We start from the raw sequence: 55,737 nt of genomic DNA, 5'->3' as shown, positions 1-55,737 counted from the left end.
CCGCCCCGATGATGTGTGCAGACACATCCAGGAACCACGCCATGTCCCCGGCCACCCCTTTCGATTCCACCCGCATCGTCCGCAAGGTGCGCGGTCGCGCGGCGTCCGACGGCGCCGGCGTGAAGCTCACGCGCGTGATCGGCAGCCCCGAACTTGCCGATCTCGATCCGTTCCTGCTGCTCGACGAGTTCGGCACCGACCGGCCCGAGGACTACCTCGCCGGCTTCCCGGACCATCCGCATCGCGGCTTCGAGACCGTCACCTACATGCTCGACGGGCGCATGCGCCATCGCGACAACCACGGCAACGAAGGCTTGCTGGTGCCCGGCAGCGTGCAGTGGATGACCGCCGGCCGCGGCCTTGTGCACTCGGAGATGCCCGAGCAGCAGGAAGGCCGCATGCGCGGCTTCCAGTTGTGGGTGAACCTGCCGGCGAAGGACAAGATGACCGCGCCGCGCTACCAGGAGTTCGCACCCGAGCGGATCCCGCTGGTGGCGGTGGCCGAGGGCGTGGAGGTGCGTGTGGTGGCCGGTGAAGTCGCGGGTGCCGATGGCGTGCGCGTCCGTGGCCCGATCGAGCAGCCGGCGACCGATCCGATGTACCTCGATGCGTCGCTCGCGCCGGGCGCGCCCTGGGAACACCGCCTGCCGGAAGGCCACAATGCCTTCGCCTACGTGTTCGAGGGTGATGCGATGTTCGGCAATGGCGACGAGGCGCGCCAGCTCGTCGCGCACGAGCTCGGCATCCTCGGCGGCGGCGACCTGCTGCGCGTGCAGGCCGGCACGGCGGGTGCGCGCCTGCTGCTGGTGTCCGGCCGCCCACTGCGCGAGCCGGTCGCCCGCCACGGGCCGTTCGTGATGAACACCCGAGCGGAGCTGATGCAGGCCTTCGTGGACCTGCAGGAAGGCCGCTTCTGACAATGCGCCGGGCGGCGGATGGTCGCCGCCCGGCGCAGATGCTCAGGGCGTGCCGGTGCTCGGCATGTCGTCGCGGCCGAGCCAACCGTACAGGCCGCCGCCGATGATCGCGCCGACGATCGGCGCCACGGCGGACCACGCGCGGTCCGCCACGTGTTTGCGCCTTGTCAACGCGCGCGGACGGGGATCAGTTGCTGGAGACGAGCACGTCGCCGAAGTGCAGCGACTCGGCCACCGACATCGCCTGCGACATCTCCTGGTCGCTGCCGGCGCGCAGCGAGATGTGCGCGACCTGGTCGCGACCCAGTTCGACGATCGTCTCCCTGACCTTGACGCCGGTCGTGTCGGCCAGTTCGCCGCGATACCACCATGTCGGCTGACCGTCGATCATGGTCTCGTTCACGCGATCGCCGCGCCGCGGCTTGAAAGGCGCTTCGGCGCTGAGCATCACCGCCAGCACCTGGCCGCCGTCGCTGGCGCGGATCGCCTTGCAGAAGGTGTAGCCCCTGCCGTCGAGTTTTTCCCAGGCCAGGCCGCTGTCGGCGGGCAGGGCCGGACAGCCGCCGCCGGACTGCGATTGCGCGTGCACGGCGCCGGATATCATCAGGCAGGCCGAAGCCAGCAGGATCGTTTTCATTGTGTGGTCCCCCCCGGGCAGCGCAGGACAAGGCGCTGGCGTCTTGATACTCCCTTGTGGGGACCTGTCATTTTGTGACCTGCGTCACTGTTCGGGCAGGGGAATGAACTCGTTGTCACCCTCGATCTCACCGAAACGCCCCGCCAGCCAGTCGGCCTTGGCCTGTTCGATGCGTTCCCTGGACGACGACACGAAGTTCCACCAGACGTGCCGACGGCCGTCGAGCGGGGTGCCACCGAGGAGCATCGCCTTCAACGGCGTCCTGGCGCGCAGCACCGCGGCGCTGCCGGCCTCCGGCAGTACCAGGTGGCGCGCGGGGATGTCGACGCCGTCGAGCTGCGCCTCGCCTTCCAGGATGTAGAGCGCGCGCTCCGGCTGGTCGGCGGCGATGCGCAGCTCCGCGTCCGGCGCGAGATCGATCGCGACGTTGAGGATCTCGCTGAACACGCGTACCGGCGATACCTCGCCCCAGGCCCGGCCGGCGATCACCCGCAGCCGTGCGCCGGGCAGCGTGATCGTGGGCAGGGTGGCCGCGGCGTGGTGGTGGAATTCCGGAGCGGTCTCTTCGTCCGGCTTCGGCAGCGCCACCCAGGTCTGCATGCCGTGGATCGGGTGGGAGGACTGGCGCACCGCGCGTGGCGTGCGCTCGGAATGGGCGATGCCGCGACCGGCGGTCATCCAGTTGACGTCACCGGGGAGGATGTCCTGGTTGCAGCCGAGCGTGTCGCGATGGTTGATGGTGCCCGACCACAGGTAGGTCACCGTGGCCAGCCCGATGTGCGGGTGCGGGCGCACGTCGAGCCCGGCGCCGCGTTCGAAGACGGCGGGCCCCATGTGGTCTGCGAACACGAACGGCCCGACGCTGCGCGCTTCGATCGTCGGAATCGCGCGCCGTACGGCGAACCCGCCACCGAGATCGTGTTCACGCGGACGGATGACGAGGGTCATGCTGTGCCTCCATGGCGGTCGACGGGTGCCAGCATCGCAGGTTGCCGGGGCGCCGGCGGCACCTTGCGGTGCAACGCAGCGTACGCGCGTCAGCTGCGCGCGTGCCGCGCCACCAGCTGGGCGGCAAGCCGGTCGGGTTCGGGCTGCCGGTGCGTGGTGGTGAAACGCACCACGAGGTCGGCGGCCGAGGCCATGGCCACGCGGTGCCCGGGCGAGACGACCAGTGGCGCGCTGCCCGGCTTGCTGCGCAACAGCCAGCCGATCTGCGGGCCGCGGGCCTGGCTGCGCAGGGCGGTGTAGGCGCCACGCGTCTGGTGCGGATCCGGGCCGCCGCCGGCGACGATGGTGTCGGCCACGCCGATGCAGGGCAGGTCGGCGCCCACGCCGAAACGCGTGGCGATGCCCGCGTGGCCTGGACGGGCACCGCCATGGCCATGGACGAATGCGAGATCCGGTGCGCGCGGCAGCGCCTTGAGCGCGGCAAGCAGGGCGGGCAGCGTGTCGAAGGACGCGGGGTCCGCGCCGTCCGGCAGCGCGAGGCTGACAACTTCGCACGCCAGCAGCGCCAGCGTGTCGGCGTCCAGCAGTACCGCGGCCGCGTGCACGGTGGCGCCATCGGGGTCGACGCTGGCATGGAATCCGGCCACGGTGCGCAGCGGCTTGTGGAAGCGGTCACGCAGTTCCAGCTCCGCGCCCATCAGAACGACCCGGTGCGCAGGCGCGGACGGCCATCGGCATCGTGGTCGATGTCGTAGCGGCCGCCGTAGGTGGCGTCGTCGATGGGATCCACCTGGCAGTCGCAGAGCGCGGCGACGATCGCCGGCACGGTGTTGCTGTGGCCGACCACCAGCACCGTGCCGTGGCGGTGCGCGTCGCGCAGCATCGCCGCCAGTTGCGGGGCGGGCAGCGCGGCATCGTATTCGCGGGGTTGCAGCCCGTGCGCCTGCGCCGTGGCCAGCGCGGTCTGGCGCGTGCGTGCGAACGGGCTGGTCCAGGCCGCGACCAGGGGTGTGTCTCGCAACTGCACCGCCAGGGCGCGCGCACGGACCTCGCCGGTGGCGGAGAGGGCAGGGTCGCGCGAGTCATCCACCTTTTCCGCATGGCGCACCACGATGAAGGCGAGCGGTGCGCTCGCGCCGGAAGCCGCGCGCGCATCGACGACGTCGGCCCCCGCGCAGGCGACCAGCAGGCACGCCGCGGCGACAAGGACCAGGGCGACGGCAAGGCCGCGGCCACGGCCAGGCAACAGGGAAAACACGGAGGGCAACGGCATGGCGGGACAGCGACCTGCGGACGGGCCAGGCCGGCAGCATACGCGCCGTGGGCGTCAGGCGATGCCGCAGGCGTTCCGCGGCCCCTGCCGCGCGGGTTCCAGCCGTCAGGCGCCTTCGATGCCGCGTGCCACGCCGTCCAGGGCGTCGGACAGCGTCGCCAGTCGCGCTGGCGTGCCGACGTCGGTCCAGCGCCCGTGGTGGTGTTCGCCGGTGATCGCGCCGCGCGCCATCGCCGCGCGCAGCAGGGGGGCGAGCTTGAAGCGCGGTGGCGCATCGCCCGCTCCCGGCGCGTCGCCGATGACGGCCCGCCAGGCGGCCAGCAACGAGGGCCGGTACACGCCGATGCCGGCGAAGGTCAGCGCCCCGCTGCCGCCGGGCGTGAGCAGCCCGCCAGCGGCCAGCGCGAAGTCGCCGCCGGGGTGGTGGGCCGGGTTGTCGACCAGCACCAAGTGGGCCTCGCCCGCGGGTGATTCGGGCAGGCGCGCAAAGTCGTGGTCGCACCAGATGTCGCCGTTGACGGCGATGAACGGCGCGTCGCCCAGCAGCGGCAGCGCGTGCAGCATGCCGCCGCCGGTTTCCAGCGGCACCGCGCCCTCGTAGGCGTACGCGATGCGCAGGCCCCACCGCGCGCCATCGCCGAGCACTTCCGCGAAACGCGGCGCCAGCCACGAGGTGTTGATGACGACCTCGCGCACGCCGGCGGCGGCCAGTTTTTCCAGGTGCCAGGCGACCAGCGGCTTGCCGCCGGCGGCGAGCAGCGGCTTGGGCATGGTGTCGGTCAGCGGCCGCATGCGCTCGCCGAGGCCAGCGCACAGCAGCAGGGCCTTCATCGCGTGCCGCTCATGGCTGCGTGGCAGCCGCCAGCGCCGGACGCACGTGGCGATCGAGCACGCCTGACAGCGGCGCGAGTTCCGGATACCGAGGTACCACGTCGTCAAGGTAGGCGAGAAAGCGCGGCGCGTCGGCGATGTACTTCGGCTTGCCGTCGCGATGCTTCAGCCGCGCGAAGATGCCGAGCACCTTCAGGTGCCGCTGCACGCCGATCAGGTCGGCATCGCGGCGGAACTGCGCCAGCGCGGCTGGCACCGGCACGCCGGCGGCGCGCGCGCGGGCGTGGTAGCCGGCCAGCCAGGCGTCCACGCGCGCGGCCGGCCAGCTCAGGAACGCATCCTTGAACAGGCTGATCGCGTCGTACGCCACCGGGCCCGCCACCGCGTCCTGGAAATCCAGCACCGCCGGGCCACCCGCGACCGGCATCAGGTTGCGCGGCATGAAATCGCGGTGCACCAGCACCTGCGGCTGTCCCAGCGCGCTGGCGATGAGCGTGCGGTAGACGCTGTCGAGTGCCTGGTGGTCGTCGTCGCCCAGTGCCGCGCCGAGGTGGCGGGCCAGGAACCATGCGTCGAACAGGCGCAGCTCGCGCTGCAGCAGCGCCTCGTCGTAGCGCGGCAGGTCGGCCGGCGCCGGGATCGCCTGCAGCCTGAGCAGTTGCCCGATGGCGGCGTCGAAATGCGCATCGGCATTGCCGGCGTCGACCACCTGCAGCAGGGTGTCCATGCCGAGGTCCTCGAGGAGCAGGAAGCCTTGTCCGGTATCGCGCGCGAGTACCGCCGGAACGCGCACGCCGCCTCCGGCCAGCAGCGCCAGCACGCGCAGCCACGGCCGCACGTCTTCCTTGTCGGGCGGCGAGTCCATGACGATGGTGGTCGCGCCGTCGGTGCCGGTCGCGCGCCAGTAGCTGCGGAAGCCGGCATCGGTGGACGCGCGCGCAAGCCGCAGGGCGTGATCGCCGCTTGCCGTGCGCGCCCAGTCCAGGCGCGCCTGCGCGCGAAGGTCGTCGGGATCAGGGGTCATGCGGGCTCGTCGGCGTCCAGGCGGCGGGGGCCCACAGGGTAAACTCCGCGCTTCCAGTCCGACAGCATGTGAATCGAGGCGAGATGACCCAGCTGCAACCCGTGCTCCTGTCCGGTGGTTCCGGGACGCGACTCTGGCCGCTGTCGCGCGAGGCCTATCCCAAGCAGTTCCTGGCGCTGGCCGGCGAGCACACCATGCTGCAGGACACCTGGCTGCGGGTCGCGCCGCTCGCCAGCCGCGCGCCGATCGTGGTCGCCAACGAGGAGCACCGCTTCCTCGCCGCCGAGCAGCTGCGCCTGGTGGGCATGGCCGATGCCGCGATCATGCTCGAGCCGGTCGGGCGCAACACCGCGCCGGCAATCGCCGCCGCCGCGCTGCAGGCCGGCGAAGCCGGCGACGACCCGCTGCTGCTGGTGCTGCCCTCAGACCATGTGGTGCGCGATGCGGACGCGTTCCGCGCCGCGGTACAGGCCGCCATGCCGGCCGCCGAAGCCGGTGCGCTGGTCACGTTCGGCATCGTGCCCGACGCGCCGGAAACCGGCTTCGGCTACATCCACGCCGAAGCCGGCGACGGCGTGCGCCAGGTGCGGCGCTTCGTCGAGAAGCCCGATGCCGCCACCGCGCAGCAGTACCTGGACGCGGGCGGCTACTACTGGAACAGCGGCATGTTCCTGTTCCGCGCCTCGCGCTATCTCGAAGAGCTGGGCCGGTTCCGCCCCGACATCCTCGCGGCCGTGCGCAAGGCGTTCGCCGGTGCTGCCCGTGATGGTGACTTCGTGCGCCTCGACAAGGACGCGTTCGCCGCCAGCCCGTCGGACTCGATCGACTACGCGGTGTTCGAGAACACCGACCGCGCGATGGTGCTGCCGGTCGACATCGGCTGGAACGACGTCGGCTCGTGGTCGGCGCTGTGGCAGGTGAGCGAGCAGGATGCCGACGGCAATGCCGGCCATGGCGATGTCATCGCCGTCGACAGCCGCAACAGCTACGCCTATGCGCGGCGGCTGGTGGCGCTGGTCGGCGTGGACGACCTGGTGGTGGTGGAGACCGATGACGCGGTGCTGGTGGCGCACAAGGACCGCGTGCAGCAGGTCAAGGACGTGGTGGCGTTGCTCAAGGCGGAGCAGCGCAGCCACGCCGTGCTGCACCGCGAGGTGCACCGGCCCTGGGGCAGCTACGACTCGATCGACCAGGACGCGGGGTTCCAGGTCAAGCGCATCAAGGTCAAGCCCGGCGGCCGGCTGTCGCTGCAGTCGCACACGCGCCGCGCCGAACACTGGATCGTGGTCCGCGGCACCGCGCGCGTGACCCGCGACAACGACGTGTTCGAGCTGCACGCCAACCAGTCGACCTATATCCCGCTGGGCGCCAAGCACCGGCTCGAAAACCCGGGCACGGAGATGCTCGAACTGATCGAGGTGCAGTCCGGCGACTACCTGGGCGAGGACGACATCGTCCGCTACGAGGACGTGTACGGGCGCTCATGAGCACGGCAAGCCACGACCGCGACCTCGACCGCCTCGAGGCCGAAAGCCTGCATATCCTGCGCGAGGTCGCGGCCCAGTGCCGCAACCCGGTGATGCTGTACTCGATAGGAAAGGACAGCTCGGTGCTGCTGCACCTGCTGCTGAAGGCGTTCGCGCCGGCGCGGCCATCGATCCCGCTGCTGCACGTGGACACCACCTGGAAGTTCCGCGAGATGATCGCGTTCCGCGACCGGCGCGTCGCCGACACCGGCGTGGAGTTGCGCGTGCACGTGAACCCCGACGGCCTGCGCGACGGCATCGGCCCGCAGAGCCATGGGGCCAGCCGCCACACCGAGGTGATGAAGACCCTGGCACTGAAGCAGGCGCTGGCCGCCGGCGGCTATGACGCCGCGATCGGCGGCGCACGCCGCGACGAGGAGAAATCGCGCGCCAAGGAGCGCGTGTTCTCGTTCCGCGACGCCAACCAGCGCTGGGATCCGCGCCGCCAGCGCCCGGAGGTGTGGGACCTGTACAACGCACGCGTCGGGCCGGGCGAGAGCATGCGCGTGTTCCCGCTGTCCAACTGGACCGAGATCGATGTCTGGCGCTACATCCGCCGCGAGGCAATCCCGGTGGTGTCGCTGTACTTCGCCGCCGATCGCCCGATGGTGGAACGCGACGGCGCGCTGCTGATGGTCGACGACGAGCGCTTCGTGCTCGCGCCCGGCGAGCAGCCGGTGATGCGCCGCGTGCGCTTCCGCACGCTCGGCTGCTATCCGTTGACCGGCGCCGTGGAGTCCAACGCCGGCGACCTCGACGCGATCATCGCCGAGATGGAGGCGGGCACCCAGTCCGAGCGCGCCGGGCGGCTGATCGACCACGCCGACGGGGATTCGATGGAAAAGAAGAAGCGCGAGGGCTATTTCTGATGGCGCGCGACATCCTGTGCATCGTCGCCTGCGGCAGCGTCGACGACGGCAAGAGCACGCTGATCGGACGCCTGCTGGCCGAAGCCGGGCGCGTGCCCGATGACGAACGCGCCGCACTGGCGCGGGCCAGCGCGACGCACGGCACCCGCGGCGACGACATCGACTACGCGCTGCTGCTCGATGGCCTGGACGCCGAGCGCGAGCAGGGCATCACCATCGACGTCGCCTGGCGGCACCTGGAAACCCCGCGCCGCCGCTTCCTGATCGCCGACTGCCCCGGGCACGTGCAGTACACGCGCAACATGGCCACCGGCGCCTCGCGCGCGGACCTCGCCATCGTGCTGGTCGACGCCACCCGTGGCCTGCTGCCGCAGACCATGCGCCACACCGCGATCGCGGCGCTGTTCGGCATCCGCCGCGTGCTGCTCGCGGTCAACAAGATGGACCGCGTCGGCCACGACCGCGCGGTGTTCGACGCGATCGAGGCCGCGTACCGCGCGCACGCGGCGAAGCTCGGCATCACCGGCGTCACCGCGATCCCGCTGGCCGCCGCGAGCGGCGAGAACGTCGCGACGCACGCGGCCACCATGCCCTGGTACGACGGCCCCACGGTGCTCGAGCACCTGCACGCTGTCGACGTGCCGGAACGCGGCGCGCAGCTGCCGGCGCGGCTCCCGCTGCAACTGGTCGTGCGCGGTGACGCCGGTGAGCGCTGGGTCGCCGGCACGCTGGCGTCCGGCACATTGCGCGTCGGCGATGCGCTGCAGGTCCAGCCCGCGGGTGTCGCGGCGACGGTCGCCGCCCTGCATCGCGCCGGCGTCGAGGCGGACACCGCGCACGCCGGCGACGCCATCTCCGTTCGCCTGACCGAGGATGTGGATGCCGCGCGCGGCGACGTGCTCGCCGCGGCCGCCGCGCCGCTCGCGGTCAGCGACCAGTTCGGCGCCGACCTGCTGTGGTTCGACGCGTCCCCGCTGCTGCCGGGCCGCCGCTACCTGGTCAAGCTCGGCACCCGCGTGCTGGGCGCGCGAATCGGCGAGATCAGGCACCTGCTCGATCCCGAGTCGCTGCAGCCGCTGGCCGCCAAACGCCTGCAGGCCAACGACATCGGTGAGGTGACGCTGTCGTTGGACGCGATGGCCGCGTTCGCGCCTTACGCAAACGAACCCGTGCTGGGCGCCTTTGTCGTGGCCGACCCGCTCACCAACGCCACGGTCGGTGCGGGCATGATCCGCCACGGCCTGCGCCGCGCCGACAACATCCACTGGCAGTGGCTGGACGTGGATCGCGACGCGCGCGCCGCGATCAAGGGCCAGCGGCCACGCTGCGTGTGGTTCACGGGCCTGTCGGGCGCCGGCAAGTCGACCATCGCCAACCTGGTGGAACGCGGCCTGCTGGCACGCGGCCTGCACACCTACCTGCTCGACGGCGACAACGTGCGCCATGGCCTCAACCGCAACCTCGGCTTCACCGACGAGGATCGCGTGGAAAACCTGCGCCGCGTGGCGCACGTGGCCAAGCTCATGACCGATGCCGGCCTGATCGTGCTGGTCAGCTTCATTTCGCCGTTCCGCTCCGAGCGCCGGTCGGCGCGCGAGCTGTTCGACGCCGGCGAGTTCATCGAGGTGTTCGTCGACACCCCGCTGGCCGAGGCCGAGCGCCGAGACGTGAAGGGCCTGTATGCCAAGGCGCGCCGCGGCGAACTGCCGCATTTCACCGGCATCGACTCGGCGTACGAGCCGCCGGACCATGCCGAGCTGGTGCTCGACACGACGGCCGAGCCGCCGGAACGCCTGGCCGAGCGGGTGATCGCGATGCTGCTGGACTGACATGAAAAAAGCCGGGCCCATGCCCGGCTTTCTTCGTCATGCCTGTTCCCGTGCGTCAGCGCCTGCGGCGCTTTCCGTTGATCATTTCCGCGATGAACAGCAGGATCACCGCGCCGATCAGCGAGGCGATGAAACCGACTTTCTCGCTTTCCCCATACCAGCCCAGCATGCGGCCAACCCAGCCGGCGAGCAGCGCGCCGACGATGCCCAGCACGATGGTCAGGATGATGCCGATGTTCTGCTTGCCGGGCTTGATCAGGCGCGCGAGCACGCCAACGACCAGGCCGACGAGGATGATCCACAGCCAGCTGTCGCCGCCGAATACACCGTCCATGAGCTCCCCTTACTTGATGGATGAATGGCGAGCTTGGCAGGGCCGGCGCCAGTGCGCCAGCCCTGCCACGCGGCTCAGCAGCAGCCGTGGTCGCCGTGGCGCGTGCCGCTGTCGGCGACCGCCGCACCGCCGCTGGTCTCGCCACGCGCGCTGGCGGCCTGGTGTTCGGCGATCACCCGCGCAACGCAGGCGGTGACGCGCTTGCCCATCTCGATATGCAGGAACTCGTTGGGGCCGTGGGCATTGGAGTGCGGGCCGAGCACGCCGGTGATCATGAACTGCGCTCCAGGGAACTTCTCCCCGAGCATGCCCATGAACGGGATCGAGCCGCCTTCGCCCATGTACATCGCCGGACGCTTGAAGAACGCCTGGCTGGCGGCATCGATCGCGCGCTCGAGCCACGGCGCCATCGCCGGCGCGTTCCAGCCCGTCGACGCCTTCTCGAGGTCAAGCGTCACCTCGGCGCCGTTCGGCGGGTCGCGCAGCAGCGCTTCCTGCAGAAGTTCGCCGGCGCGCTTGCCGTCGAGTGTCGGCGGCAGGCGCAACGACAGCTTCACCGCGGTGTGCGGGCGCAGCACGTTGCCGGCCGAGGCCAGCGGCGGCATGCCGTCGACGCCGGTCACCGACAGTGCCGGCCGCCAGGTGCGGTTGAGCACCAGTTCGGTGAGGTCGTCGTTCATCGGCGTCATGCCGGGCAGGAACGGGAACTTGTCGAACACCGCGGTATCCAGCACCTCGGCGCACATCTTCGCCTGCGCCAGCCGGTCGGCGGGGATCTCCGCGTGCAGGCCGTCGAGCAGGATGCGGCCGGTGTCTTCGTCCTCGATGCGCGACAACAGCTGGCGCAGCAGGCGGAAGCTGGATGGCACCACGCCGGAGGCGTCGCCGGAATGCACGCCTTCGTCGAGCACCTTGACCGAGAAGTTGCCGCCGGCCAGGCCGCGCAGCGAAGTGGTGCACCACAGCTGGTCGTAGTTGCCGCAGCCGGAATCCAGGCAGACCACCAGCGACGGCTGGCCGATGCGCTCGGCGAGATGATCGACGTAGGCGGGCAGGTCGTAGCTGCCGGACTCCTCGCAGGCCTCGATCAGGATCACGCAGCGCGCGTGCGGGATCTTCTGCTCGTGCAGGGCGAGGATCGCGGTCAGCGAACCATAGATCGCGTAGCCGTCGTCGGCGCCGCCGCGGCCATAGAGCTTGCCGTCGCGCAGCACCGGCTTCCAGGGGCCGAGGTCGTCGTCCCAGCCGGTCATTTCGGGCTGCTTGTCCAGGTGGCCGTAGAGCAGCACGCAGTCGTCGTCGCGGCCGCCGTGGGCGGCCGGGATCTCGATGAAGATCAGCGGCGTGCGGCCTTCCAGGCGCACCACCTCGAGCTGCATGCCGGGGATGTCCTGGCGGCGTGCCCAGCCTTCCATCAGCTTGACCGCGTCGTCCATGAAACCGTTCTTCACCCAGTCGGTGTCGAACATCGGCGACTTGTTGGGGATGCGGATGTACTCGACGAGCTGGGGGACGATCTCGTCATCCCACTTGGCGGAGACATGGCGCTCGACGAGCGTGGGGTCGAACCTGCTGGCGTCCATTTCGGGCCTTGCGGTGGAAAACCACGATTCTACTCCCGCGCGCCGGGTGGGACTTTCCGCACGCCACGGCGGGCTGCCGCCCGGCAGCCGCGCGTGCCCGCGGGCGATGGGAATGGACGTCCGCCGCCCCCGACACTGGCGCTGCCGGTGCCAGGAAGGCCCGGCGGAACGGATTCCAACACCCAAGGAGAACGCCATGATCCTGCTGAAAAACGTGCTTGCACCGGTGCTGCTGTCGCTGCTGCTGGCCGGCGGTGCCCTCGCGAGCGACAAGGTGAACATCAACACCGCCGACGCCGCCACCATCGAACGCGTGCTGGTCAACATCGGCATGGCCAAGGCCGAGGCCATCGTCGCCCACCGCAAGGCGCACGGCGCGTTCAAGAGCGCGGACGAACTCGCCAACGTCAAGGGCGTGGGCCTGAAGACCATCGAGAAGAACCGCGACCGCATCGTGGTGGCGGGTGGCGCGGCGGCCAAGCCGGCGGCCGCGGCCGCCAAGCCCGCGGCCTCTGCCAGGCCGGCCGCGGCGAAGCCGGCTGCCGCGCAGCGCTGAGCCGCGGGGCAGCACCGGCCGCATCGCAGGGAGGCGATGTGGCGGCGGCGGGGACTCCCACGCCCCGCCGGCAGGCGCCTGCCTGCATGCGTTCCGCCACCCGGCCGCAGGGACGCGCGCCGGGCGGCGGCCAGTACCGGCGCTGCGCTCTACACTGCGCGGATGCAGCCTCCAGCAGCACACGCGCGGCATCTTCCCGCCAACGAATACCGCCGCGTGCGCTGGCACAACGGCGGCGGCTGGACGCGGGAGATCCATGCCGAGGGGCGTGGAGGCGGCGCGCCCGGCGAGGACTGGGACTGGCGCTTGTCGATCGCCGAGATCACCGCAGACGGCGACTTCTCGCGCCTGGCGGGGGTCGAGCGCGAACAGGTGCTGCTGTCCGGCGACGGGCTGCAGCTGCGGTTCGACGGCAACGAGTCCGGCGCGCACGCGCTGCTGCCGCCACATGGCCGCTTGCGCTTCTCCGGCGGGCGCGCGGCGCACTGCAAGCTGGTTGGCATGCGCGCGGAGGTCTTCAACCTGATGTGGCGCCCGCAGGCGGTGGCCGCGCAGTTGTGGCATCGGCCGCTGGTGGGCGCCATGGTGGTGTTCGTCGATCCGGGCACGTGCTGGGCGGCGTACCTGGTGGCCGGCCAGGCGACGGTCTCCGGCAGCGTGGCGTCGCCGCTGCGGCTGGCCATGGGCGACACCGTCCTGCTCGGCGCAGGCGCGCAGCGCTGCCGGCATGTGCTGGACGGTGGCGGCGAGGTGTTGCTGGTGCGGTTGGAGCCGGCCGCCGACGCTCAGTAGACGTCGCGGCGATAGCGTCCGTCGGCAAGCATGGCGTCCACGCCGGCGCGGCCGATGACGTCGCGCAACACGCCATCCACCCCGGGTGCCATGCCGCGCAGGCTGCCGCAGACGTACACCGCGGCACCTTCGTCGACCCACGCGCGCAGCCGCGCGGCCTGGGCCCGCAGCGCATCCTGCACATGGCCGTCATGCACACCGGCGCGCCCATCCGCCGGCGCGCCTGCCGGCAGCGTGGCCGTGGCGCCGGTGCTGTCGCGCGAGAACGCCAGGTCGAGGCGCGCCAGCTCGCCTGCGGCGAGCCACGCGGCGATCCGGTCGCCGAAGTGGAAATCGCGATCGGCGTGGCGTTCGCCGAACAGCAGCCAGTTGCGCCGTGCGCCGGCGGCGATGCGCTCGGCAAGATGCGCACGCAGTCCGGCGATGCCGGTGCCGTTGCCGATCAACAGCATCGGGCGCTGCGTGTCGGGGCCGTGGAAGTTGCGGTTGGCGCGGATCCGCAGCGCGACCGGGCCACCGACCGCGACGTGGTCGCAGAGCCAGCCGCTGCCGATGCCGGGCGTGCCGTCGGGGCGCAGCATCCGCCGCAGCAGCAGGCGCATGTCGCCTTCGGAGGGGATCGAGGCGATCGAGTATTCGCGAGGCGGGAGTGGCTGCAGCACGGCCGCCAGCGCGGCGGCGGCGAGGCCGGACGCGGCGGCTGGATCGGGCAGGTGCGAGCGGCCCAGCACGTCGGCAAGCGACGCCGTGCCGGCCGCATCCGCCATCCCGGCGCTGTCCGCCACGCCCGGGGTCTCCGGCACGCGCACCTGCGTCGCGGGGTCGAGTCGCAGCTGCGCCAGCAGGGCGGTGACCGCCGCGGGCGACTGGCGCGGCCCGATTTCGGCGATGTCGCCGGCGCGCCACGACGCCGCCGCGCCGGCGGGCGGCGCGAGCCGGAGTTCGTACACGCCCGCGCCCCCGCTCCCGGAATTGAGTTCGACGCGCCCGGCCAGGGTCCAGGCCGGGTATTCGGCCGGCGCCCAGTCCGGGAGCCCGGTGGCCTCGGTGGCGACACCCAGGTGGTGCTGCCAGTGGCGCAGCGCGGCGGGATCGCCGTTGTCGACTTCGACCAGGTCGAACAGGGCCTCGCCACCGGCATCGCGCAGCCAGCGCTCCAGCTGGTGCCCGAACCCGCAGTAGTGGTGATAGCTGCGATCGCCCAGTGCGAGCACGGCGTACTGCAGGCCTGGCAAGAGCGTCCCCGGGCGCATGACGTCGCGGACGAAGGCCAGCGCGGGATCCGGCGGGTCGCCTTCGCCGGTGGTGCTGGCGATGAACAGTACGCGCCGCGCCGCCGCCAGCATCGCCAGGTCGACCTGCGCCAGTCCGCGCAGCCGCGCGCGCTGGCCGGCGCTGCGCAGGGCGGCCGTCGTGCGAGCCGCGACGTCCTCCGCATATCCCGTCTGGCTGGCGTGCAGCACCAGCCAGTCGCTGTCGCCCGCGTTTTCCCCGGACGCGGCATCGGCGGCCTCGCGCGGGCGCGCCGCGCGGCGCGCGCGCCACAGGATTCCCGCGCTGCCGGTAACCCAGGCCACGGCCACGAGTGCGGCCAACCAGCTGCGTGCCGGGGGCGGCGCCGCGATCCACCAGCGGTCGCCGTGCAGCGGCAGCAGCGCCGCCGCGATGCCGGCCAATGCGAACAGCGCAAGCCAGTTGCCGACGCGGGCACGGTCGCGCGGCGCGGCCCGTGCAGCCCGCGATTCGCCTGGCGCACTCACCCTGCGAGCGCTGCGTGGAAGCTGTCGGTCGCGTGGACGCGCACCGCGGTGCCGCCGACGGCACCGGCGTGGCAGGCGACATCGGCGGCGGACCGATCGCCAGCGCGGACGACGAAGCGCGCGGCGATGCCGCGCGCCTGTGCGAACTCGAAGCCGGCCTCGGCACCCATCACCGTCAGCGCGGTCGCCCAGGCGTCGGCATGCAGGGCGTCATCGGCCAGTACGGTGACCGCGGCCGGTGCATGCGCCACCGGCGCACCGCTGCGCGGATCGATGCTGTGGGCGAACACGCGACCGTCGTGCGCGAAGCGATGCCAGTGGTCGCCCGACGTGGCGACGGCGCGGCCGTCGAGCGCGAGCACGCAGGGCGATACGGCGGCGCGGTCGTCGCCACCGTCGCCTTCGTCAGGCCAGGCTTCGACCAGTACGCGCCAGGGACTGCCATCGGGCTTGCGGCCATACCCGTACAGCTCGCCGCCGACCTCGACCAACGCGGCGCGGACACCCTGCGCGCGCAGCCACGCGGCGACCGCGTCCACGCCATGCCCCTTCGCAATGCCCGACAGGTCGAGCGCCACGCCGCCGGGTTGCAGCGCGCGCTGGCCGGCGCCGTCCAGCGTGACGCGCTGCCAGCCGACGCGTGCACGCGCGGCAGCGACCGCGGCAGCCTCCGGGATGCGACCGGCGCCGCCCGCCGGGCCGAAGCCCCACAGGTCGACCAGCGGTGCGACGGTTGGATCACAGGCGCCGTCGCTGGCTTCGGCGACGCGCAGCGATGCGCGCAGCACGTCGAAAAACGGCTGCGGCAGCGTCTGCCAGCTGCCGGCCGGCGCACGGTTGTAGCGGCACAGGTCCGAGCCGGATTCCCAGCTGCTCATCTGCGCCACCACCCGGTCGAGCGTTGCCTGGATGCCCGCGTGCAGGGGATGGAGGTCGGCAGCGCCCGCCGCCGCCAGGCTGACCTGCCAGCGCGTGCCCATGCTCTCGCCGCCCAGCGCGTGGACCACCAGGCCCGACGCGGGTGCGGCCACGGTGCCCGCGACCGTCATTACTGCGGCAGCACTTCCAGCGTGGCCACATAGCCGAGGCGGCGCGCGCCGGCCTGCGGGAGGCTCGGCTTGTCGTCCTGCAGCGAGGTTTCCAGCCAGTACATGCCGGCCTGCGGCCAGGTGACCGCGAACTCGCCGTTGGCGTCGGTGGTCACCAGGATCTCTTCCTGCGCGTTGCGGTAGCGCGTGCCGCCGCGGGTGATCTCGAACTCGATGCCGGCGGCCGGCTCGCCGTCGGCCAGCATGCGGAAGCGCGCCTCTTCACCGGCGAACAGGTCGTTGGGGTGGGTGATGGCGACGAGCTCGAGGCCTTCGTTCGACGGCTGCAGCGCGGTGTCGTTGGGCGAGCCGTTGGTAACGAAGGTTTCCACGCGGTTCACGGTCTGCGTGACCTTCAACTCCGCAGCGTCCTTCGGTACTTCGGCGGCGAAGCTCGCGGCGTTGCCGCGCCAGCGCCTGGGCTTGCCGGCTTCCTGCCAGCTCGCGGTGAGGCCCGCGTTGACCACGGCGATGCGGTACGTGCCCTGCTGCGTGAGTTCCAGGTCGAACACGCTGCGGTACTTGCCGGTGGCCGGGTTCTGCGCCTCCGCGCGGCTGCCGTCAGGCGCGGTGATCGCGAGGTTCTCGGTGCGCAACGGCACGTGGTTGAAATAAAACAGGTCGTTGGAGACCGCGGCGTCGACGGTGATCCACGGGTTGGTGCCGGCGATCACCGTCTGCGACGGCTGCAGCCACGCCTTGTGGGCGTGGGCGGTGAGCGGCAGGGCGGCGGCGAGCGCGAGGGCAAGCGCGAGGGTGTTCTTCATCGGGACGGTCTCCGGGATGTCGGCAATGGGGTCGGGTGGCTCAGGGCTTGACGGTCAGCGCGACGGCGCCGAGTTCGCTCGTGCCCTGCGCCTTCCCCGACTGCACCGACGTCGCCGGCCACTGGAAGGGGATCTTCAGCAGTTCGCGCCCGCCCACTTCGCGCGCGGCCTCGACCACCAGCGTGTAGCGGCCGGGCTTGAGCGCGGCGAGGCGCGGATCGCGGGAATCGACCTTGACCGCGTGGCGGCCTGCAGGACGCGTCGGCCCGGTCACGCCATCCACCGGCACATCAAGCGTGCGGCCGGCCTTGCGCCACCACTGGCGCAGGTCGGGCAGCCACTTGGTGCCGTGGCCTTCGTCGGTGTCCTTCGTCATGTACCAGGCCGCGAGCGTGGCCGCGGCCTTGCCATCGGCGCCTTCCACGAACACCGCCACGTAGGGCCGGTGGTATTCGGCCACCCTGATCTGCGGGATCTCGATGTGGACGGTCATCTCCGCCGCGTGCAGCGGCATGGCGAGCAGGCCGCCGAGGGCGATGGTGAGGGTCATGCGCATGGGAAGGCCTCGTGCAATCGGGATCAGTGGATGAAGAGCAGCGCGAGCAGCACCGGGACCACGAGCCCCAGGCCGACCCATGGCCAGGTTCCGGGCCGCTGGCGCGCGTGCATCTGCAGCAGGAACAGGCCGGTGACGGTGAACACGATGCAGGCGATCGCGAACACGTCGATGAACCAGCCCCATGCGGGGCCCGCGTTGCGGCCCTTGTGCAGGTCGTTGAGGTAGGAGATCCAGCCGCGGTCGGTGCGCTCGTACTCGACCTCGCCGCTGGCCTTGTCGATTGCAAGCCAGGCATCGCGGCCGGGGCCCGGCAGCGACAGGTAGACCTCGTCCGCGGACCACTCCGCCTCGCGGCCGGCGACCGGCGCGTCGAGTTCATCGCCCAGCCATGCGGCGAGTTCGGCCGGCAACGCCGCCTGGCCGTCGTCGCGCGTGGCGAGCAGCGGCATGAGTGCCGACGGCAGCGCCACCTGGCGGTTGTCGACCGACGGGCTGCCTTCGATCCTGCTGGCGTGGTTGAGCGTGATGCCGGTGACCGAGAACAGCAGCATGCCGACCAGGCAGGCCGCCGAACTGATCCAGTGCCACTGGTGCAGCGTGCGCAGCCAGAAACCGCGGCGCTGGGCGTGGGCGATGGAGCGTTCGGCGGGTGCGGTCATCGGCGGTCGCATCAGAAGCGGTAGTTCACCGACAGCCACAGGCTGCGGCGCTTTTCCTTGACCGCATAGTCGTCGACGCAGGTGTATTCGGCCTGGCTGGTGGCCAGCAGGCAGCTCTGCGAGACGAAGTCCTTGTCGGCCAGGTTGTTGATGCGGGCGTTGACCGTCCACGCATCGCTCGCTTTCCAGTTCGCGCCAAGGTGGAACACCGTGTAGTCGTCGTAATGGCGCACGGTGCGCTCGGACACGTTGGCGACGCCGGGCAGCAGGGTGTCGCGATAGCGGTCGTAGCGGCCTTCGCCGATCAACGACAGCGTCAGCGCATCGGTGGCGCGCCAGGCAAGGTTGGCGTTGAGCATGTGCTCCGCCGGGTTGCCGGCGATCGGATTGCCGCGCTCGTCGCCGCTGGTCTGCTCGCTCCTGGTCCAGGTGTAGTTGCCGCGCAGCAGCCAGCGTTCGGTCATGTCCACGCGGCCCGCCAGCTCGACGCCGCGAGTCTCGGCGGACGCGATGTTGATCGACTGGCTGAAGGTGTTGTAGCCGAGCGCCGCCCAGCCGGGGCCGATGTCCACGCAGTAGCCGCCGCCGGCAGGCGCCACTTCGCAGTTCGGGATGTTGTCGCCGCTGGCGATCTTGTCTTCGAACTTGTTGAAGAACAGCGTGGCGTCGAAGCCGTAGCGGCCGGCGTCGTGGTACACGGCCAGCTCGTAGTTGCGGCTGGTCTCGGGCTGCAGGTCCGGGCTGCCCACGAACGGGCTCACGCCCTGGCCGCCGAATCCGGTGATGCCCGGGAACAGCTGGTCCGGGCGCGGGGTCTTGTAGCCGGTGCTCACGCCGCCCTTGACGGTCCAGCGCTCGTCGGCCTTCCACACCAGGTAGGCGCGCGGGCTGACCTGGCTACCGAACATGTTGTGGCGGTCGTAGCGCACGCCGAGGGTGGCGGTGAGCCGGTCGGACAGCGCCCAGTTGTCCTCGGCGAACAGCGCCCACTGGCGATGGGTCTGGATGGTGCCGTCGCGGAAGCCGGCACCGTCCATGCCGAACACGCCGTCCTCCATGTCGGTGTCGTTGTACTGGCCGCCGACCGTGACCTGGTGGTCGCCGAAGCCCATGTCCAGACGGGTGTCGAGCACCTGGCCGTCGAGCTCCATCACGCGCAGCGGCCGCGGCAGGAAGGCCTCGAGCCGCGCGCGTTCGTCGCTTGTCAGAGCGCTCGAGGCGATGCCGGCGGCGCCGGTGCCGTTGTTGCAGTACGCGGCCTGGGCGCGGCGCGCGCAGACCTCGTTCCACAGGTCCTGCAGTTCGCCGCGCTCGGCGATGGTCAGCGGCAGCGAGCGCCCGAGGTTGCTGGTGGTGTGCCGCGTAAGGCTGGTCTGGCTGGTGCCGAAGTCCCAGCGGCCGACGTGGGTGAGCGCCAGCTGCTCGCGTTCATAGCGCTGGTATGGCGTGTAGCCGACGCGCGGCTGCACGACGCGGCGGGTGCCGCCGCCGGCGAGCGTCGCGTTGCCGCTGCGCCACAGGCTGTCGATGCCGTCGAGCGTTCCGGTCTGGCCGCGGGTGTTGTCGTGCTTCTGGCGCGCGATGTCGTAGTCGAGCCACAGGTCGTGGTGGTCGTGGGCGGTCAGCGCCAGGCGCATGCCGGCGTTCCAGCTGGTGTTGGCGACCTGCTTGCCGCCGCCGCCGAAGCCCATGGTGCGCTCCCACAGGCTGCCGTCGGGCAGCGGCAGCGGATCCCATTCCGGCATCGACTCGTCGATGTCGTACCAGCTGCCGCGCACGGTCAGCCCCAGCACGTCCCTGGCCAGCGGGCCGCTCAGGTAGACATCGGTGGTGCGCGCGTCGCCGAACTCGTCCTCCTGCTGCACGGTGAAGCCCTGGGTGACCGAGCCGGTCCATGCAGGGCCGACGCGGCGGGTGATGATGTTGATCACGCCACCCATGGCGTCGGAACCGTACAGCGTGGACATCGGCCCGCGCACCACCTCGATGCGTTCGATGGCGTCCAGCGGCGGGATGAAGCTGAACTGCCCGCCGCCGAAGTTGTTGGGATACAGCTGGCCGACGTTGCTCTGCCGGCGGCCGTCGATCAGCACCAGCGTGTACTCCGACGGCAGGCCACGCATGCTGATGCTGCCCTGGCCGTTCTTGTCGGTGGTTTCCATGCCCACGTCGATGCCTTCGACGTCGCGCAGCGCGTCGACCAGGGTGGTGTAGGGGCGCGCGGCAAGTTCCTCGCGGGTGATGACGCTGATGCTGGCCGGCGCTTCGGTGAGCTTCTGCTCGAAGCCGGTCGCGGTCACCACGACGCGGTCGAGGTCCACCGGGTCACCGACGGCGTCCGTTGCGGCGTACAGGGCAGGGGAGGAGAGGATTGCCGAGAGGGCGAGGACAAGCGGGACGAGGCGCGGACGGGCGCGCGTGAAGGGCTGCGGTTGCATGGAGTCTCTGGATTGAGGATGCCGGAGTGCCTTGACTGGCTCTCATGTGCCTGGGTGCAGGCGTCTGCCGCGCGGTCAGAACGTCAGGCGCAGGCCGACGTACCAGGCGCGCGGCGTACCCGGGCTGATGTTGTTGTTGCTGTGGGCCGAAGCGAAGTGCTCGCGGTCGGTCAGGTTCTCGACGTTGAGCTGGAGCCGCAGGCGCGCGCTGACGCGATAGAACGCCGCGGCATCGACACGGGTGTAGCCGGGCACGACCACCGCGTTGTCGGCGGCCGCATACATGTCGTCGCGGTGCACGACGCCCAGGCCGATGCCGAAATCGGGCGTCACGTCATACCGGTTCCACAGCGACACCGTATGCCGGGGCAGGTTGGCCAGGTTTCGGCGATCCACGCGGTTTTCGCCGTCCTGCCAGGCGTAGCCACCCATCACCTGCCAGCGCTCGGTGACGTTGCCGGCGATGCCCAGCTCGAGCCCCTCGCTGCGCTGGCCGTCGACGAGGATCGAGGTGGGGGCATCGGGGTTGGTGACGGGGTCGTAGGCCGGGTTGGCGACCGCCACGTTGGTGCGGTCGAGGCGATAGGCGGCGGCGGTCAGCGCCAGCCCGGGGCGGATATCCCACTTCACGCCCACCTCCCTGTTGCGGAACTGTTCCGGATCCAGGGCGCGGTTGTCGGCATTGAGCGAGGACAGCTGGTCGCCGGAGCGCGGCACGTGGGTGACCGAATAGCTCGCGTACAGCGATACCGTTTCGGCTGGCTTGTAGACCAGGCCGGCGCGCGGCGACAGCAGGTTGTCCTCGGCGCTGAGCCGCTCGCCGTTGCGGTGGTTGCGCAGCTCCATCTCGAAGCGGTCCAGGCGCAGCCCGAGCACCGCCTGCCAATGCGGCGAGAACTCGATCTGGTCCTGCAGGTAGAGCGCGGAGGCCTTGGCCACGCTGTGGTTGTCGGCATCGCTCGCGCTCTGCGCGAACCCGATGGGCCCGCGGTAGCGCGGGTCGTCCAGCGGCACGCAGAACGAGCTGGTCACCGTCGGCGTCCCGGGCTGGCAGCTGCTGTTGGCCGGGAAGATCCCGGTCTGGCGGAAGGTGTCGGTGTCCTGTCGACCCAGCTCGATACCGGCGAGCAGGGCGTGGGTGGTGCCACCGGCCTGGACGGTAAAGCCGAGGTCGGTGCGGTTGAACAGGTTTTCGCGGTCGGTGCGGTGGTTGTAGGCACCCAGCGAAACCAGGTCGCCGCGCAGGCTGCCGGGAAACACGTTCTGGTAGAACTTGTCGTAGACCGCGTAGCGGGTGGCGTTGCGCAGCCAGGCGCCGCCGGCGAAGTCGTGCTGCAGGACCGCATCGAACGCGTTGACCCGCGCCCACACCGGGCTCAGCTCGGGGCTGCCAAAGAAGGTCTCCGGATCGGTCGCCAGCGGCCGGCCGTCGCGCGAGGGCACGCCGCGATCGGCGACACGGTCGTCGCGGAAGTGCTCGTAGCCGAAGGTGGCGGTGGTGGCTTCGCCCAGGCGCAGCGCCAGGGTGGGGTTGATGCCATAGCGCGCGACGGTCATGCCGTCGCGGTAGCTGTCGGAGTCCTCCGCCAAGGCGGTGACCCGGTAGGCCGCGGCGTCGCCGAGCGCCTGGCCCTGGTCGATGGTGAAGCGGCTGCGGTTCCAGGAGCCTGTCTGGGCGGTGAGTTCGTGGTGCTCGCCCCAGTCCGCCTTGCGGGTGACGCGGTTCAGGACACCGCCGGAACCGCCACGGCCGAACATCATCGCGTTCGGCCCCTTGAGCGCTTCGACGCGCTCGATGTTGTAGACGTCGCGGATGTACTGCACGTCGTCGCGCAGGCCGTCGACGAAGAAGTCACCGGTCGAGCTGTTGCCGCGCATCACCGTGGTGTCGCGGTTGCCCTCGCCCTGGGCCATGGTCACGCCGGGCAGGTAGCGGACGGTGTCGGCCAGCGAGTTCATCCCCTGGTCGAGCATCAGCTCGCGAGTGACGATGCTGATCGCCTGCGGCGTATCGAGCAGTGGGGTGCTGGTGCGGGTGGCGCTGGTGGTCGCGTCGACGGCGTAGGGCGCAGGGCGCTGGCCGTGAACCTCGATGCGGTCGAGGTCGGTGGGGGTGGACTGCGCCGCAGCCCCACCGGAGGCGATCGCTGGCGGGGCAATAGCGGCAAGGAGAGCGACGGACAGTGGGAGCAGCGGATAGCGCATCAGGAGGCTCTTCAGGACTTGGGCCGGGACCGGATGCGAATGGTAATGAGAATGATTGGCATTTGTAAACACTGGCCAGGCGTTCGCGATCGGCGAAGCAGGAGCGTCGTGATGTCACTCGCGGTCGTCGCGGCTCCAGATCCCGGCGTCGTCGCGCTTCACCGGGAACTTGGCCACCGGCTCATAGGCCGGCGCACACAACGCGCGGCCGTCACGCACGTCGAACTTCGCGCCGTGCAGGACGCATTCGATGGTGGCGTCGGCGGCATCCAGCGCGCCCGCGGAGAGCTCGAACTCCTCGTGGCTGCACTGGTCTTCCAGCGCGTACAGGTCGCCATCCAGGTTCACGACCAGGATCGGCGTACCGGTCACCTCGTCGAATACGGTGCGCATTTCGCCCGGCAGCAGCTCGCCGGTGGCGCACACGAAGGTCCAGGTCTCGCTCACAGCGCCTTCTCCAGGTATTCGAAGCGCAGGTCGTCGCGCCGGGGGATGCCGAAGCGGCTATCGCCATACGGGAACGCGCTGTGCTCGCCGGTGCGCCGGTAGCCGCGGCGCTCGTACCACGCGATCAGCTCCTCGCGGACATCGATCACCGTCATCCGCATTGTCGCCAGGCCCCAGTGCTCGCGTGCGATGCGCTCGCACTCCGCCAGCAGCGCGCGGCCGATGCCGCTGCCCTGGTGCCCCGGCGCGACGGCGAACATGCCGAAATAGCCGCGCCCGTGGTCGTCGGCGACGTGGGCGCAGGCCAGCAAGCGGCCCGCCTGTTCGGCGAGCACCACCAGGCTGCGCGGCCGGGCGATGTCGCCGCGCAGCACGTCGGCGTCGATGCGGTCACCGTCGAGCAGGTCGGCTTCGGTGGTCCAGCCGGCGCGGCTGGCGTCGCCACGATAGGCGGAAGTCACAAGCGCAACGAGCGCGTCGATGTCGTCGTTGCTGGCGGGTCGGTAATTCGGCGCGGGCGCGGTGGTGTCCATGCCGCCATTTTGGCAGGCCGGCCGGGCCATGGGCGCGCCGGCGCGCTCAGGCCAGCAGGCGGCGGACCTTGCCGAGCGCCGCCACGAAGCCCTCGATTTCGGCGTGCGTGTTGTAGAACGCCAGCGATGCGCGGCAGGTGGCGGTGACGCCCAGCCATTCCAGCAGCGGGTGCGCGCAGTGCTGGCCGGAGCGGATGGCCACGCCTTCGAGATCGAGCAGGGTGGCCAGGTCGTGCGCATGCACGCCGTCGACCACGAACGACACCACCGCGGCCTTGCCGGGCGCGGTGCCAAGGATGCGCAGGCCGTCGATCTTGCCCAGCGCCTCGTTGAAGTGCGCCAGCAGGTCCTGCTCGCGCGCCTCCACGTTGGCCATGCCGAGCGCGTCCAGGTAGTCGACCGCCGCGCCTAGGCCGATGAAGCCGGCGATGTTGGGCGTACCGGCCTCGAACCTGCGCGGCGGATCGGCGAACAGCGTGCCGTCCAGGCGCACCTCGGTGATCATTTCGCCGCCGCCGAGGAAGGGCGGCATGGCGGCCAGGTGCTCGCGTCGTGCCCACAGCGCGCCCGTGCCGGTCGGCCCGCACATCTTGTGTCCGGTGAAGGCGTAGAAATCGCAGCCGATGGCGGCGATGTCGACCGCACGGTGCGGCAAGGCCTGCGAACCGTCGACCACGGTGGTGATGCCGCGGCGCCGCGCTTCGCGGCAGATGTCGGCCACCGGATTGACCGTGCCGAGCACGTTGCTGACGTGGGTGACGGCCAGCAGCTTGACGGCGCCGGTCATCTTGGCGCGCAGCATGTCGAGGTCGAGGCTGCCGTCGGGCAGCAGCTCCACGACCTCGATGCGCGCGCCGGTGCGCTGCGCCACCAGCTGCCAGGGCACGATGTTGGCGTGGTGCTCCATGCGCGTGAGCAGGATCGCGTCACCCGGGCCCAACCGCGGCAGCGCCCACGAGTACGCCACCAGGTTGATCGCGAACGTGGTGCCGCTGCACAGCACCAGGTCGTCCGCCCGCACGTTGGTGAAGCGCGCGATCCTGCGCCGCGCGCCTTCATACGCCTCGGTCGCCTCGCTACCCAGCTGGTGCACGGCGCGGCTGACGTTGGCGTTGTGGTGGCGATAGAACGCGTCGACCGCGTCGATCACCGCGGCCGGCTTCTGACCGGTGTTTGCAGAGTCGAAGTACACCAGCGGCTTGCCGTGCACTTCGCGCGCGAGCAGCGGGAAATCGGCACGTACCGCCGCCCAGTCAACCGCGTCCGCCGCAAGCGCCTGCGCGGCGGGGTCAGGATGGGGATGCAGCTGGCCCGGACCGTTCATGCCAGCGCCTGGGACTGCACCGCGCGGTCCAGCACCGCCTCCAGCAGCGTGCGCAGCGCGGGCGTGGTCACCACGGCCAGCAACGGCTCGCGCACGAACGCGGCCGTCAGCAGCGCGCGCGCTTCGGGCTCGGCCAGGCCGCGCGAGCGCAGGTAGAACATCGCGTCGGGATCGAGCTGGCCGACGGTGGCGCCGTGCGCGGCCTGGACTTCGTCGGCATGGATCACCAGCACCGGCTGGGTGTCGATCTCGGCGGTGTCGGACAGCAGCAGGTTCTTGTTGGACAGGCGCGCGTCGCTGCCGTCGGCGCCTTCGCGGATCTCGATGCCGCCATGGAACACGCAGCGTCCGCGGCCCGCCGCCATGCCGCGCCAGCCGAGCTGGCTGCGCGTATCGCGGGCGATGTGCCGGATGCCGAGGCGGGTGTCGAGGTGGCGGCGTCCGGAGGCCAGCATCACGCCGTTGGCGACGAGCTCGGCGTTCTCGCCTTCCAGGCGCACGTTGAGCTCATGGCGCGACAGGCCGGCGCCGAGTTCGAGGTCGAGGCGGCGATAGGTGGCATCGCGGGCCAGCACCGCGTCGGTGCGCGTGAACAGCGTGGCTTTCGCCGCCTCGTCCTGGATACGCGCGTGGCGCAGCACGGCACCGCTGGCGATGTGGACATGGCTCAGCGCATTGCCGAGATGGGCGTGCTCGCCGCCGGCGATGTGGTGCTCGATCACCGTGGCGCTGGCGCCGCGGCGCAGCTCGATGAAGTGGCGCGAATGCCAGGCCAGGTCGCCCTCGGCCGGCGCGCCCACGAACACCAGGTGGACCGGCGCGGGGATCGCGACGCCCTCGGCCACGCGCAGCACCGCGCCGTCATCGGCGAGCGCGGCGTTGAGGCGCGCGAATACCTCGTCGGCGCGGGCGTAGGCCTTGTCGAGGAAGTTGCTCTCGCGCGGGTCGGGATCGGCCAGCGCGGCGGACAGCGGCAGCAGCCGCGCGCCTTCCGGCAACCCGTCGAGGTCCGAGGCGGTGGCCAGGTAGCGGCCATTGGCGAACACCAGGCGTGGCGCCGGGATGCCGGCGAGCAGTGCAGGATCGATCGCGTCGTGCGGCAGCGGCGCAGGCGAGAAGCCGCGGCGCTCGAGCGCGCGCAGCGAGGTGTACTTCCAGGCTTCGCTGCGCGCGCCCGGCAGGCCGTCGCGCAGCGCGGCATCGAGCGACGCGCGACGCGTGGCCGCGCCGCCGAAGCCGGCGGCAAGCGAGTCGAGCAGCGTGGCCATCAGGCGACGGCCTCCGGCGCCACGCGGTCCTTGATCCACTCGTAGCCCTGGGCCTCGAGCTGCAGCGCAAGTTCCGGGCCGCCGCTCTGCACGATGCGGCCGTCGGCGAGCACGTGCACCACGTCCGGCTTGATGTAGTCGAGCAGGCGCTGGTAGTGGGTGATCACCAGGAAGGCGCGGTCCGGCGAGCGCAGCGCGTTGACGCCGTCGGCCACCTGGCGCAGCGCATCGATGTCGAGGCCGGAGTCGGTCTCGTCGAGGATCGCCAGCTTCGGCTGCAGCACCGCCATCTGGAAGATCTCGTTGCGCTTCTTTTCGCCGCCGCTGAAGCCTTCATTGACGCCGCGGTGCAGCAGCTGGTCGTCGAGGTGCAGCACGCCGAGCTTCTCGCGCACGATCTTCAGGAACTGCATCGAATCGAGCTCGGCTTCGCCGCGTGCGCGGCGCTGGGCGTTGAGCGCGCTGCGCAGGAAGTAGGTGTTGTTCACGCCCGGGATTTCCACCGGGTACTGGAACGCGAGGAACACGCCGGCGGCGGCGCGCGCCTCCGGGTCCAGAGCGAGCAGGTCGGCGCCTTCGAACGCGACCGTGCCGGCGGTGACGTCATAGCCAGCGCGTCCGGCGACGATATTGCCGAGCGTCGACTTGCCGGCGCCGTTGGGACCCATCAGCGCGTGCACTTCGCCGGGCTTCACTTCGAGCGAAAGGCCCTTGAGGATTTCACGGCCGCCGGGGATGGAGGCGTGGAGGTTGTCGATCTTGAGCATGTGTGGGGTCCGGTGTGGGATGTTCGCGGGGGCCGGCGGTCAGCCGACGGAGCCTTCAAGGCTGACTTCCAGGAGCTTCTTGGCTTCCACCGCGAACTCCATCGGCAGTTCCTTGAACACCTGCTTGCAGAAGCCGTCGACGATCAGGCTCACCGCGTCCTCCTCGCTGATTCCGCGGCTGCGGCAATAGAACATCTGGTCGTCGCTGATCTTGGAGGTGGTGGCTTCGTGCTCGACGGTCGCGCCCGGGTTCTTCACCTCGATGTAGGGGAAGGTGTGCGCGCCGCAGGTCTTGCCGATCAGCAGGCTGTCGCACTGGGTGTGGTTGCGTGCGCCGTCGGCGCCGGCGGCGATCTTCACCAGGCCGCGGTAGGTGTTCTGGCCGTGGCCGGCGCTGATGCCCTTGCTGACGATGGTGCTCTTGGTGCGCTTGCCGATGTGGATCATCTTGGTGCCGGTGTCGGCCTGCTGGCGGTGGTGGGTGAGCGCCACGGAGTGGAACTCGCCGACCGAGTCGTCGCCCAGCAGCACGCAGCTCGGGTACTTCCAGGTGATCGCCGAGCCGGTCTCGACCTGGGTCCAGGTGACCTTGCTGCGCGCACCGCGGCACTCGGCGCGCTTGGTCACGAAGTTGTAGATGCCGCCCACGCCGTTCTCGTCACCGGGGTACCAGTTCTGCACCGTGGAGTACTTGATGTCGGCATCGTCCAGCGCCACCAGCTCGACCACCGCGGCGTGCAGCTGGTTCTCGTCGCGCATGGGCGCGGTGCAGCCTTCCAGGTACGACACCTGGCCGCGTTCCTCGCAGATGATGAGCGTCCGCTCGAACTGGCCGGTGTGCCCCGCGTTGATGCGGAAATAGGTGCTGAGCTCCATCGGGCAGCGCACGCCCCTGGGGATGAAGACGAACGAGCCGTCGGAGAACACCGCGGAGTTCAGCGCCGCGAAATAGTTGTCGCCGGTCGGCACCACGGTGCCGAGGTACTGCTTCACCAGGTCCGGATGGTCCTTGATGGCTTCCGACATCGAGCAGAAGATCACCCCCTTCTCGGCCAGCTCCTTGCGGAACGTGGTGCCCACCGAGACCGAGTCGAAGACCGCATCCACCGCGACCCCGGCAAGGCGTGCGCGCTCGTGCAAGGGCACGCCGAGCTTGTCGTAGGTGTCGAGCAGTTCCTTGGGCACGTCGTCGAGCGAGGCGTACTTCGGTCCCTTGGGGGCCGAGTAGTAGCTGATCGCCTGGAAGTCGATCGGCGCGATGGACAGCTTGGCCCAGTGCGGGACCGGCATGGTCAGCCAGTGGCGATAGGCCGCCAGGCGCCATTCCATCATCCACTCCGGCTCTTCCTTCTTCGCCGAAAGCGCGCGCACGGTGTTTTCGTCCAGCCCGATGGCGAACGAGTCGGACTCGATGTCGGTGATGAAGCCGGCGTCGTAACGACGGCCGAGCTGTTCGTGGATCTCGCGGTTGGCGAGAACCTCTTCCTGTGGTGCGATCTGGGTGGCCATCGGACTGCCTGTGGACTCAGGTCACGGCGAGGCGTGCGGGGATGCGCCTCGATGTGCCGGGTGGGGTGTCGGGGAGGGGCGGGGTGTCGAGCATCTGTGCGAGGCTCACCCCGCGCAGCGCGTCGGCGACCACGTCGTTGATGCGCCGCCAGTTGGCGCGCGCGCCGCACTGGCTGGCAATGCCGCAGCTGGTGTCGTCGAGACTGCATTCGGTCATCGCCAGCGGCCCTTCCATGGCTTCGACGATCGCGATCAGGCTGATGTCCGAGGCATCACGCGACAGGCGATAGCCGCCATGCGCGCCGCGGAAGGCATCCACCAGGCCGGCCTGTGCGAGCGGCTTCAGCACCTTGCTGACCGTGGGCGGTTCCAGGCCGGCGTGTTCGGCCAGTTCGACCGCGCTCAGCACGCGGCCGGGCCGCGCGGCGAGCACGGTCAGCACCACGGTGGCGTAATCGGTCAGGCGGGTGACGCGGAGCATGGGGGGGTCCTCAATCAGGACCGAAATTGTACTCTTTGCTCGCGCGCGGTCCAAGCCGTCACGTTCAGCTGCCATGGCAGAACCGCGGAACTTGCACCACAATGGATTTTTTGCCGGCGAAGAACAGATGTCGAAGAAGGAAAAAGCCAGCGCCAGGATCCGCAAGATCGAGGCCCGCGACTCCGAAATCCATGGCAAGGGCGTATTCGCCATCGCCCCAATCGCCAAGGGCGAGCGCGTGGTGCGCTACAAGGGCGCGCTGCGCACCCACGACGAGGTTGACACCGAGTACGGCGAGCTTGACGAGGACGGCCACACCTTCCTGTTCACCCTCAACGACGAGTACGTGATCGATGGCAACGTCGACGGCAACGTGGCGCGCTGGATCAACCACAGCTGCGCGCCCAACTGCGAAGCGGTGATCGAAGAGGACGACAGGGACCGCCGCCACAAGGACAAGGTGCTGATCCAGGCGCTGCGCGACATCAAGCCCGGCGAAGAGCTGACCTACAACTACGGCATCGTCCTGGACGAGCGCCACACGCCGAAGCTGAAGAAGCTCTGGGGCTGCCGCTGCGGCGCGGCGAAGTGCACCGGGACCATGCTGCAGCCCAAGCGCTGAGAGGCGGTCGCCGGCTCAGGGGTGGTATTCGCGCAGCTGCGCGGAGGTGATGCGCCATGCGCCGCTGCCGTCGGCCGTGGCGCGCCTGAGGACGTAGGCACCAACGTAGCGCAGCTCGCTGCCGTCGGGCCGAATGGTGGTGACCGATACCGGCACCTCGACCAGGCGCGCGCCCGCGCCGACCACGCCGGGTTCGCCCGGCTGCACCACCGCCCGCGTCCCGGCGAATCCGGCCGCAAACTGTTCCGGCGTCTGGCCGCTGCTGCGCCCGCCATCCGACCACATCGCGTATGCACGCGCGTGATCGCCGCGCGTGATCGCGGCGTAGTAGTCGCGGACCACGGCGACCGCATCCGCGCTCGCCGGTGCCGCGGCCGTCGCCGCGACCTGCAGGGGGCGCACGGGCTGCACGGGCTGGACGGCCCACGCCATGGATGCGTCCGGTGCCGGCGGTGCAGACAGGTCAACAACGCCAATCAGCCCGGTCTCCGGGTTGTCCTCGAGGGGCGGCAGTCCGCCATCACCGGGCATGGCACCCGTGATGGGCACGACCATCGCGACGCCGTCCGCCGTCATGGCCCCGGCGCGCATCCCGCCCAGCGGCACGTTGCCGGGGCCGGGCGCGTCGGGCATGCCGGTCACCGAGCCGCCGGACTGCGCGGGCGCCGGCAGCGCCGCGACGTCGTCCCCATCCACGTTTACGCGCGCCTGCGCGCGCTCGCTGTCGTCGCCGCAGGCGGCCAGTGCCAGCACGAGAAGGCAGGGGAGCAATCGGAAACGGGTCATGGCGGAGGCGTATGGGCGGACGACCGACGACGATACGCAGCGCAGATGAACGCGCCGTCAGTGCCCGTCAGGGCGGGTCGGTGAGCACCCGGCGGTGCGGCTGCAGCCACGCCAGCAGCATGCCCAGCAGCAGCATGGCGACGAGGTCCAGCGCGACCTGGCGCAGCATCAGCGACATCGGCAGCGGCTGCGCGACGAAGGCGAAGATATGCCAGGGGACGTACGACACCAGCGCGATCGCGAGACCGAAGCGCGCGCCGCGGCCGAGGTCGACGCCGTCGCTGGCTGGCATGCGCCGGTACAGCCAGGTCATCGACAGCCCGAGCAGGAGGTACGCGGGCAGGATCCAGGCGGCGTGCGCGTCGGCCTGCGCCGGGGTGCGGTAAAGCGGGGCCAGGGCCTGGTAGTCGGGGCGCAGCAGCAGCCCGTGCACGGCAACACCGAGGATGAGTGCGGCCGCGGCGACCACGATCCCGCAGATCAAGAAGCGCTTGTCCATGCCGTACGCAGCTCCTGCGCGCGGTGCCTCCGCGCGACATGCGAAGCCTAGCGCCGCGCCGCCCTGTCGTCGATCATCGCGCCCGCGGCGCCTGTTGCTTGCCGTCTCCGGCCTGCAGCAGCGGCAGCGGGTCGATGGCGCCGCCGCTGCCATACACGCCGTAATGGAGGTGCGGCGGCGTGCCGCGCGCATTGCCGGTGTCGCCCACGTGGCCGATCACGCTGCCCGCGGCGAGCACGTCGCCTTCCGCCAGGCCGGATGCCCAGTCGTCGAGATGCGCGTAGTAGTGGCGCTGCCGCGCGGGGCCGAGCACCCAGACCTGGCGGCCGCCCAGCCCGCCTTCGCGCACCGAGGACACGATGCCGCGTGTGGCACTGGCCACGGGCGTGCCGCGTGGCGCGAAGATGTCCACGCCGGCATGCGTGCGGTCGCTGCCCCGCGCCGCGCCGAAGGTGTCGGCGACCTGCGCGGCGCGCACGCCCGCGACCGGCATCGCCAGTGCCTCGGGTGCCGGCATCCGCGACAGCTCCCACAACGTGCGCGGCTTGGCCATGAACGGCTGTCGCCAGCACCAGTGCGCCACGGCCAGCAAGGCCGCAAGGACGACGAGCCAGGCGGCCAGGTTGCCGAGCGCGCGCACGCTCAGGCGAGGTCGAGTTCGCGCGCGAGGCGCTGGCGCAGTTCGTCGTCGAGCTTCAGCTGCCGCGCCAGTTCGTCGAGGTAGGCGCGTTCCATGAAGTTCTGCTCGTCGACCGCCATCAGGCTGGCGAGGTACATCTCCGAGGCGATCTCGGGCGTGGTTGCCGAGCGCGCGACCTCCGCCGGATCGAGCGGCTTGGCGAGTTCGGCGTGCAGCCACTGCTGCACCTCGGTGCCGGGGTTGAGGCGCGCGAACTCGCCCTCGATCACCCCGCGCTCGCGTTCGTCGATGTGGCCGTCGGCCTTGGCCGCGCCGACCAGCGCGCGCAGGATCGCCTCGCTGTGCAGCGCGGCCTGCGCCGGCGGCAGGCGGTCGACGGTCTGCGGCGAGGCGTGGCCGTCGCCGTGCTGCGCCTTGTAGTCGCCGTAGGCCTTGTAGGCCATCACCCCGACCGCGGCGAGTCCGCCGTAGGTGGCGAGCTTGCGCGTGGCCTTGTTCTTGCCAAGCAGCAGGCCCAGGGCGCCGCCGGTGATCGCGCCCTTGCCGAAATCCGCGTTGAGCAGGCCGCCTGGCGACGGCTGGCCATCCGCGCCGGGCGCTCCGCCGGCCTGCGACTTGAGGAGGTGGTCGAGAAAGCCTTGCAGGTTCATTCACGGGTTCCTTGGTTCGTGCATGTCGACGGATTCCGGCACCGCGCCGGACGGGTGCCGAGGATGCGCGACCGGGTGTTGCGGGAATGTCGCGGGCCCGGAAACGACTCGGGACGGCGAATGCCGTCCCGAGCAGGTACCACCATGGCGCGTGCCGTCAGGCAGCGGCGTCCTTCAGCTTCTTCAGCGGGCGCACCTTGACCTTGATCGAGGCGGGCTTCGCGGCGAACCACTGCTCTTCCTTGGTGAAGGGATTGATGCCCTTGCGCTTCGGCTTGGCCGCGACCTTGACGGAGGTGATCTTCAACAGGCCGGGCAGGGTGAACGCACCCGCGCCCTTCTTGCTGACCGATGCGTGTACCGCGCCTTCGAGGGCGCCCATGACTGCGCGCACGTCCTTCGCCGCAACACCGGTCGCCTCGGCGATGTGTGCGACGAGGCCCGACTTGGTCAGGGCTTCCTTGATCGGCTTCGGAGCGGCGGCCGGCTTCGCAGCGGCCTTCTTCGGGGCGGCCTTCGTCACCGCCTTGGTAGCTTTCTTCGCCATGTGTGTGTGATTCCGTTGTTCGTAGATGGGTTGTCGGGCCGACCCCGTCGGCAAACGCAATGTAGGGCATGCCCGGGGCCGCGCCAAGTGGAACGCACGGGGAATCCGGCTTTTTTTCGCGACCGGCATGCGCCGCGAAGCTCAGTCCTCCTCCTGGCGGGGCTTCCATGCCGTCGCCAGGGTGTGCTGCAGCTGTGCGGGAACCGGCTCGTAATGGCTGAAATCAAGCGAATACCGGCCGCGCCCGGCGGTCGCCGACTTGAGCTCCGGTGCATAGCCCTCGAGCTCGGACTGCGGCAGTTGCGCCTTGACCACGATGTCGCCGCCGCGTGCGCTGTCGGTGCCCAGGATGCGCGCACGCCGGCTTGCGAGGCCTCCGCTCACGTCACCCATGCAGTCCTCCGGCGCCACCACCACCAGGTCGACGATGGGCTCGAGGACCTGCGGCGCGGCCTTCGACACGGCATCGAGGAAGGCCTTCCTGCCGGCGGTGACGAAGGCGACCTCCTTGCTGTCCACCGGATGATGCTTGCCGTCATGCACGATCACGCGCACGTCCTGGATCGGGTAGCCCGCGATGGCGCCGGTACCCAGTGCCTGGCGCACTCCCTTCTCGACCGCGGGCAGGAACTGGCCGGGGATGGTGCCGCCCTTCACCGCGTCCACGAACTCGAAGCCGGTGCCGCGCGGGAGCGGCTCGACGCGCAGGAACACCTCGCCGAACTGGCCCGCGCCACCGGTCTGCTTCTTGTGGCGGTGGTGGCCTTCAGCCACCGCGGCGATCGTCTCGCGATAGGCGATGCGCGGCGGCCGGCTCGTGACCTCCACGCCGTGGCGCTCGCGCAGGCGCTCGAGGTGGACGCGCAGGTGCAGTTCCGACAGGCCGCGCACCACGGTCTCGCCGGTCTCGGCATCGTGCTCGACCTGGAAGCACGGATCCTCCTCCGACAGCTTGTGCAGGGCGGTGGCGAGCTTCTGCTCCTGGCCCTTGCTCGCCGCCTCGACCGCAAGCCCGAACATCGGCTTCGGATACGCCATCGGCGCCAGGTGCAGCGTGTCCTCGTCGTGGCTGTCATGCAGCACGGCATCGAAATGCAGCGCATCGATCTTGGCCACCGCGGCGATGTCGCCCGGCACCGCCTGCTCGATCTCCAGGTGGTCCTTGCCGAAGATGCGGAACAGGTGCGCGACCTTGAACGGCTTGCGGCCGTCGTCGACGAACAACTGCGCATCGCGGCGCACCGTGCCCTGGTGGACGCGGAAAATGCCGAGCTTGCCGACGAAGGGGTCGTTGATGATCTTGAAGACATCGGCGATCACGTGCGCGTCGGGATCCGGCGACGAGGTGACCGGCGTCGACGTCTCGCCGACGCCACGCTGGAACGGCGGCGGATTGGCTTCGCCGGGGTGGGGCAACAACGTGGCGATGACATCGAGCAATTCGGGGATGCCCACGCCGGTGCGCGCGGACACGAAGCACACCGGCACCAGGTGGCCCTCGCGCAGGCTCTGCTCGAATGCGGCGTGCAGTTCGGCGCCGGTCAGCCCGGTTTCGCCGCGATCCAGGTAATGGTCCATCACCGACTCGTCGACCTCGACCACCTGGTCGAGGATGCGACGGTGCCAGTCGGCCACGGGGCCGATGTCGCTGGCGCCGCCGTCGCCGCCGAAGCAGTCGACCACGCGGCGGCCACCTTCGGCGGGCAGGTTCACCGGAAGCACTTCCGGACCGAACGCGTCGCGCAGCTCGTCCAGCAGCCGCGCGCAATCCGCACCTTCATGATCGATGCGGTTGACCACGATGGCCCGGCACAGGCCGCGTTCGCCGGCGTGCGCCATGATCCGGTGCGTGCCGTGGCCGATGCCGGCATCGGCATCCACCACCACTGCCACCGTCTCCACGGCCGACAGCGCCGACAGCGTCGCGCCGCGGAAATCGGGATAGCCGGGGGTGTCGAGCAGGTTGACGTGCACGGGCGCCGCGCCTTGTACGGCGTGCTCGAGGCCGGCGATCGCGGCGTCGATCGAGTGCGCGCGCTGGCGCTCGAGCGGATCGGTGTCGGACACGGTGTTGCCGCGTTCGATCGTGCCTGCCGCCTGGATCGCGCCGCCGGCATGCAGCAGGGCTTCGAAGAGCGTGGTCTTGCCGGCGCCAGGGTGGCCCGCCAGGGCCACGTTGCGGATCTGCGGGGTGCTCCAGGACATGAGTCCGTTCTCCCATGGTCGGGTTGAAGGACGTCATGGCTGTCCGTCGCGTATCGCGACCGGGCCTGCATGCGGCGGGCGGTCATGGCGGACGTGAACAGTAGCGCGGCCCGCGCCGGGGCGTCGCGTTGCGACGCAGCATCTGTGCCCGGGCACGCAGGCATAACAGCTGCGCCGCTAGCCTGCCCGATCACGTGCACCCTCCACGCACACACAGGAGTCAGGCGACATGGGCATTTCACGCAAGGCGACCGCACGCTGGTCGGGCGACCTCAAGACCGGCCGCGGCAGCATCAGCACGCCGGCAAGCGGCCTGCTCGACGACACCCGATATGGCTTCAACAGCCGTTTCGGCGACGAGAAGGGCACCAACCCGGAGGAGTTGATCGCCGCCGCGCATGCCGGCTGCTTCACCATGGCGCTGGCCAACGCGCTGGCCGAGGCCGGCCACGTCGCCGAGTCCGTGGACAGCCGCGCCGAGGTCGACCTGTCGATGGAAGGCGGGCCCACCCTGAGCGCGATCCGCCTCTTCACCAAGGCCAAGGTGCCAGGCATCGAGGCGGCCAAGTTCCGTGCGATCGCCGATGACGCCAAGCAGAACTGCCCGGTGTCGAAGGCGTTGAGCGCGGTGCCGATCACGCTGGACGCCGAACTTCTGTCCTGACGGGCGCGCGCATGCTCGCCGGCAGGCTGTCGGCAGGCTGAATCCCGCGCGCGTGGTGGCCCGCGGCGGTGCCGGGTTCAGCAAGCCGTCAACGGCCACGCACTAGCGTGGCACCCATGCGCCAATCCTGGCGTGGGAGCCTGCCATGCGTCGTTCCGCCGCCACCGTCCTCGCCGTCGCCCTGGCCCTTGCCTCGGGTGCCGCCGCTTCGCAGTCGCTGGGCTACGATGCCGGCTACCCGCAGGCCGATCGCTACGGCCAGGCGCAGGATGCGTATTACGACCACGCGCGCGTCGTGCGCGTCGACCCCGTGCTCGATGGTGGCCGCGGTTACCAGACGTCGCAGCAGGACCAGCAGCGTTGCTACAGCCGCGACGACTATTACGCCGGCGGCTACGGCGACGATTACCGCGCCGGCGACCGCTACGGCAATGATCCCTACGGGCGCGACGGGTACGACGACCGCAACAACGGCGGCTACCAGGGCGGAAGCGAGAACGGGCGCATGGTCGCGACCGTCGTCGGCGGCCTGGTCGGTGCCGTGCTGGGCAGCAAGGTCGGCGGCGGCACCGGCCGCTACGCCACGTCGGCGCTGGGCACGATGGTCGGCGGCATGGCCGGGCGCGAGATCTACGAGGCCACCCAGCGCGACCGCGGTGCGCGCCACGGACGGGTGACCGTGTGCGACCCGGTGCCGGACCGGTACTACCAGGCCTCCGACAACGGATATGGCGGCGTGAGCGCCTATGACGTCACCTACGAATACGGCGGGCGCCAGCACACCACGCGCACCGCCTACCATCCTGGCGACACCATCCGCGTGCGCGTGGACGTCCGCCCCGAATAGCGCGTGATCCGGCGGTCGGCGGCATGCCGACCGCCCCGGGCGTTGCCCGCAGGCGCGATCGCCGACATAGTCGGCACGGTCCGTCACGGGGAACCACCACATGCGCCGAATTCGTTTCAATCCTGTCGCCGCGCTTTCCGCGGGCGTGTTGCTGGCGTTCGCCGGTGCCGGCCATGCCGCCGACGGCGAGCGCCTGCTGACCGCGGCGCGCATCCACACCTCCGACCCCGGCACGCCGTCGGCGACCGCGATGGTGTGGGGTGCCGACGGCCGGATCATTGCCGTGGGTGGCGCCGCCGAGCTTGCAGCACGCCATCCCGATGCCCAACGCATCGACGTGGGGCATGCCACGGTGATCCCGGGCTTGATCGATGCGCACGTGCACCTCGTGGGCCTCGGCCATGCGCTGATGCAGGCCGACCTGGTCGGCGCGCGCAGCACCGGCGAGATCGTCGAGCGGCTGCAGGCGTTCGCGCAGTCGCTGCCCGGGGACGCCTGGCTGATCGGTCGCGGCTGGGACCAGAACCTCTGGCCCGACAAGGCGTTTCCCACCGCAGCCGTGCTCGATGCCGCCTTTCCCGACCGCCCGGTCGTGCTCGAGCGCATCGATGGCCACGCCGCATGGGCCAACAGCGCCGCCATGCGCGCGGTCGGCCGCGACCTCGCCGGTGACTGGCAACCCGAGGGCGGGCTGGTGCTGCGCGCGGATGCGCGCGCCACCGGCGTCTTCATCGATACTGCCGCCTCGCTGGTCTACGACGTCGTACCCGAGCCCGATGCCGCGTGGCAGGACCGCGCCATGGAGCGCGCGCTGCGCCACGTCGCCAGCCTCGGCCTGACCGGCGTGCACGACATGGGGACCTCGCGCAGCGAATTCGACGTGATGCGGCGCTTCGCCGACCGTGGCGCCCTCACCCTGCGCGTGCGCGCCTATGCGCTGGGCGACAGCGACCTGGTCGCCGACCGTTGCCGCGATGGTGCCTACCGCCACGCCTCCGGACGCCTCGACATGCGCGGCGTGAAGCTGATGGTCGACGGCGCGCTCGGCAGCCGCGGCGCGGCGCTGATCGACGACTACAGCGACGACCCGGGCAACCGCGGCCTTGTGCTGCTTACCGAAGAGGCGCTCGAGGCCGCGGTGCGCCGCGCCCGGGACTGCGGGCTGCAGGTCGCCACGCACGCGATCGGCGACCGCGGCAACCGCATCGTGCTCGATGCCTACCGGCGGGTGCTGGGCGAGGCGGCGGCTGGCGACCACCGCTGGCGCGTGGAGCATGCGCAGGTGCTGGCGCCGGGCGATCTGGAACGGTTCGCCGCGCTGCGCCTGGTGGCATCCGTGCAGCCCACGCACGCCACGTCCGACATGCCCTGGGCCGGCGAGCGCCTGGGCGAGGAACGCCTGGCCGGTGCCTACGCCTGGCGCAGCTTCGTCCAGGCCGGCGTGCCACTGGCACTGGGCTCGGATTTTCCGGTCGAGTTGCCCGATCCGCGCCTGGGCCTGCATGCGGCGGTGACCCGCCAGGACGTCCATGGCCATCCCCCCGGCGGTTGGCGGGTGGACCAGGCGTTGACGGCGGCCGAGGCACTGCATGGCTTCACCGCCGGCGCGGCGTGGGCGGCATTCGACGAAGGCGAGACGGGGCGCCTGGTTCCGGGCCTGCGCGCGGACTTCGTGGTCGTGGCCGAGGATCCGCTGCAGATCGCGGGCAGCGGCCTGGACACGCTCGGCGTGCTGTCGACCTGGGTCGATGGCCGGCCCGTCCACGAAGCCGCTTCGCCCGCAGGCGTGGCCGCTTCGCGGTAGGCCGCGCTACCAGTCGATCGTGCCGCTGACGATGGCGCGTGCGCGGCCGCCTGACCAGACTTCGCCGTCGGCGTCCACGTGCAGTTCGATGATGGCGTCGTGGCCGACCTCGCGGCCCTGGCTGATGCGGTAGAAGCCGTCCTGGCCGGGCAGTGCGTCGCGTTCCGCGAGCCACGCCGCGAGCGTGGCGTTGGCCGCGCCGGATGCCGCGTCCTCGAACGGCGCGGGTGCGCCGACCCAGGCGCGCACCGCCAGGTGATAGACCGGATCGGCGCTGCGCGCGAACACGCACAGGCCCATGCTGCCGGTGGCCTCGGCCAGCGTCGCGATCGCCGCCCAGTCGGGCTGCGCGCCGCGCAGGGCGGCCTCGTCGCGCAGTTCGGCCAGCCACCAGCGCCGGCCACCATCCATCTGCACCGGCGGCAGGTCTCCGAGCGGGAGATCCTGCAGCGCGCCCTGCAGGCGCGCCTCGCCGGCATCGGCCACCTCGACCACGCGCGCGCGCGGCGTGCGCACGGCGACCGTGCGGCGGGGGCCCTCGCCATCGACGCGCAGCGGCAGTTCGCCGGCGGCACCGGACTGCACCAGCAGCCCGTCGCGCGTGGCGACCATCCCGGCGTCGAGCAGCACGTGTGCGGTGCCGACGCTCGGATGGCCGGCAAACGGCACTTCGCGGCGTGGGCTGAAGATGCGCAGGCCGTAGTCCGCGGTCGGCGACGGCGACGGGAACACGAACGTGGTTTCCGGCAGCCGCGTCCAGCGCGCGATGGCCTGCATGTCCGCGTCGTCCAGGCCGTCCGCGTCGAGCACGACGGCAAGCGGATTGCCGGCACCGGGGCGGTCGGCAAAGACGTCCAGCTGGACGTAACGGCGTACGGACATGGGTGGATCCTGCGCGGGGCGCGACAGTGTAGCCGCGGCCCCGCGCGGCGACCTGTCGGCGGCGGCGTGGCCGCACCCGTCGCCAGCGCCTAGAATCGCGGGTCGCGCCCGCCGTCCCGGGCAAGCCTGCCGCCATGCTCCCCATTCCCGAACCCGCCCGCTGGATCGTGCTCAAGTTTGGCGGCACCTCGGTGTCGCGCCGCGAGCGCTGGGACACCATCGGCCGCCTGGCCAGCAAGCACGCCGCCAGGGACAGCCGCGTGCTGGTGGTGGTGTCGGCGCTGTCCGGCGTGACCAATGCGCTCGCCGCGATCGCGGACGGTACGGCCGACGCCGCTGCGCAACTGGAAGCGCTTGAAGCCCGCCACCGCGATTTCGCCGTGGCGCTCGGCCTCGATCCCGACGCCGTGCTCGCCGACCGCCTTGGCGCACTGCGCACGCTGGTTGCCGAGCAGCGTGCCAGCACCCGTCCGCTGGACTGGCAGGCCGAGCTGTTGGCCCAGGGCGAACTGCTGTCGTCGACGCTGGGCGCGGCCTACCTGCGCGCGCAGGGCCTGGATTTCGGCTGGTGCGACGCACGCGACTGGCTGCAGGCGGTCGCGCTGCCCAACCAGAACGATTGGGCGCGCCGGCTGTCGGTGACCTGCCGGCGCGAGGTCGGCGGCGATTGGCGCGCGCGCTTTGCCGCGCAGCCGGGCGCGATGCTGCTCACCCAGGGATTCATCGCCCGCCACGAGGATGGGGGTACCGCGGTGCTTGGCCGCGGTGGCTCGGACACCTCCGCCGCGCACTTCGGCGCGCTGCTGGGGGCCAGTTGCGTGGAGATCTGGACCGACGTGCCCGGCATGTTCAGCGCGAATCCGCGCGAGGTGCCCGATGCGCGCCTGCTCACGCGCCTGGACTACGCCGAGGCGCAGGAAATCTGCACCACCGGCGCCAAGGTGCTGCACCCGCGCGCGATCAAGCCCTGCCGCGATGCCGGCGTGCCGATGGCGATCCTGGACACCTCGCGCCCCGAACTCCCGGGGACGCGCATCGACGGCAGTGCCGCCACCGTGCCGGGCGTCAAGGCGATCAGCCGCCGCGACGGCGTGGTGCTGGTGTCGATGGAAACCATGGGCATGTGGCAGCAGGTCGGCTTCCTCGCCGACATCTTCGAGTGCTTCCGCCGCCATGGCCTCTCGGTCGACCTGATCGGCTCGTCGGAGACCAACGTCACCGTGTCGCTGGACCCGAGCGAGAACCTGGTCAGCACCGACGTGATCGCTCGGCTCTCCGAAGACCTGGCGCGCAGCTGCCGGCTGAAGGTGATCGCGCCCTGCACCGCGATCACCCTGGTCGGGCGCGGCATGCGCTCGCTGCTGCACAAGCTGTCGGACGTCTGGGCCACCTTCGGCCGCGAGCGGGTGCACCTGGTGTCGCAGTCGTCCAATGACCTCAACCTGACCTTCGTCATCGACGAGGCCGACGCCGAGGGCCTGCTGCAGGAACTGCATGACGCCCTGATCGCCAGCGGTGCGATGCCGGTGCGCGAGCCCGGTGTGTTCGGGCCGCGCTGGCGCGAACTCGACGGCACGCTGCGCCGGCGCCCGCTGCCGTGGTGGGCATCGCGGCGCGACGAGCTGCTCGCGCAGGCCGCGCAGGGCACGCCGCGCTATGTCTACGACGCGGGCACGGTGCGCGCCCGCGCCCGCGCGCTCGCCGCGGTGGCGCCGGTCGACCTGCGCTACTTCGCCATCAAGGCCAATCCGCACCCGCCGCTGTTGCGCCTGCTGGTCGAGGAGGGCTTCGGGCTGGAATGCGTGTCGGCTGGCGAGCTGCAGCATGTCTTTTCCGCGGTGCCGAAGCTCGATCCGGCGCGCGTGCTGTTCACGCCCAGCTTCGCGCCGATCGCGGAGTACACCGCGGCCTTCGCGCTCGGTGCGACCGTCACGCTCGACAACGTCGAGGCACTGGAGCGGTGGCCGGACGTGTTCCGCGGGCGCGCGCTGTGGCTGCGCGTCGACCTCGGGCGCGGCGAAGGCCACCACGCCAAGGTGCGCACCGGCGGCATCGCCTCCAAGTTCGGCCTGCAGGTGGAGCGCATCGAGGCGTTCCTCGCCGCGGCGCGCGCGCTGGACGTGCGCGTCACCGGCCTGCACGCGCACCTCGGCAGCGGCGTGGATACCGCCGGCCACTGGCGGGCGGTCTGCGACGAGCTCGGAGGCATCGCCGGGCGCATCGGCAGCATCGCCACCATCGACATCGGCGGCGGACTGCCGGTGCCATACCGCGACGACGAGGAGCCGTTCGACCTCGAGGCCTGGAGCGCGGGCCTCGCCGAGGTGAAGGCCGCGTACCCCGGCTACCGGCTGGCGATCGAGCCCGGCCGGTTCCTGGTCGCCGAAGCCGGCGTGCTGCTGCTCACCGCCACCCAGGTGGTGGAGAAGGGCGGCATCCGCCGGGTCGGCGCCGACGCGGGCATGAACGCGCTGATGCGTCCCACCCTGTATGACGCCTGGCACGACATCCACAACCTGTCGCGCGACGGCGATGCCGGCATGGTCGAGTTCGACGTGGTCGGCCCGATCTGCGAATCCGGCGACGTGCTCGGCGAACAGCGCCCGCTGCCGCGCGACACCGCGCCCGGCGACATCCTGCTGGTGGCCGATGCCGGCGCCTACGGCATGACCATGGCCAATACCTACAACCTGCGCGCCCTGCCCACCGAGGCGGTGCTCACGGAGAGCAAGCAATGAGTGTCGTGTTCGATCGCGCAGCGGTGCGCTGCTTCCGCTTCGTCGGCTGTGCCTTCGATCCGGCCACCGGCATCGCAAGCCTGCGCTACGCCTTCGACGACGGCCCCGAATTGCTGGAGACCGTGACCCTGCCGGGTGCGCCGTTCGCCTTCGATGCGGCGCGCGCGCAGGCGGTGGAGCATGCATTGCGCCTGCTGCACCTGGTTGCCGGCGTGAGCTACTACAAGGCCGCGGTGCCGGACGACATCCGCATCGACGCCTATGGCATCGACGGCGCCACCGCGACCCTGCTCGAAGAGGTGTACCTGCAGGGGCTCGGCGAGTTCGCGTACCGCAATGGCCTGGACCTGCACGGCAGGATCCGCTTCCCGCGGACGGCCGACGCACGCGGCGCGGCGGCACCGGTCGGCCTGCGCCGCCACGCGCTGGTCGCGATCGGCGGCGGCAAGGATTCGCTGGTGTCCATCGAAGCGCTGCGCGCGGCGGGCGTCGAGCAGACCGTGTCCTGGGTGGGCGGGTCGCAGCTGATCCGCGCCTGTGCCGAACGCACCGGGCTTGCGACGCTCAACATCCAGCGCCAGCTGGCGCCGGAGCTGTTCGAGTACAACCGCCAGGGCGCATACAACGGCCACATCCCGGTGACCGCCATCAACTCGGCGATCCTGGCGCTGGCCGCGCTGGTGCTCGACGCCGACCAGGTGGTGTTCTCCAACGAACGCTCGGCGAGCTACGGCAGCCTGATCGAAGGCACCGGCGAGGTGAACCACCAGTGGTCGAAGGGCTGGGCGTTCGAGCAGGCCTTCGCCGCGTACCTTACCCGGCATGTCGCCGCCGACCTGCGCTACTACTCGCTGCTGCGCCCGCTGTCGGAGCTGGCGGTGGCGCGGCAGTTCGCGCGCATCGACCGCTACGACGCCTGGTTCTCCAGCTGCAACCGCAACTTCCACCTGCTCGGCGAGCGCCCTATCAGCCGCTGGTGCGGCGTGTGCCCGAAGTGCCACTTCGTGTTCCTTGCGCTGGCGCCGTTCATGCCCAAGCCGCGGCTGGTCGGCATCCTCGGGCGCAACCTGCTGGATGATCCGGTGCAGATCCCCGGCTACGACGCGCTGATGGAATACCACGACCACAAACCGTTCGAGTGCGTGGGCGAGGCGCGTGAGTCGCGCGCGGCGATGGCGGCGCTGGCGGCGCGGCCCGAGTGGCGAGAGGACGCGGTGGTGGCACGCTTCCGCAGCAAGATCCTGCCTCGGCTGGATGCGCGCGACCTGGCGATCGAGCCGCAGCTGGTGCCTGACAGCGAACACGGTATTCCCGACGCGGTCTGGAGCCGCCTGCATGCGCATTTCGCAGCTTGACGGGCGCCGCGTCGCGCTCTGGGGCTGGGGCCGCGAAGGCCGCGCCGCGTACCACGCGCTGCGCGGCCGCCTGCCCGGACTCGCGCTGACGCTGTTCTGCGAGACGCCCGAAGTCGCTGCGGCCACCGCGTTGGGCGACCCGCTGCTTGCGGTCGAGACCGACGCCAGTGCGGGCCGACTCGCGTCCTTTGATGTGGTGGTGAAGTCGCCCGGCATCAGCCCCTACCGTCCGGAGGCGCTGGTCGCCGCGCACGCCGGCACCGCCTTCATCGGCGGCACCACGCTGTGGTTCGGCGAACAGGCCGGCGATGACGGCATCGCCCGCGGCGTGGCCTGCGTCACCGGCACCAAGGGCAAGAGCACCACCACCGCGTTGCTCGCGCACCTGCTGCGCGCCGGCGGCACGCGCACCGCGCTGGCCGGCAACATCGGCGTGCCGCTGCTTGAGCTGCTGGACGCGCGTGCCGATGCCTGGGCGGTGGAGCTGTCGAGCTATCAGACCCGCGACGTCGCGGCCGGCGGCGTGCGCCCGGACGTCGCGGTGGTGACCAACCTGTTTCCCGAGCACCTCGACTGGCACGGCAGCGAGGACCGCTACATCGAGGACAAGCTGACGCTCATCACCCAGGCGCGGCCGCGCGTCGCGGTGCTGAACGCCGCCGACCCGCGGCTCGTGGCGGTCGGCGCACGGCTCGATCCGGCGGTGGACGTGCGCTGGTACGGGCGGGCGGACGGATGGCACCTGCGCGGCGATGTCGTGCATCGCGGTGATACCGCAGTGCTGGATGGGCGCGATGTGCCGCTGCCGGGCCGCCACAACCTCGGCAACCTGTGCGCGGCGCTTGCGGCGGTCGAGGCCCTGGGCTTCGACGCGGTGGCGCTGGCCGGTGCCGCACGCGGCTTCCGCCCGTTGCCACACCGGCTGCAGCTGCTCGGCAAGCACGACGGCGTCAGCTGGGTCAACGATTCGATCAGCACCACGCCACACGCCAGCCTGGCCGCGCTCGACGTCTATCGCGATCGCCGCGTGGCGCTGCTGGTCGGCGGCCACGACCGCGGCCTCGACTGGACCGATTTCGCCACGGCGATGCGCACGCGCGCACCGGCGGTGATCGTGGCGATGGCGGCGAACGGGCCGCGGATCCACGCGCTGCTGGCGAAGGTGGCGGCGGAAGGCGGCTTCGACCTGCGCCAGGCACCCGACCTTGCCACCGCGATCGACCAGGCACGCGCGGCCCTCGCGGTCAGCCCGCGGCGCGCGGCCGGTGACGTGGTGCTGCTTTCGCCCGGCGCGCCGAGCTTCGGCGCCTACCGTGACTACACCGAACGCGGCCGCGACTTCGCGCGGCGGGCCGGCTTCGACCCGGACGCGATCACCGCGATCGCGGGACTCGGCATCGCCGCGGGGAACACCGGCTAGGTACTGCGGTCCACCGCGTAGCGGGCCAGGCCGCGCAGGGCAGCGACGGCTTCGTTGTCGTCGAGGCCGGCAAGCGCGGCCTCGGCGCGCGCGGCGTATTCGCGGGCGCGGTCGATGCTGTACGCGAGGCCGCCGCTGGCATGGATCGCGGCGACCACGTCATCGAGTGCCGCCACGTCGCCATGCTCGACGATCGTGCGCAGCCGCGCACGCAGCGCGTCATCGGCGTGCGCCATTGCGTGGATCAGCGGCAGGGTCATCTTGCCCTCGGCGAGGTCGTCGCCCAGGTGCTTGCCGAGCGTGGCCTCGTCGGCGCTGTAGTCGAGCACGTCGTCGGCGATCTGGAACGCGAGGCCGAGGTTCAGGCCGTAGTCGTGCAGGCGCTGCTGCACGCCGTCGCCGCTGCCGGCGAGCAGCGCACCCAGGCGCGTGGCCGCGGCGAACAGGATCGCGGTCTTGCGCTCGATCACGTGCAGGTAGGCGGCTTCGTCGACATCGGGATTGCGCACGTGCAGCAGCTGCAGCACTTCGCCCTCGGCGATGCGGTTGGTGGTGTCGGCGAGGATCTCCTGGACCGGCATCGAGCCGAGCTCGACCATCAGCTGGAAGCTGCGCGAGTACAGGAAGTCGCCGACCAGGACGCTGGCGGCGTTGCCCCAGACCGCGTTGGCGGTGCTGCGGCCGCGGCGCAGGTCGGATTCGTCGACCACGTCGTCGTGCAGCAGGGTGGAGGTATGGATGAACTCCACCACCGCGGCCAACTGGTGGGCGTCCGCTCCCGCGTGGCCGAGGGCGCGCGCGGCGAGCAGCAGCAGCATCGGGCGCAGCCGCTTGCCGCCGGCGGCGACGATGTGCTCGGCCACCTGGTTGACCAGGACCACGTCCGACGCCAGCCGGCGGCGGATGAGGGCGTCCACGTCGGCCATGTCGGCGGCCACGGAGGCCTGGATGGCCGGCAGCGACAGGGCGGGGCGGGCGTTGGCGGCTGGGGCCTGGCTTGTCGAGGAGTCCATGTCTTGGGCACTGCGGGGGTCGCGCATTATAGGCGGCGCGCGTCCCTGCCACGGCCACGCGGAGTTTCCCCACCCGGGCGCGGCCACCCGGCGGATGGCCCCGGGGCCACGGGTATACTCACCCTTTCCGTCCGCCAATCCCGGCGGAGAGCGCAAGGAACCAGACCCATGGCCCGCGGCATCAACAAGGTCATCATCGTCGGCAACCTCGGCAACGACCCCGACGTGAAGTACACACAGAGCGGCTCCACCATCACCACCATCAGCGTGGCGACCACCGAGGCGTGGAAGGACAAGCAGACCGGCCAGCAGCAGGAACGCACCGAGTGGCACCGGGTGAAGTTCTTCGGCCGCCTGGCGGAGATCGCCGGCGAATACCTCAAGAAGGGCCGCCAGGTCTACATCGAGGGTTCGCTGCGCACCGACAAGTACACCGGCAAGGACGGCGTCGAGCGCTACACGACCGACATCATCGCCAGCGAGATGCAGATGATGGGTGGTGTTGGCGAGGGCGGTGGCGGCGAGCGTGGCGCGCGCGCGCCGCGCCCGGATCAGGGTGACGCGCCGCGCCGCCAGGCGTCGGGGGCAGGAGCGGGTGGTGGTGCCGGCGCCGCCGCGCCGCCGCCGTTCAACGACGATTTCTCGGACGACGACATCCCGTTCTGAACCCGCCCGGCGTCCGCGCCCGTTTTCCAGGAGAACCCCCAGCGTGACCACTTGGCTAGTCACCGGCGGCGCCGGTTTCATTGGCGGCAATTTCGTGCTCGAGGCCGTGGCGGCCGGCGTGCGCGTCGTCAATCTCGACGTCCTCACCTATGCCGGCAACCTCGACACGCTGGCGTCGCTGGCGGACAACCCCGCGCACACCTTCATCCAGGGTGACATCGGCGACGGCGCGCTGGTCGCGCGCCTGCTCGCCGAGCATCGCCCGGATGCGGTGGTCAATTTCGCCGCGGAAAGCCACGTCGACCGTTCGATCGACGGCCCGGCGGCGTTCGTGCAGACGAACGTCGTCGGCACGCTGGCGCTGCTGGAAGCGGTGCGCGACTACTGGAAGGCGCTGGAAGGCGGGGCGAAGGACGCCTTCCGCTTCCTGCACGTCTCCACCGACGAGGTCTACGGCACGCTGGGCGAGACGGGGCTCTTTACCGAGACCACGCCGTATGCGCCCAACTCGCCGTACTCGGCGACCAAGGCCGCCTCCGACCATCTGGTGCGCGCGTTCCACCACACCTACGGGCTGCCGGTGCTGACCACCAACTGCAGCAACAACTACGGCCCCTACCACTTCCCCGAGAAGCTGATCCCGCTGGTGATCGCCAAGGCGCTGGCCGGCGAGCCGTTGCCGGTGTACGGCGATGGCAAGCAGGTGCGCGACTGGCTGTTTGTCACCGACCACTGCGAGGCGATCCGCACCGTGCTGGCCAAGGGCCGCGTGGGCGAGACCTACAACGTCGGCGGCAACGCCGAAAAGCAGAACATCGAGGTGGTGAAGACCATCTGCGCGCTGCTCGACGCGCGCCGCCCGCGCGCGGACGGCCAGCCGCGCGCCTCGCAGATCGCCTATGTCGCCGACCGTCCGGGGCACGACCGCCGCTACGCGATCGATGCCTCCAAGCTGCGCGACGAACTGGGCTGGGAGCCGAAATACAGTTTCGAGCGCGGCATCGCCGAAACAGTCGACTGGTATCTCGGCAACCAGCCCTGGGTGCAGCGCGTGCTGGACGGCAGCTACCGCCTCGAGCGCATCGGAGCCGCGGCATGACGTCGCGCCGCGGCATCATCCTCGCCGGCGGATCCGGCACCCGGCTGTATCCGATCACCCAGGCGATCAGCAAGCAGCTGCTGCCGGTGTACGACAAGCCGATGATCTACTACCCGCTGAGCGCGCTGATGCTCGCCGGGATCCGCGAGGTGCTCATCATCAACACCCCGCACGAGCAGGCGCTGTTCCAGCAGTTGCTCGGCGACGGTTCGCAGTGGGGCATGGACATCCGCTACGCGGTGCAGCCCAGCCCGGACGGACTGGCGCAGGCCTACCTGATCGGCCGCGATTTCGTCGACGGCAAGCCGAGCTGCCTGGTGCTGGGCGACAACATCTTCCACGGCCATGGCTTCACCGAGATCCTCAAGCGCGCCGATGCGCGCCAGGACGGCGCGACCGTGTTCGGCTACTGGGTGAGCGATCCGGAGCGCTACGGCGTGGCCGAGTTCGACGCGGATGGCAAGGTGGTGGGCCTGGAGGAAAAACCGCTGCAGCCGCGCTCCAACTACGCGGTCACCGGCCTGTATTTCTACGACGGGCGCGCGAGCGATTTCGCGGCGTCGCTCACGCCATCGGCGCGCGGCGAGCTGGAGATCACCGACCTCAACCGTTGCTACCTCGACGAGGGCGCCCTGCACATGGAGCAGCTCGGTCGCGGCTATGCCTGGCTCGACACCGGCACCCACCAGTCGCTGATCGAGGCCTCGAACTTCATCGAGACCGTCGAGGCGCGCCAGGGCCTGCGCGTGTGCTGTCCGGAGGAGATCTCCTGGCAGAACGGCTGGATCGACGATGCCGACCTCGAGCGCCTCGCTGCGCCGCTGTCCAAGAACGGCTACGGCCAGTACCTGCTGTCGCTGGCCAAGCGCGGAGTGGTGCGGTGAAGGTCATCGAAACGCCGCTGCCGGGCTGCGTGGTCTTCGAGCCGCAGGTGTTCGGTGACGAGCGTGGCTACTTCTTCGAGTCCTTCAACAGCGACAAGCTCGCCGCGCACGGGCTCGAGCCCGCGTTCGTGCAGGGCAACGTGTCGTCGTCGACGCGCGGCGTGCTGCGCGGCCTGCATTACCAGTGGCCCAAGCCGCAGGGCAAGTATGTCTCGGTGATCGAAGGCGAGGTCTGGGACGTCGCGGTGGACATCCGCCGCGGCTCGCCGACGTTCGGCCAGTCGACCGCCGTGCTGCTGAGCGCGGAGAACCGGCGCCACTTCTGGATCCCGGAAGGATTCGCGCACGGATTCGTGACCTTGAGCGAACGCGCCGTGTTCACCTACCTGTGCACCGCCACCTACGATCGCGAGGCCGATGCCGGCATCCGCTGGAACGATGCCGCGCTGGCGATCGACTGGCCGGTGTCCGCGCCGCTGCTGTCGGACAAGGACGCGCGCGCGCCGTTCCTGGCGGACGTGGTCGTGGAACGGCTCCCGGTCTACGCACCGTGAGGCTGCTGCTGCTCGGTGCCAACGGGCAGGTCGGCCATGAGCTGCGGCGCAGCCTGGCACCGCTCGGCGAGGTGGTGTGCTGCACGCGCAGCGGTGCGCTGGTAGACGGCACGCCGTGCGAGGTCGCGGATTTCGACCAGCCGGCATCGCTGCCGGCGCTGATCGAGCGCCTCGCGCCCGACGTGGTCGTGAACGCGGCGGCCTACACCGCCGTGGACCGTGCCGAGGACGACGCTGACGCGGCGTACCGCGCCAACGCCGAAGCGCCTGGCGCGATTGCGGGAGCCTGCGCGCGCCTCGGCATCCGCATCGTGCATTACTCGACCGACTACGTGTTCGACGGCAGCGGTTCGCGGCCCTATCGCGAAGACGACCCCACCGCGCCGCTGGGGGTCTATGGGGCCAGCAAGCTCGCCGGCGAACAGGCGGTCCGTGCGCATGGCGGCCAGCACATGGTGTTCCGCACGGCGTGGGTGTATGCCGGGCATGGCAACAACTTCCTGCGCACCATGCTGCGATTGGCCGCCGAGCGCGACGAGCTGCGGGTCGTCGGAGACCAGGTTGGCACGCCGACTTCGGCGCGCCTGATCGCCCAGGTCACCGCAACGGCGCTGCAGGCGCCGGCTGCGTCGGGTCTGTGGCATCTGACCGCGACCGGGCAGACCAGTTGGCATGGGTTCGCCTCGGCCATCGTCGAGGGCGCGTACACACGCGGCGTGCTGGCGGCCAAGCCGCGCGTCACGGCCATCGCGACGTCCGACTACCCGACCAGGGCCGTGCGCCCGGCATGGTCGTGCCTGGACACGGCCGCCCTGGTGTCCGTCTTCGGCATCGAACTGCCGCGGTGGGAGGACGAGCTCGGCCGGGTCCTGGACGGATTGGTGGAAGCCGCGGCCTGAGTCGGGGAGAATGCGTGGGGCGCAGCCGGGACGCGCCGACCACCACACTCAGGGGAAGAACATGCTCATCCGCACCACGCGTGCCGCATGCATTGCGGGGCTGTTGGCGATCTCGCTGCTGGCCGCGACCGCGACGACACCTGCGCAGGCAACGGAGGTCGACGTCGCGGCCTATGTCAAGCGCGACCTCTTCACGACAATCAAGATCTCGCCCAATGGCGATTACTTCGCCGCAACCCTGCCATTCGAGGACCGGGTGGCGCTGGTCATCATGGACCGCGTCACCAGGCAGGTCATGGGCACGTTCCAGATGGGCCGTGATACCGCCGTCGCCGACTTCGACTGGGTCAGTCCGGACCGGGTGCTGATCAGCGCGGCGCAGAAGATCGGCTTCCTCGCCGAACCGCAGCCTACCGGCGACTTGTACGGGATGGACGCCAGTGGAGGGCGCGTCGAACTGCTGGTCGGCCAGAGTGTCGGCGGCAACCTCGGCTCGCGCATGCAGGGCAAGCGGGCAGAGCGGGTGGCGGCGTTCCTTGTCGACGATCTGCCGAATGATGACAAGCACGTGCTGATCAGCGTCATGCCGTTCACCGCTGACCCGTACACCCGCGTGGAGCGGATGAACGTCTATACGGGCGTGCGCCACATCGTCACGCGCGTGCCGGTGCGCAATGCCCGGTTCGCAAGCGACAACCAGGGCGTGGTGCGCTTTGCCCTTGGTGGCAACACCGACAACATCAGCCAGCTGTTCTATCGCGATGGTGACGCGTCCGAATGGAAACAGGTCAACCATGAGGCCGCCAGCGGGCGAGTCGAGGTGCCGATCGGCTTCTCCGCAGACGACAAGACCGCGTATCTCCTGGTCGAACAGTCGAGCGGCCCTGACGTGGTAGTCGCCTACGACCCGGCCACCGGCAAGCACACGGAGCTGCTGCGCGACGAAACAATGGACCCGACCATCATCTACAAGCCCGGAACCTCGATCCCGGTCGGCGCAATGTATGGCGGCGACAAGCCGCGCTTCCGCTTCTTCGACGAAACGTCCGCGGATGCGCGGCTGTACCGTAGCCTGCAGGGTGCGTTCGGCGGTGATGCGGCAGTTATCACGTCGAGCACGCGCGATGGACGGGTCAACCTGGTGCATGCGTGGAGCGACCGCAACCCGGGCGACTTCTTCCTGTTCGATGCGGAGGCCAAGAAGGCCGACTACGTGATCAGCGCTGCCGAATGGTTCAATCCGGCCGGGATGGCCGCGGTTCGTCCCATCGAGCTGGCCGCCCGCGACGGCCTGAAGCTGAAGGGTTTCCTGACCGTGCCCAAGGGTGCCTCCGGCAAACAGATGCCCATGGTGGTTCTCCCGCACGGCGGTCCGTTCAACGTGAGCGACGAATGGGGTTTCAACAGGGAAGCGCAGATGTTGGCCGCCGCGGGCTACGCCGTACTGCAGGTCAACTTCCGTGGCTCCGGTGGCCGGGGCCGCCGGTTCCACCAGGCCGGCGCGCAGCAATGGGGACTGGCCATGCAGGACGACGTGTCCGACGCCACGCGTTGGGCGATCCGCGAGGGGTTCGCCGACCCGGCGCGCATCTGCATCTATGGCGCCAGCTATGGCGCGTTCGCGGCGATGTCGGGCGCGGCGCGGGAGCCCGATCTGTACAAGTGCGCGGCGGGTTTCATTGGTGTCTACGACCTGCCGCAGCTGCACCAGGAGGAGGTCCTGAAGCATGGCTCGATGAGAACCTGGGCGAACGAATGGATCGGCAGCGACAAGGCCACGCTCCAGGCCAATTCGCCGACCAGGCGCGCGGGCAGCATCAAGGTGCCGGTCCTGTTGGCGGCCGGCCGCGAGGACAAGACCGCCCCGGTCGAGCACACCCAGAACATGGAACGCGCCCTGAAGACCGCGGGTGTCCCGGTGGAGGCGCACTATTACGCGTCCGAAGGCCACGGCTTCTACAAGCCGGAGAACAACAGGGACTATTACACCAAGCTGCTCGACTTCCTGTCCCGTCACCTGGGTGGCAGCAAGGCCACCGTCGCTGCCGGCGAACGCTAGGCCACGCGGCGCCGTTCGCGACGGAAGGCGGGCGCGGCTGGACGCGCCCGCCCGCGCCTTGTAGCTTGTCCGGCTTCCGGGCAGCAGGGCAGTGGCGATGGACAAGACTACGGGCGAGGCGGTTCCCCAGCTCACCTTCCGCGCGGTGCTGCTGGCGATCATCCTCGCCGTGGTGCTGTCGGCGGCCAATGCCTATCTCGGCCTGTTCGCCGGCCTGACCATCGCCACGGCGATCCCGGCGGCGGTGGTGTCGATGGGCGTGCTGCGCCTGCTCGGCGGCGGCACCATCCTCGAGAACAACATCGTGCAGACCGGCGCCTCCGCCGGCTCGTCGATCGCCGCGGGCGTGATCTTCACCATCCCGGCGCTGATCATCCTCGGCTACTGGGACAGGTTCGAGTACTGGTGGGTGCTGGCGATCGCCGGGCTCGGCGGCCTGCTCGGCGTGCTGTTCTCGGTGCCGCTGCGGCGCACGATGATCGTCGAGGATCCGCTGCCGTTCCCCGAGGGCAAGGCCGCGGCGGAAGTGCTCAAGGCCGGCGAGAACCCGGGACCCGGCCTGAGGATCCTGGCGCTGGCCGCCGGCATCGGCGCGCTGGTCAAGGTTGCGGCGGAAAGCGGCATGCGCATGATCCCCGACAACGCGGTCGGCTCGGGCTTCCTCGGCAAGTACCTCGGCTACATGGGCACCAACCTGTCGCCGGCCCTGCTCGGCGTAGGCTACATCGTCGGCCTCAACATCGGCATCGTGGTGCTGTCGGGCGCCATCCTGTCCTGGAACATCGCCATCCCGCTGTACCACGCGTTCCTGCTGTCCAGCGACCCGGTGCTGGCCACGCAACTGGCCGGTGCCTCCGCCGCCGACGCGGCCGGGGCGATCTGGTCGGCCAAGATCCGCTACCTCGGTGTCGGCGCCATGCTGATTGGCGGCATCTGGACGCTGTTCTCGCTGCGCAGGTCGCTGCTGTCGGGCGTCAGGAGCGGCATCGCCGCCGCGCGCAAGGGCAGTGGCGAGACGGTCGCCGAAACCGACCGCGACCTGCCCATGAAGTGGATGCTGGTGGCGCTGGTGCTGTTCGTGCTGCCGCTGCTGGTGCTGTACCAGGCGATCGTGGGCGACTGGTTCGTCAGCGTGCCCATGACCGTCATCATGATCGTCGCCGGCTTCCTGTTCGTGTCGGTGTCGGCGTACCTCGCCGGCCTCGTGGGCTCGTCCAACAACCCGGTGTCGGGCATCACCATCGCCACCATCCTGTTCGCGTCGCTGGTGCTGGTGCTGCTGCTCGGGCGCGATTCGCCGATCGGTGCGGTCGCCGCGATCATGATCGGCGCCGTGGTCTGCTGCGCGGCGGCGGTGGGCGGCGACAACCTGCAGGACCTCAAGGCCGGTTACATCGTCGGCGCCACGCCCTGGAAGCAGCAGCTGATGCTCGCGATCGGCGCGTTCTCGTGCGCGCTGATCATGGCGCCGGTGCTGAACCTGCTGGCCCAGGCCTACGGCATCGGTGCGCCCACGGCGGCGCAGCCCAATTCGCTGGCCGCGCCGCAGGCGACGCTGATGGCGTCGGTGGCGCAGGGCATGTTCGGGGGCAAGCTGCCGTGGGACATGATCGCGATCGGCGCCGGCGTGGGTGCCGCGATCATCGCGCTCGACGAATGGCTGAAGGCGCGCGGCGCGACGTTCCGCGTGCCGGTCCTGGCAGCCGCCATCGGCATCTACCTGCCGCTGGAGCTGATGGTGCCGATCTTCCTCGGTGGCCTGCTGGCGCACATGGTCGAGCGCAAGCATGGCATCGACCGCAAGGACGAGGCCGCGCGCGACCGCATCCACCGGCCGGGCACGCTGTTCGCCGCCGGCCTGATCACCGGCGAGGCGCTGATGGGCATCGCGATCGCGGTGCCGATCGTGCTCACCGAGCGCCCGGACGTCCTGGCGCTGCCCGCGGCCCTGCATTTCAACCAGTGGGTGGGGCTGGCGGTGCTGGCGGTGGTGGCGTGGCTGCTGTTCCGCAGCGGCGCGAAGCAGGACACCACGGCGGCGCCGGTGGAGCCGGGTCCGCTCTGATCGGCGGTGTGCGCGTGGCGCACGCGCGCTGCGCCGTGTGGCACGCGACGTCCGGCCTTTGCGCCGGCCGCCGCCGCCGCCTACCATCGGGCCTTTCCGTGCCGGAGTCCCGATCCATGCTGCGAACCGCCCTGTTGCCCCTGTGCCTGCTCGCCGCGTTGCCGGCGGTGGCCGCCGCCCGCGGTCTCGAGGCACGTGACCTGGCCGCACTCGACCGCGTGTCCGCCCCGACGCTGTCGCCGGATGGCCGGGTGCTGCTGTTCGCCCAGCGCGGCGTCGAATTCGATGCCGGCACCTCGTCCACCGCGCTGTATACCCGCAACCTGGTGACCCGCGACGCCGCGCCGCCCCGGCAGCTCACGCCGGCCGGCTGGAACGTCAATTCGCCGACCTTCTCGCCCGATGGCGCGACGGTGTACTTCCTCAGTGCCAAGGGCGGCAGCCAGCAGCTGTATGCGATCCCCGCCGCTGGCGGCAAGCCGCGCCAGCTGACCGACTTCGCGCTCGATGTCGGCAGCTACCGGCTGTCCCCCGACGGCAGCCGCATCGCGTTCAGTGCCGACACGTTCGCCGACTGCGCCGATTTCGCCTGCACCAGCAAGCGGCTCGCCGACACCAAGTCCTCCAAGGTCTCGGGCGTGGTGTACGACCAGCTCTTCGTGCGCCACTGGGACACCTGGAAGGACGGCCGCCGCAGCGGTCTGTTCGTGGCCGAGCTGCCGCAGGGCGCGAAAGCCAGGCCGGTGGCCACGGCTCTGGCGATCAGCAGCGCGCTCGACGGCGACATCCCGTCCAAGCCCTTCGGCGGCAGCGAGGACTACGCCTGGTCGCCCGACGGCCGCAGCGTGGTTGCCAGCGTGCGCGTGGCCGGCAAGCAGGAGCCGTGGTCGACCAACTTCGACCTCTACCGCCTGTCGACCGAGGGCGGCACCGCGCCGGTGAACCTCACCGCCGACAATCCCGCCTGGGACGCCGGCCCGGTGTTCAGCGCGGACGGCAAGACGCTGTTCTACCGCGCGATGAAGCGCCCCGGTTTCGAAGCCGACCGCTACGCGCTGATGGCGATGGACCTCGCCGACGGCAGCCGCCGAGAGATCGCTCCGAAGTGGGACCGGTCGCCGAGCCAGGTCGTGCCCTCGGCCGACGGCAGCACGCTGTATGTGGCCGCGCAGGACACCGGTGAATACCCGCTGTTCCGCATCGACGTGGCCAGCGGCGAGGTGGTGAAGCTGGTCGGCGACGGCACGGTGTCGGCGTTCGACATCGCCGGCGACACCCTTGCGCTTGCGCGCAACTCCATGCAGAGCGGCGACGTGCTGTACACCACGACGCTCGCGGCTGACAACCTGCGCGCCATCACCCCGACCGCGGCCGAGCGCCTGCCGGGCGTGAGCTTCGGTGCCTTCGAGCAGTTCAGTTTCAAGGGTGCCGGCAACGACACCGTGCACGGCTACGTGGTCAAGCCGTGGAACTACGAGGAGGGCAAGTCGTATCCGGTGGCGTTCCTGATCCATGGCGGCCCGCAGGGCAGCTTCGGAAACGGCTGGAGCTACCGCTGGAACCCGCAGACCTATGCCGGCCAGGGCTACGCGGTGGTGATGATCGACTTCCACGGGTCCACCGGCTACGGACAGGACTTCACCGATGCCATCAGCGGCGACTGGGGCGGCAAGCCCCTGGTCGACCTGCAGAAGGGCTGGGCGGCGGCGCAGGACAGGTACGACTTCCTGGATGGTGACCGCGCCTGCGCGCTGGGCGCCAGCTACGGCGGCTACATGATCAACTGGATCGCCGGCAACTGGTTCGACCGCCAGGGCAACGCACCGTTCAAGTGCCTGGTCAACCACGACGGCGTGTTCGACACCCGTTCGATGGGCTATGTGACCGAAGAGCTGTGGTTCACCGAGTGGGAGAA

The 55,737-nt window shown here is 70.6% G+C and carries 51 protein-coding genes (1 of these 51 only partly in view); 21 read left to right on the top strand and 30 right to left on the bottom strand.

The annotated features are described in order from the left end of the window. The first annotated feature begins 41 nt into the window (after positions 1 to 41). On the top strand, positions 42 to 917 hold the full coding sequence (locus H5368_RS06635) for a pirin family protein (RefSeq protein ID WP_182822589.1): 876 nt from the start codon (positions 42 to 44) through the stop codon (positions 915 to 917). Positions 918 to 1,104: 187 nt separating this feature from the next. On the opposite strand, the gene H5368_RS06630 is transcribed toward H5368_RS06635, so the two are convergent. The 6 genes from H5368_RS06630 to H5368_RS06605 form a co-directional block, all read right to left on the bottom strand. Continuing rightward, complete coding sequence (locus tag H5368_RS06630) at positions 1,105 to 1,554, bottom strand: hypothetical protein (RefSeq protein ID WP_182822587.1); 450 nt, start codon at positions 1,552 to 1,554, stop codon at positions 1,105 to 1,107. Between the two features lie 84 nt (positions 1,555 to 1,638). Next, positions 1,639 to 2,502: a pirin family protein gene (locus H5368_RS06625; RefSeq protein WP_182822585.1), complete on the bottom strand. Its 864-nt coding sequence runs from the start codon at positions 2,500 to 2,502 to the stop codon at positions 1,639 to 1,641. 89 nt (positions 2,503 to 2,591) lie between these two features. Continuing rightward, positions 2,592 to 3,200, bottom strand: coding sequence for an endonuclease V (locus H5368_RS06620; protein ID WP_182822583.1), 609 nt, complete (start codon positions 3,198 to 3,200; stop codon positions 2,592 to 2,594). Further along, positions 3,200 to 3,775, bottom strand: a complete 576-nt coding sequence (locus H5368_RS06615; RefSeq protein WP_182822580.1) for a phosphoglycerate mutase family protein — start codon at positions 3,773 to 3,775, stop codon at positions 3,200 to 3,202. Before H5368_RS06615 ends, H5368_RS06620 begins: the two co-directional genes overlap by 1 nt. A 105-nt stretch (positions 3,776 to 3,880) precedes the next feature. Then, on the bottom strand, positions 3,881 to 4,606 hold the full coding sequence (gene murU, locus H5368_RS06610; RefSeq protein WP_182822578.1) for an N-acetylmuramate alpha-1-phosphate uridylyltransferase MurU: 726 nt from the start codon (positions 4,604 to 4,606) through the stop codon (positions 3,881 to 3,883). A 10-nt stretch (positions 4,607 to 4,616) separates the two neighbouring features. Continuing rightward, positions 4,617 to 5,630 carry a phosphotransferase gene (locus H5368_RS06605; RefSeq protein ID WP_182822576.1) on the bottom strand — a complete coding sequence of 338 codons (1,014 nt, stop codon included), beginning with the start codon at positions 5,628 to 5,630 and terminating at the stop codon, positions 4,617 to 4,619. Between the two features lie 83 nt (positions 5,631 to 5,713). Here H5368_RS06605 and H5368_RS06600 point away from each other — a divergent pair, with 83 nt between their 5' ends. From H5368_RS06600 to cysC, 3 genes are read left to right on the top strand one after another with little or no spacing between them, the layout of a single operon-like run. Next, entirely contained in the window at positions 5,714 to 7,117 is a 1,404-nt protein-coding gene (locus H5368_RS06600; protein ID WP_182822573.1) for a mannose-1-phosphate guanylyltransferase/mannose-6-phosphate isomerase, read from the top strand. Continuing rightward, positions 7,114 to 8,025: a sulfate adenylyltransferase subunit CysD gene (cysD, locus tag H5368_RS06595; protein ID WP_182822571.1), complete on the top strand. Its 912-nt coding sequence runs from the start codon at positions 7,114 to 7,116 to the stop codon at positions 8,023 to 8,025. Before H5368_RS06600 ends, cysD begins: the two co-directional genes overlap by 4 nt. After that, positions 8,025 to 9,854: an adenylyl-sulfate kinase gene (gene cysC / locus H5368_RS06590; RefSeq protein ID WP_182822569.1), complete on the top strand. Its 1,830-nt coding sequence runs from the start codon at positions 8,025 to 8,027 to the stop codon at positions 9,852 to 9,854. The genes cysD and cysC overlap by 1 nt, the downstream gene beginning before the upstream one ends. A gap of 55 nt (positions 9,855 to 9,909) precedes the next feature. Here cysC and H5368_RS06585 read toward each other — a convergent pair whose 3' ends face one another. Together H5368_RS06585 and H5368_RS06580 are read right to left on the bottom strand one after the other, a co-directional pair. After that, on the bottom strand, positions 9,910 to 10,188 hold the full coding sequence (locus H5368_RS06585; protein ID WP_182822567.1) for a GlsB/YeaQ/YmgE family stress response membrane protein: 279 nt from the start codon (positions 10,186 to 10,188) through the stop codon (positions 9,910 to 9,912). Between the two features lie 74 nt (positions 10,189 to 10,262). Continuing rightward, complete coding sequence (locus H5368_RS06580; RefSeq protein WP_182822566.1) at positions 10,263 to 11,771, bottom strand: M20 family metallopeptidase; 1,509 nt, start codon at positions 11,769 to 11,771, stop codon at positions 10,263 to 10,265. A gap of 196 nt (positions 11,772 to 11,967) precedes the next feature. Here H5368_RS06580 and H5368_RS06575 point away from each other — a divergent pair, with 196 nt between their 5' ends. Both H5368_RS06575 and H5368_RS06570 read left to right on the top strand, forming a co-directional pair. Further along, positions 11,968 to 12,327, top strand: a complete 360-nt coding sequence (locus H5368_RS06575) for a ComEA family DNA-binding protein (protein ID WP_182822564.1) — start codon at positions 11,968 to 11,970, stop codon at positions 12,325 to 12,327. 162 nt (positions 12,328 to 12,489) lie between these two features. Continuing rightward, the gene (locus H5368_RS06570; RefSeq protein ID WP_182822562.1) at positions 12,490 to 13,119 is read left to right on the top strand and encodes a HutD family protein; all 630 of its coding nucleotides are present in this window, start codon (positions 12,490 to 12,492) and stop codon (positions 13,117 to 13,119) included. Here H5368_RS06570 and H5368_RS06565 read toward each other — a convergent pair. The 14 genes from H5368_RS06565 to H5368_RS06500 form a co-directional block, all read right to left on the bottom strand. Beyond that, positions 13,113 to 14,879: a sulfite reductase flavoprotein subunit alpha gene (locus tag H5368_RS06565; RefSeq protein WP_182822560.1), complete on the bottom strand. Its 1,767-nt coding sequence runs from the start codon at positions 14,877 to 14,879 to the stop codon at positions 13,113 to 13,115. The genes H5368_RS06570 and H5368_RS06565 overlap by 7 nt on opposite strands. Further along, positions 14,876 to 15,928 carry an FAD:protein FMN transferase gene (locus H5368_RS06560; RefSeq protein ID WP_255486370.1) on the bottom strand — a complete coding sequence of 351 codons (1,053 nt, stop codon included), beginning with the start codon at positions 15,926 to 15,928 and terminating at the stop codon, positions 14,876 to 14,878. The genes H5368_RS06565 and H5368_RS06560 overlap by 4 nt, the downstream gene beginning before the upstream one ends. Then, complete coding sequence (locus H5368_RS06555) at positions 15,928 to 16,734, bottom strand: DUF4198 domain-containing protein (protein WP_182822558.1); 807 nt, start codon at positions 16,732 to 16,734, stop codon at positions 15,928 to 15,930. Before H5368_RS06555 ends, H5368_RS06560 begins: the two co-directional genes overlap by 1 nt. A gap of 40 nt (positions 16,735 to 16,774) precedes the next feature. Then, positions 16,775 to 17,290, bottom strand: a complete 516-nt coding sequence (locus H5368_RS06550) for a DUF2271 domain-containing protein (protein ID WP_182822556.1) — start codon at positions 17,288 to 17,290, stop codon at positions 16,775 to 16,777. A gap of 23 nt (positions 17,291 to 17,313) precedes the next feature. Next, positions 17,314 to 17,952, bottom strand: coding sequence for a PepSY-associated TM helix domain-containing protein (locus H5368_RS06545; protein WP_182822554.1), 639 nt, complete (start codon positions 17,950 to 17,952; stop codon positions 17,314 to 17,316). 11 nt (positions 17,953 to 17,963) lie between these two features. Beyond that, complete coding sequence (locus tag H5368_RS06540; protein WP_182822552.1) at positions 17,964 to 20,390, bottom strand: TonB-dependent receptor; 2,427 nt, start codon at positions 20,388 to 20,390, stop codon at positions 17,964 to 17,966. A gap of 75 nt (positions 20,391 to 20,465) precedes the next feature. Then, on the bottom strand, positions 20,466 to 22,595 hold the full coding sequence (locus H5368_RS06535) for a TonB-dependent siderophore receptor (RefSeq protein ID WP_182822549.1): 2,130 nt from the start codon (positions 22,593 to 22,595) through the stop codon (positions 20,466 to 20,468). 114 nt (positions 22,596 to 22,709) lie between these two features. After that, positions 22,710 to 23,042: a non-heme iron oxygenase ferredoxin subunit gene (locus tag H5368_RS06530; protein WP_182822547.1), complete on the bottom strand. Its 333-nt coding sequence runs from the start codon at positions 23,040 to 23,042 to the stop codon at positions 22,710 to 22,712. Then, the gene (locus tag H5368_RS06525) at positions 23,039 to 23,575 is read right to left on the bottom strand and encodes an N-acetyltransferase (protein ID WP_182822545.1); all 537 of its coding nucleotides are present in this window, start codon (positions 23,573 to 23,575) and stop codon (positions 23,039 to 23,041) included. The genes H5368_RS06530 and H5368_RS06525 overlap by 4 nt, the downstream gene beginning before the upstream one ends. Before the next feature lie 46 nt (positions 23,576 to 23,621). Next, positions 23,622 to 24,899: a cysteine desulfurase gene (locus H5368_RS06520; RefSeq protein ID WP_182822543.1), complete on the bottom strand. Its 1,278-nt coding sequence runs from the start codon at positions 24,897 to 24,899 to the stop codon at positions 23,622 to 23,624. Further along, positions 24,896 to 26,167: a Fe-S cluster assembly protein SufD gene (sufD, locus tag H5368_RS06515; RefSeq protein ID WP_182822541.1), complete on the bottom strand. Its 1,272-nt coding sequence runs from the start codon at positions 26,165 to 26,167 to the stop codon at positions 24,896 to 24,898. The genes H5368_RS06520 and sufD overlap by 4 nt, the downstream gene beginning before the upstream one ends. Then, positions 26,167 to 26,934, bottom strand: coding sequence for a Fe-S cluster assembly ATPase SufC (gene sufC, locus H5368_RS06510; RefSeq protein WP_182822539.1), 768 nt, complete (start codon positions 26,932 to 26,934; stop codon positions 26,167 to 26,169). Before sufC ends, sufD begins: the two co-directional genes overlap by 1 nt. Before the next feature lie 39 nt (positions 26,935 to 26,973). Continuing rightward, positions 26,974 to 28,443 (bottom strand): Fe-S cluster assembly protein SufB, encoded by a 1,470-nt coding sequence (gene sufB / locus H5368_RS06505; RefSeq protein ID WP_182822537.1) that lies wholly within the window; start codon positions 28,441 to 28,443, stop codon positions 26,974 to 26,976. A gap of 16 nt (positions 28,444 to 28,459) precedes the next feature. After that, a complete protein-coding gene (locus H5368_RS06500) occupies positions 28,460 to 28,924 on the bottom strand; it encodes an SUF system Fe-S cluster assembly regulator (RefSeq protein ID WP_182822535.1) in 465 nt (154 codons plus the stop codon). 127 nt (positions 28,925 to 29,051) lie between these two features. Here H5368_RS06500 and H5368_RS06495 point away from each other — a divergent pair, with 127 nt between their 5' ends. Continuing rightward, complete coding sequence (locus H5368_RS06495) at positions 29,052 to 29,546, top strand: SET domain-containing protein-lysine N-methyltransferase (RefSeq protein ID WP_182822533.1); 495 nt, start codon at positions 29,052 to 29,054, stop codon at positions 29,544 to 29,546. A gap of 15 nt (positions 29,547 to 29,561) precedes the next feature. Here H5368_RS06495 and H5368_RS06490 read toward each other — a convergent pair whose 3' ends face one another. The 6 genes from H5368_RS06490 to fusA all read right to left on the bottom strand — a co-directional run bounded on the left by H5368_RS06490 (position 29,562) and on the right by fusA (position 34,873). Continuing rightward, positions 29,562 to 30,332: a hypothetical protein gene (locus tag H5368_RS06490; RefSeq protein WP_182822531.1), complete on the bottom strand. Its 771-nt coding sequence runs from the start codon at positions 30,330 to 30,332 to the stop codon at positions 29,562 to 29,564. 67 nt (positions 30,333 to 30,399) lie between these two features. After that, positions 30,400 to 30,831 (bottom strand): hypothetical protein, encoded by a 432-nt coding sequence (locus H5368_RS06485; protein ID WP_182822529.1) that lies wholly within the window; start codon positions 30,829 to 30,831, stop codon positions 30,400 to 30,402. A 73-nt stretch (positions 30,832 to 30,904) separates the two neighbouring features. Beyond that, positions 30,905 to 31,423 carry a M23 family metallopeptidase gene (locus H5368_RS06480; RefSeq protein WP_255486471.1) on the bottom strand — a complete coding sequence of 173 codons (519 nt, stop codon included), beginning with the start codon at positions 31,421 to 31,423 and terminating at the stop codon, positions 30,905 to 30,907. Positions 31,424 to 31,473: 50 nt separating this feature from the next. Continuing rightward, entirely contained in the window at positions 31,474 to 32,121 is a 648-nt protein-coding gene (locus H5368_RS06475) for a tellurite resistance TerB family protein (protein WP_182822526.1), read from the bottom strand. Between the two features lie 157 nt (positions 32,122 to 32,278). After that, positions 32,279 to 32,668 carry an HU family DNA-binding protein gene (locus H5368_RS06470; protein ID WP_182823828.1) on the bottom strand — a complete coding sequence of 130 codons (390 nt, stop codon included), beginning with the start codon at positions 32,666 to 32,668 and terminating at the stop codon, positions 32,279 to 32,281. A gap of 141 nt (positions 32,669 to 32,809) precedes the next feature. Then, positions 32,810 to 34,873: an elongation factor G gene (fusA, locus tag H5368_RS06465; protein ID WP_182822524.1), complete on the bottom strand. Its 2,064-nt coding sequence runs from the start codon at positions 34,871 to 34,873 to the stop codon at positions 32,810 to 32,812. Between the two features lie 229 nt (positions 34,874 to 35,102). Here fusA and H5368_RS06460 point away from each other — a divergent pair, with 229 nt between their 5' ends. From H5368_RS06460 to H5368_RS06450, 3 genes are all read left to right on the top strand, one after another. Beyond that, the gene (locus H5368_RS06460) at positions 35,103 to 35,537 is read left to right on the top strand and encodes an OsmC family protein (protein WP_182822522.1); all 435 of its coding nucleotides are present in this window, start codon (positions 35,103 to 35,105) and stop codon (positions 35,535 to 35,537) included. A gap of 145 nt (positions 35,538 to 35,682) precedes the next feature. Beyond that, positions 35,683 to 36,384 carry a glycine zipper 2TM domain-containing protein gene (locus tag H5368_RS06455; RefSeq protein WP_182822520.1) on the top strand — a complete coding sequence of 234 codons (702 nt, stop codon included), beginning with the start codon at positions 35,683 to 35,685 and terminating at the stop codon, positions 36,382 to 36,384. Between the two features lie 100 nt (positions 36,385 to 36,484). Then, entirely contained in the window at positions 36,485 to 38,188 is a 1,704-nt protein-coding gene (locus H5368_RS06450) for an amidohydrolase (RefSeq protein WP_182822518.1), read from the top strand. A gap of 6 nt (positions 38,189 to 38,194) precedes the next feature. On the opposite strand, the gene H5368_RS06445 is transcribed toward H5368_RS06450, so the two are convergent. Next, entirely contained in the window at positions 38,195 to 39,070 is an 876-nt protein-coding gene (locus H5368_RS06445) for a PhzF family phenazine biosynthesis protein (protein WP_182822516.1), read from the bottom strand. Positions 39,071 to 39,204: 134 nt separating this feature from the next. Between H5368_RS06445 and H5368_RS06440 the strand changes: the two genes are divergently transcribed. From H5368_RS06440 to murD, 3 genes are read left to right on the top strand one after another with little or no spacing between them, the layout of a single operon-like run. Beyond that, positions 39,205 to 41,808 carry a bifunctional aspartate kinase/diaminopimelate decarboxylase gene (locus tag H5368_RS06440; RefSeq protein ID WP_182822514.1) on the top strand — a complete coding sequence of 868 codons (2,604 nt, stop codon included), beginning with the start codon at positions 39,205 to 39,207 and terminating at the stop codon, positions 41,806 to 41,808. Beyond that, entirely contained in the window at positions 41,805 to 43,163 is a 1,359-nt protein-coding gene (gene murL / locus H5368_RS06435; protein WP_182822512.1) for a UDP-N-acetyl-alpha-D-muramoyl-L-alanyl-L-glutamate epimerase, read from the top strand. The genes H5368_RS06440 and murL overlap by 4 nt, the downstream gene beginning before the upstream one ends. Continuing rightward, positions 43,144 to 44,583 (top strand): UDP-N-acetylmuramoyl-L-alanine--D-glutamate ligase, encoded by a 1,440-nt coding sequence (gene murD, locus H5368_RS06430; protein WP_182822510.1) that lies wholly within the window; start codon positions 43,144 to 43,146, stop codon positions 44,581 to 44,583. The genes murL and murD overlap by 20 nt, the downstream gene beginning before the upstream one ends. On the opposite strand, the gene H5368_RS06425 is transcribed toward murD, so the two are convergent. After that, positions 44,580 to 45,596 carry a polyprenyl synthetase family protein gene (locus H5368_RS06425; RefSeq protein WP_182822508.1) on the bottom strand — a complete coding sequence of 339 codons (1,017 nt, stop codon included), beginning with the start codon at positions 45,594 to 45,596 and terminating at the stop codon, positions 44,580 to 44,582. The genes murD and H5368_RS06425 overlap by 4 nt on opposite strands. A 168-nt stretch (positions 45,597 to 45,764) precedes the next feature. Between H5368_RS06425 and ssb the strand changes: the two genes are divergently transcribed. From ssb to H5368_RS06385, 8 genes are all read left to right on the top strand, one after another. After that, positions 45,765 to 46,262 carry a single-stranded DNA-binding protein gene (gene ssb / locus H5368_RS06420; protein ID WP_182822506.1) on the top strand — a complete coding sequence of 166 codons (498 nt, stop codon included), beginning with the start codon at positions 45,765 to 45,767 and terminating at the stop codon, positions 46,260 to 46,262. Positions 46,263 to 46,305: 43 nt separating this feature from the next. After that, the gene (rfbB, locus tag H5368_RS06415; protein ID WP_182822504.1) at positions 46,306 to 47,361 is read left to right on the top strand and encodes a dTDP-glucose 4,6-dehydratase; all 1,056 of its coding nucleotides are present in this window, start codon (positions 46,306 to 46,308) and stop codon (positions 47,359 to 47,361) included. Continuing rightward, complete coding sequence (gene rfbA, locus H5368_RS06410) at positions 47,358 to 48,245, top strand: glucose-1-phosphate thymidylyltransferase RfbA (RefSeq protein WP_182822501.1); 888 nt, start codon at positions 47,358 to 47,360, stop codon at positions 48,243 to 48,245. Before rfbB ends, rfbA begins: the two co-directional genes overlap by 4 nt. Then, positions 48,242 to 48,799 carry a dTDP-4-dehydrorhamnose 3,5-epimerase gene (gene rfbC, locus H5368_RS06405; RefSeq protein ID WP_182822498.1) on the top strand — a complete coding sequence of 186 codons (558 nt, stop codon included), beginning with the start codon at positions 48,242 to 48,244 and terminating at the stop codon, positions 48,797 to 48,799. Before rfbA ends, rfbC begins: the two co-directional genes overlap by 4 nt. Beyond that, positions 48,796 to 49,698, top strand: a complete 903-nt coding sequence (gene rfbD, locus H5368_RS06400; protein ID WP_182822495.1) for a dTDP-4-dehydrorhamnose reductase — start codon at positions 48,796 to 48,798, stop codon at positions 49,696 to 49,698. Before rfbC ends, rfbD begins: the two co-directional genes overlap by 4 nt. Before the next feature lie 61 nt (positions 49,699 to 49,759). Continuing rightward, a complete protein-coding gene (locus H5368_RS06395) occupies positions 49,760 to 51,757 on the top strand; it encodes a prolyl oligopeptidase family serine peptidase (protein WP_182823826.1) in 1,998 nt (665 codons plus the stop codon). A 97-nt stretch (positions 51,758 to 51,854) separates the two neighbouring features. Continuing rightward, entirely contained in the window at positions 51,855 to 53,822 is a 1,968-nt protein-coding gene (locus H5368_RS06390; RefSeq protein WP_182822493.1) for an oligopeptide transporter, OPT family, read from the top strand. Positions 53,823 to 53,938: 116 nt separating this feature from the next. Beyond that, positions 53,939 to 55,737: the 5' portion of a S9 family peptidase gene (locus tag H5368_RS06385; RefSeq protein WP_182822491.1), read on the top strand. 280 nt of this gene lie beyond the right edge of the window; only the first 1,799 of its 2,079 coding nucleotides appear in the window; its start codon is at positions 53,939 to 53,941; its stop codon lies beyond the right edge, outside the window.

Source organism: Luteimonas sp. MC1782, from assembly GCF_014164605.1.
GTDB lineage: Bacteria > Pseudomonadota > Gammaproteobacteria > Xanthomonadales > Xanthomonadaceae > Luteimonas.
Note: the sequence above shows the minus strand (reverse complement) of the source record. Positions and strands in the feature narration are given on the sequence as shown.

What these genes read in the sequence shown, in the direction of transcription:
- H5368_RS06635 (WP_182822589.1), top strand. Translation starts at nt 42, where the DNA reads ATGTCCCCGGCCACCCCTTTCGATTCCACCCGCATCGTCCGCAAGGTG.
- H5368_RS06630 (WP_182822587.1), bottom strand. Translation starts at nt 1,554, where the DNA reads ATGAAAACGATCCTGCTGGCTTCGGCCTGCCTGATGATATCCGGCGCC.
- H5368_RS06625 (WP_182822585.1), bottom strand. Translation starts at nt 2,502, where the DNA reads ATGACCCTCGTCATCCGTCCGCGTGAACACGATCTCGGTGGCGGGTTC.
- H5368_RS06620 (WP_182822583.1), bottom strand. Translation starts at nt 3,200, where the DNA reads ATGGGCGCGGAGCTGGAACTGCGTGACCGCTTCCACAAGCCGCTGCGC.
- H5368_RS06615 (WP_182822580.1), bottom strand. Translation starts at nt 3,775, where the DNA reads ATGCCGTTGCCCTCCGTGTTTTCCCTGTTGCCTGGCCGTGGCCGCGGC.
- murU (WP_182822578.1), bottom strand. Translation starts at nt 4,606, where the DNA reads ATGAAGGCCCTGCTGCTGTGCGCTGGCCTCGGCGAGCGCATGCGGCCG.
- H5368_RS06605 (WP_182822576.1), bottom strand. Translation starts at nt 5,630, where the DNA reads ATGACCCCTGATCCCGACGACCTTCGCGCGCAGGCGCGCCTGGACTGG.
- H5368_RS06600 (WP_182822573.1), top strand. Translation starts at nt 5,714, where the DNA reads ATGACCCAGCTGCAACCCGTGCTCCTGTCCGGTGGTTCCGGGACGCGA.
- cysD (WP_182822571.1), top strand. Translation starts at nt 7,114, where the DNA reads ATGAGCACGGCAAGCCACGACCGCGACCTCGACCGCCTCGAGGCCGAA.
- cysC (WP_182822569.1), top strand. Translation starts at nt 8,025, where the DNA reads ATGGCGCGCGACATCCTGTGCATCGTCGCCTGCGGCAGCGTCGACGAC.
- H5368_RS06585 (WP_182822567.1), bottom strand. Translation starts at nt 10,188, where the DNA reads ATGGACGGTGTATTCGGCGGCGACAGCTGGCTGTGGATCATCCTCGTC.
- H5368_RS06580 (WP_182822566.1), bottom strand. Translation starts at nt 11,771, where the DNA reads ATGGACGCCAGCAGGTTCGACCCCACGCTCGTCGAGCGCCATGTCTCC.
- H5368_RS06575 (WP_182822564.1), top strand. Translation starts at nt 11,968, where the DNA reads ATGATCCTGCTGAAAAACGTGCTTGCACCGGTGCTGCTGTCGCTGCTG.
- H5368_RS06570 (WP_182822562.1), top strand. Translation starts at nt 12,490, where the DNA reads ATGCAGCCTCCAGCAGCACACGCGCGGCATCTTCCCGCCAACGAATAC.
- H5368_RS06560 (WP_255486370.1), bottom strand. Translation starts at nt 15,928, where the DNA reads ATGACGGTCGCGGGCACCGTGGCCGCACCCGCGTCGGGCCTGGTGGTC.
- H5368_RS06555 (WP_182822558.1), bottom strand. Translation starts at nt 16,734, where the DNA reads ATGAAGAACACCCTCGCGCTTGCCCTCGCGCTCGCCGCCGCCCTGCCG.
- H5368_RS06550 (WP_182822556.1), bottom strand. Translation starts at nt 17,290, where the DNA reads ATGCGCATGACCCTCACCATCGCCCTCGGCGGCCTGCTCGCCATGCCG.
- H5368_RS06545 (WP_182822554.1), bottom strand. Translation starts at nt 17,952, where the DNA reads ATGACCGCACCCGCCGAACGCTCCATCGCCCACGCCCAGCGCCGCGGT.
- H5368_RS06540 (WP_182822552.1), bottom strand. Translation starts at nt 20,390, where the DNA reads ATGCAACCGCAGCCCTTCACGCGCGCCCGTCCGCGCCTCGTCCCGCTT.
- H5368_RS06535 (WP_182822549.1), bottom strand. Translation starts at nt 22,595, where the DNA reads ATGCGCTATCCGCTGCTCCCACTGTCCGTCGCTCTCCTTGCCGCTATT.
- H5368_RS06525 (WP_182822545.1), bottom strand. Translation starts at nt 23,575, where the DNA reads ATGGACACCACCGCGCCCGCGCCGAATTACCGACCCGCCAGCAACGAC.
- H5368_RS06520 (WP_182822543.1), bottom strand. Translation starts at nt 24,899, where the DNA reads ATGAACGGTCCGGGCCAGCTGCATCCCCATCCTGACCCCGCCGCGCAG.
- sufD (WP_182822541.1), bottom strand. Translation starts at nt 26,167, where the DNA reads ATGGCCACGCTGCTCGACTCGCTTGCCGCCGGCTTCGGCGGCGCGGCC.
- sufC (WP_182822539.1), bottom strand. Translation starts at nt 26,934, where the DNA reads ATGCTCAAGATCGACAACCTCCACGCCTCCATCCCCGGCGGCCGTGAA.
- sufB (WP_182822537.1), bottom strand. Translation starts at nt 28,443, where the DNA reads ATGGCCACCCAGATCGCACCACAGGAAGAGGTTCTCGCCAACCGCGAG.
- H5368_RS06500 (WP_182822535.1), bottom strand. Translation starts at nt 28,924, where the DNA reads ATGCTCCGCGTCACCCGCCTGACCGATTACGCCACCGTGGTGCTGACC.
- H5368_RS06495 (WP_182822533.1), top strand. Translation starts at nt 29,052, where the DNA reads ATGTCGAAGAAGGAAAAAGCCAGCGCCAGGATCCGCAAGATCGAGGCC.
- H5368_RS06490 (WP_182822531.1), bottom strand. Translation starts at nt 30,332, where the DNA reads ATGACCCGTTTCCGATTGCTCCCCTGCCTTCTCGTGCTGGCACTGGCC.
- H5368_RS06485 (WP_182822529.1), bottom strand. Translation starts at nt 30,831, where the DNA reads ATGGACAAGCGCTTCTTGATCTGCGGGATCGTGGTCGCCGCGGCCGCA.
- H5368_RS06475 (WP_182822526.1), bottom strand. Translation starts at nt 32,121, where the DNA reads ATGAACCTGCAAGGCTTTCTCGACCACCTCCTCAAGTCGCAGGCCGGC.
- H5368_RS06470 (WP_182823828.1), bottom strand. Translation starts at nt 32,668, where the DNA reads ATGGCGAAGAAAGCTACCAAGGCGGTGACGAAGGCCGCCCCGAAGAAG.
- fusA (WP_182822524.1), bottom strand. Translation starts at nt 34,873, where the DNA reads ATGTCCTGGAGCACCCCGCAGATCCGCAACGTGGCCCTGGCGGGCCAC.
- H5368_RS06460 (WP_182822522.1), top strand. Translation starts at nt 35,103, where the DNA reads ATGGGCATTTCACGCAAGGCGACCGCACGCTGGTCGGGCGACCTCAAG.
- H5368_RS06455 (WP_182822520.1), top strand. Translation starts at nt 35,683, where the DNA reads ATGCGTCGTTCCGCCGCCACCGTCCTCGCCGTCGCCCTGGCCCTTGCC.
- H5368_RS06450 (WP_182822518.1), top strand. Translation starts at nt 36,485, where the DNA reads ATGCGCCGAATTCGTTTCAATCCTGTCGCCGCGCTTTCCGCGGGCGTG.
- H5368_RS06445 (WP_182822516.1), bottom strand. Translation starts at nt 39,070, where the DNA reads ATGTCCGTACGCCGTTACGTCCAGCTGGACGTCTTTGCCGACCGCCCC.
- H5368_RS06440 (WP_182822514.1), top strand. Translation starts at nt 39,205, where the DNA reads ATGCTCCCCATTCCCGAACCCGCCCGCTGGATCGTGCTCAAGTTTGGC.
- murL (WP_182822512.1), top strand. Translation starts at nt 41,805, where the DNA reads ATGAGTGTCGTGTTCGATCGCGCAGCGGTGCGCTGCTTCCGCTTCGTC.
- murD (WP_182822510.1), top strand. Translation starts at nt 43,144, where the DNA reads ATGCGCATTTCGCAGCTTGACGGGCGCCGCGTCGCGCTCTGGGGCTGG.
- H5368_RS06425 (WP_182822508.1), bottom strand. Translation starts at nt 45,596, where the DNA reads ATGGACTCCTCGACAAGCCAGGCCCCAGCCGCCAACGCCCGCCCCGCC.
- ssb (WP_182822506.1), top strand. Translation starts at nt 45,765, where the DNA reads ATGGCCCGCGGCATCAACAAGGTCATCATCGTCGGCAACCTCGGCAAC.
- rfbA (WP_182822501.1), top strand. Translation starts at nt 47,358, where the DNA reads ATGACGTCGCGCCGCGGCATCATCCTCGCCGGCGGATCCGGCACCCGG.
- H5368_RS06395 (WP_182823826.1), top strand. Translation starts at nt 49,760, where the DNA reads ATGCTCATCCGCACCACGCGTGCCGCATGCATTGCGGGGCTGTTGGCG.
- H5368_RS06390 (WP_182822493.1), top strand. Translation starts at nt 51,855, where the DNA reads ATGGACAAGACTACGGGCGAGGCGGTTCCCCAGCTCACCTTCCGCGCG.